We start from the raw sequence: 57,671 nt of genomic DNA, 5'->3' as shown, positions 1-57,671 counted from the left end.
CTGTATAAAATCGGGTATTTTTTATCCATATTAAGACAGCCTGATATATTCCAAACGTATAGAGGAGCAGATAACAGTGAAAAACAAACGGCTTAAGGCTTTACTTATAACCTTGACGCTTATTTTCAGCGTGATTCAGATCGCAGCACCTGCACAAGCCATGGGGGATGGGAAGAAGAATCCGGTTTGTATCAGCCCTAAAATGGTGCAGCTGAAAACCGATATGCAGAAAGCTTGGATCGACCATACCATCTGGACGAGAAGTTATATTGTCAGCGCCATATCGAACCGTCCGGATCAGCAGGACGTATTGGACCGGCTCCTGCGGAACCAGCAGGACATCGGAAATGTGATCAAACCCTATTACGGGGAAGCTGCCGGTAATAAGCTGGCTGAGATTCTAAGAGAACATATTCTCATTGCAGGAAAAATTGTCGCCGCCGCCAAAGCGGGTAACCAGGCGGATGTGCAAAAGCTAGAAGCGGATTGGCATCGTAACGCCGACGATATCGCCAAATTTTTAAGCGCTGCGAATCCGAATTGGTCGTTTAAAGAGCTGCAGGATATGCTGTACACGCACCTTCAGCTGATCACGGAAATCGTCCTTGACTGCCTCAAGGGAGACTGGAAAGCGGATATCGCGGCAACCGACAAAAACGAGATCCATATGATTCATTTGGCGGACATCCTGACAGAAGGCATTGTTAAACAGTTTCCCGAGAAATTTTAAACAACCTAAACAGGCGATGCAAATCAATTTAGCTTTTCATATCCTCCGTTCGGGAGGGTGTGGGAAGCTTTTTTTTTCTGCCGTGGATGTTTTCACATTTCGTTTGCTTTTGGTATGACTGGAATCACAAGGCAGGCTTCGAAGATTCCTTATACTGGGGCTGTAAATGAGTTCTGCATCACGATATGGGAATGAATCCACAATAGGAGGTCCTTTCAATGAGTCAATTAACGCTTCAAACGCACGTTGCCGACATCGTCACAGCCGTACCGCAGTCAGCCGATCTGTTCCGCGCATTGCGCATCGATTTTTGCTGCGGAGGCAAAATCCCTCTGGATGAAGCAGCGACCAAACGGAAGCTCGATTCCAGCGCGGTTCTGGATCAAATCCGGACACTGGAGACGAAAATGGCGGAGTATCAGGACAGCCGGCCTGGAGATCTGGCGGAACCGGAGCTGATCGAATACATTCAGAACAAGCATCACGCTTTTTTGCGCGAAGAACTTCCCGCGTTAACGCCTTATGTGACAAAGCTGGCCCGCGTCCATGGAGAACGTCATCCGGAGCTGCTGCGGGTGCAGAAATTATTCGCGGATTTGAAAAGTGAACTGCAGGAGCATACGGAGGACGAAGATCACAACGTATTTCCGCAGATCCTGAAATCTATGGCGAATCCGAATCCGCAGCATTTGGAGGAACTTCGGCCGCTGCTGTCCGGGCTGGAGGAGGAGCATGAGCAGGCCGGAAATCTGCTGAAGGAGCTGCGGGAAGTGACCGGCGATTTCGCCCTCCCGGCAGATGCCTGCGGCACGTATCGGCTTGTCTACCAGCGGCTTGGACTGCTGGAAAAGGACACCTTCGAGCACATCCACTTGGAAAATAACGTGCTGTTCGAGCGGATTCGCGAGCGGTGCAGCTGATCCGGATAACGGTGGTTTAGAAGCCCCTTTCTTCACAAGGTGAAGAGGGGCTTTTTTTGTGGGGGGGAAGATCTTTAAGGTTTTCGCTTTCGTAACTGTATCTCCAAACAGGGAATGGATTCGGGGTGGAAAGTTTACGTGCCGCCTTTGAATCCGTGTTCCTACATCCCTATCAAATCTAGGGAACGCGGATTTAGGCAGCGGCTGGAACCCGGAATCCATCCCCACACCATGGACAAGTGTAGAAGGTACCTCCCGAGTTTTAAAATAGCCTTTGTACTCCACAAAAGGCAAGCTCCAGCTCCCTTCCCCAACCAAGGGATTTCTCGCCCCGATATAGGAGTTTCCCTGATACCAAACGCAGCAGCAGGCTCTCATAATTAAGTCATACGAATGGACGACACATTGATTCCCCGATCATGGTCATTCACGTAAAGGAGTTGAACCGTCCTATGAAACGGAAGAAGGGACTGAAGTTCTTCAAACGATTGGAAAGCTATTCGGACAACTGGTCCGTACTTGAAGAGAAAAGCCGGGACTGGGAGGACATGTACCGCAAGCGCTGGTCCCATGACAAAGTCGTGCGCACGACGCACGGCGTGAACTGTACAGGCTCCTGCAGCTGGAAGGTGTTTGTAAAAAACGGCATCATCACCTGGGAAAATCAGCAGATCGATTATCCGTCCTGCGGACCCGATATGCCGGAATTCGAGCCGCGCGGCTGTCCGCGCGGAGCCTCGTTCTCCTGGTACGAATACAGCCCACTCCGCGTGAAATATCCGTATATGCGCGGCAAGCTGTGGCACATGTGGAATGAAGCGCTGAACCAGCATGGCGACCCGGTCGCAGCCTGGGCCAGCATCGTGGAAGATCCCGAAAAAGCAAGAACCTACAAAAAAGCGCGCGGCAAAGGTGGTCATGTACGCGTCTCCTGGGCGGATGCGACCAAGCTGATCTCCGCGCAGCTGATCTATACGATCCGCAAATACGGACCGGACCGCATTGCCGGCTTCACCCCGATTCCGGCCATGTCGATGATCAGCTACGCATCGGGAGCGAGATTCATTTCTCTGCTCGGAGGCGAAATGCTGAGCTTTTACGACTGGTATGCCGACCTGCCGCCGGCTTCCCCGCAAATTTGGGGCGAGCAAACCGACGTGCCGGAATCCAGCGATTGGTACAATGCCGGATACTTGATCATGTGGGGCTCGAACGTGCCTTTAACGCGGACGCCGGACGCCCACTTTATGACGGAAGTGCGCTACAAAGGCACGAAGGTCGTATCGGTAGCGCCGGATTATGCGGAGAACGTCAAGTTCGCCGATAACTGGCTTGCCCCGAATCCGGGAACGGATGCGGCGGTCGCTCAGGCGATGACGCATGTCATTTTGAAAGAGTTTTATCAAGATCGTCAGGAACCGATGTTCCTGAATTACGCCAAGCAGTATACAGACATGCCGTTCCTTCTTCTGCTGGATGAGCATGAGGGCAGATATAAGGCCGGTCGCTTCCTGCGCGCAAGCGATCTGGGTGATACGACCCCGCATGCGGAGTGGAAGCCGGTGATTTACGACGAAAACAAAAATGAAATCACGGTTCCGAACGGCACGATGGGGCAGCGCTGGGAGCCAGGCAAGAAGTGGAACCTGATGCTGGAACGCGAGGACGGATCGGTCATTTCGCCGGCGCTTTCCGTGGAATCCCTGGGAGCAGAGCGGCAGACGATTTGCTTCCCGTTCTTCGACAATAACGCCAACGGCACGTTCGAACGCCAAATCCCGGCGAAGAAGATTCAGCTCGCCGACGGGACCGAACGCCTCGTGGCGACGGTATACGACCTGATGCTAAGCCAATACGGTATTGTCTCAACCGACAGCGAGTCACAGGAGGGCGGATACGACGATGCGGATTCCTTCTACACCCCGGCCTGGCAGGAAAAGATTACCGGCGTGAAGGCTTCAATCGTCGTGCAGATTGCCAGGGAATTCGCGCAAAACGCGCTGGATACCGGCGGCCGTTCCATGATCATCATGGGCGCGGGCATCAACCACTGGTTCAACAGCGACACGATCTACCGCTCGATTCTGAACCTGGTCATTTTGACGGCTTCCCAAGGCGTGAACGGCGGCGGCTGGGCACATTACGTCGGCCAGGAAAAATGCCGCCCGATCGAGGGTTGGTCCACAATCGCCTTCGCCAAAGACTGGCAGGGGCCGCCGCGGCAGCAAAATGCGACGTCGTTCTTTTATTTTGCGACCGACCAGTGGAAGTACGAAGAAATGGGTGCCGATTCCCTGAAATCGCCTACGGGCGGGGACATCCGTTACCAGCATCCGGCGGATTATAACGTCCTTGCCGCGAGACTCGGCTGGCTGCCGTCCTATCCGCAGTTCAACAAGAACAGCCTGGCCTTCGCGGAGGAAGCGGCCAGCCGTGGGAAGACGACCAACGAGGAGATCGTGAAGCATGCGTTAACGCAAATCGTCTCTGGAGATACCAAGTTCGCCGCCGAAGATCCCGATGCGCCGGAAAACTTCCCGAGTTCGCTGTTCGTATGGCGCTCGAACCTCATTTCCAGCTCCGCCAAAGGGCAGGAGTATTTCATGAAGCATTTGCTTGGCGCTTCGGACAGCCTGCTCTCGACGCCGAACGAAGACGAGAAGCCGGAAGAAATGGTGTGGCGCGAAAACGTGGAAGGTAAACTGGATCTGCTGGTCGCGCTCGACTTCCGGATGACCTCGACGCCGATGTATGCCGACGTGGTGCTGCCGGCAGCGACCTGGTACGAGAAAACCGACTTGTCCTCCACCGACATGCATCCATTCGTCCATCCGTTCAATCCGGCGGTGGATCCACTGTGGGAATCGCGCTCGGACTGGGACATTTACCGGACGGTTGCACAAACCTTCTCGGAGATGGCCAAAACGCATCTTCCCGGCGTATATAAGGACCTCGTGGCCAGCCCGCTGGCGCATGATTCGATCAGCGAAATCGCCCAGCCATACGGCAAGGTGCTCGATTGGCGCAAAGGCGAGATCGAAGCGGTTCCGGGTAAAACGATGCCGAACCTGACCGTTGTCGAACGCGACTATACGAAAATTTACGATAAATTCGTGACGCTCGGCCCGAGCCTGGCGGCAGGCAAAATCGGGGCGCACGGCGTCAGCTTCTCGGTGGCCGAGGAGTACGAAGAGCTGAAGCGCATGAACGGAAGCTATGACGACGACACGATCAAAAACGGCCTGCCAAAGCTGCATACCGCCAGAAATGCGGCGGACGCCATTCTTCATATCTCTTCGGCGACGAACGGCAAAGTATCACAGCGAGCCTGGGAGTCGGCGGAGAATGACACCGGCGTAAGCTTGAAAGACATCTCCGCGGACCGCGCGGCGGAGCGCATCACGTTCCAGAGCATCACGGCCCAGCCGCGGGAAGTCATCCCGACGCCGGTGTTCAGCGGCTCGAACAAAATGGGGAGAAGGTATTCGCCGTTCACGACGAACATCGAGCGGCATGTGCCCTTCCGGACGCTGACGGGCAGACAGCATTTCTATATCGATCACGAAATTTTCCTGCAATTCGGCGAAGCGCTGCCGGTCTATAAGCCGACGCTGCCGCCGATGGTATTCGGTCCGCGCGACAAGCAGATTACCGGCGGTAAAGACACACTCGTGCTCCGCTATCTGACGCCGCACGGCAAATGGAACATCCACAGCACATACCAGGATAACCTGCACATGCTGACGCTGTTCCGCGGCGGGCCGACGGTATGGATCAACAATGACGATGCGGCGGCAAACGACATCCAGGACAACGATTGGCTGGAAGTCTACAACCGCAACGGCGTCGTCACCGCCCGTGCCGTCGTCAGCCACCGGATGCCGAAAGGCACGATGTATATGTATCATGCGCAGGATAAGCACATCAACGTGCCAGGCTCGGAAATCACGAAGGACCGCGGCGGCAGTCACAACGCACCGACGCGAATTCACGTGAAGCCGACCCAGATGGTCGGAGGCTACGCCCAGCTCAGCTATGGATTCAATTACTACGGACCGATCGGCAATCAGCGGGATGTGTACGTGGCTGTCCGCAAAATGAAAGAGGTGGATTGGCTTGAAGATTAAAGCGCAAGTCGCCATGGTCATGAATTTGGATAAATGCATCGGCTGCCATACGTGCAGCGTCACCTGCAAGAGCACCTGGACGAACCGCCCGGGCGCGGAATATATGTGGTTCAACAATGTGGAAACGAAGCCGGGCGTCGGCTACCCGGTACGCTGGGAGGACCAGGAGAAATACAAGGGAGGCTGGACGCTGAAAAAGGGTAAGCTGCAGCTGAAATCCGGCAGCAAGCTGTCCAAAATCGCGCTCGGCAAAATTTTCTACAATCCCGATATGCCGGAAATGAAGGATTACTACGAGCCATGGACCTATAACTACGAGCATCTGACCAACTCCGGTGAGAAGAAGCATCAGCCTGTGGCCCGCCCGAAATCGGCGGTGACCGGCGAAACGATGAACCTGGAATGGGGCCCGAACTGGGAGGATGATCTGGCAGGCGCCCATGTAACGGGTCCGAAGGATCCGAATATCGAAAAGATCGAGGAAGAGATCAAGTTCAACTTCGAGCAGACGTTCATGATGTATTTGCCCCGCTTGTGCGAGCACTGCCTGAACCCCAGCTGTGTGGCGTCCTGCCCCTCGGGCGCAATGTACAAGCGGGACGAGGACGGCATCGTGCTCGTGGACCAGGAAGCTTGCCGCGGCTGGCGCTACTGCATGACCGGCTGCCCATACAAGAAGGTGTACTTTAACTGGAAAACGAACAAGGCCGAGAAGTGCACCTTCTGTTTTCCAAGAATCGAAGCAGGGCTGCCGACGGTATGCTCGGAGACCTGCACCGGCCGCATCCGGTATTTGGGTGTGATGCTGTATGACGCCGACCGCGTGCAGGAAGCGGCCTCGATGCCGGATGAAAAGGATCTGTACCAGGCGCAATGCAGCCTGTTCCTTGATCCGCATGATCCGGCGGTGATCGAGCAGGCGCGCAAAGACGGACTGTCCGAGGAATGGATCGAGGCAGCCCAAAACTCGCCGGTCTATAAACTCGCCATCGAATACAAGCTGGCCTTCCCGCTTCATCCGGAGTACCGGACGCTGCCGATGGTATGGTACGTGCCGCCGCTCAGCCCGATCATGAACTACTTTGAAGGCAGGGATTCGATCGAAAATCCGGACATGATCTTCCCGGCGATCGAGGAGATGCGCACGCCGATTCAGTACCTCGCCAACCTGCTGACGGCAGGGGATACGACAACGGTGAAGGATGCTCTGCAGAAGATGGCAATGATGCGCTCCTACATGCGGGCCCAGTCGTCCGGTGCCGAATTTGACGAAGCGCGGCTGGCGCGGGTCGGCCTGACGGCAGGTCAAATGAAGCAGATGTACCGGCTGCTGGCCATTGCCAAATACGATGACCGGTTTGTTGTACCGACATCGCACAAAGAAAGCCATATGGATGTGTACCGCTCCCAAGGCCTCGAAGGCTTCAGCATGGGCTGCAGCGGCTGCGGACCGGCAAGCCCGCAGGGCAAAACCGGCAAGGAACTGTACGAAGAAAATTTCTATGGGGGGATCTGGCGTGATTAATCTCGAAAAGCTGCAGAACGATCAAACCGTATTCGGATTTTTCGCCCAGATGCTGACTTACCCGGAGAAGCTGGATTTCCACCCGTCTGTGCTGGCGGAGTCGCTGGACTCCAAACATCCGGCCTATCCTTCGGTCCGTACATTCTGGGACCTGATGCATGAATACAGCATGGAGCAGATCGAGGAGATGTACGTTCAGACGTTCGATTTTCAGAAAAAAACGACTTTGTACATGACCTTCCATAAATTTGAGGACAGCCGGGACAGGGGGCAAATGCTGGCCAAGCTCAAGGAGACGTATCAGCTGTACGGCCTCGATATCGCCGGCTCCGAGCTGTCCGATTACCTGCCCCTCATGTGCGAATTCGTCTATGCGGCCAACTGGCAGGGGCATGAAAAGCAAGCGGCAGAGAGCCTGGATCTCATGCTGGCGGTCATGAAGGACGGCACCTACCATCTGCTGAAGGCGCTGGAGAAGTCCGGCAGTCCGTACGCTCATCTGATCCGCGGCCTGCGCGAAACATTTAAAGCATGTATCCAGCAGGAAACGGAGGCGCATGAGCATGATTAACCAGTTTCTATGGGTCATATTCCCCTATGTGTGCCTCGCGGTGTTTGTCGTCGGACATATTTACCGGTACCGTACCGACCAGTTCAACTGGACGGCCAAGTCCAGTGAGTTTATCGAGAAAAAGCAGCTGAGGCTGGGCAGCCTGATGTTCCATCTGGGCATCATCCCCGTGATCGGAGGCCATGTCGCCGGCCTGGTCATTCCCCAATCGTGGATGGAAGCGGCGGGAGTCAGCGACCATATGTACCATATCGGCGCGGTATATATCGGCAGCGCCTTTGGCCTGCTGACCTTGAGCGGCATGATTCTGCTGACCTCGCGCCGGTTCACGATCCGTCATGTCCGCCGGCTCAGCTCCGCGTCGGACATGATCGTCAATGTGCTGCTGCTGTTCATCGTGTTCATGGGCATGTACAGCACGCTGGTGACGAACGCTGTTCAGCCGGAGTTCAACTACCGGGAGAGCATTTCTGTCTGGTTCCGGGATTTGTTTATGCTGCGTCCGGATGCGGCGCTGATGATGAATGTGCCGCTGTCGTTCAAGATTCACATTCTGGCCGGATTCGGGATTTTCGCGCTGTGGCCTTTTACCCGGCTCGTGCACGTATGGAGCGTTCCGTTGAATTATGTAGGCAGAAGATATATCCTTTATAGGAAGCACCGCAATTATGAATCGTAGACCAAAGAAGGCGAACAGCCTTCTTTTCTACATCAAGGGGAGCTATGGCCATGAAGAATCAGCCGAACTATCAATACCAAGCGGAAATCGAAAAGCTCCGGGACCGGTTTCAATTCGATTTCGTGTCCCTGGCTCTGGTTCAGCCGGCTGAGGACCGATTCGTATTGACCTGGCAATATGCCTCCGGCAACATGAACGATCGCTATAAGCGGATTATCCTGCATTCAGGGAAAGGCATTGCGGGCATCGTGTTCAAAACCGGCAAGCCGATGCTGATCCAAAATGTGAACACCGATATCGAATCCCGGGATTTGTTTAATTATCCGATCATCGTGGCGGAGCAGCTGAAGAGCCTCGGGGCCATCCCGCTGTGGGAAGCAGCGCGGGTTCAAGGCGTCTTGCTGGTGGGCTACCGTGCAGAGAACCGCCTGACCCAAGCAGCCTTCGACCAGTTCCAGGAGGGACTTGGCAGGGAATTTGGCGCTTTTCATGCGGGGGAGGTGGGACAGCCTTGATTCGGATGACAGATGAACATTTAAATGATCTGCTGAAGAAGATGTATGCGAACAGCATGGAGGCGATCTTTTTTATCGATGAAAAAGGTAGCGTCGTCGCCATGAACCCGGCCGCGGAGAACATTCTGGATATCGATGTGATCGAACGGATGCAGTCCGGCGTCGACGATTCCTTCTGCCAGGCCTGCAAGGGCTACACGGATGAAAAAGACCAGATTTCGTGCTCCAAATGCTATTTGGACTATCCGAAAGGGGATTTTTCCTCGTTCCAGGTCTATCTCCAAACCCGGGGCGAAGGCGTCGTCCCTTATGCAGCCAGCTATCATACCATTGACGAGGAGCGGGGAATCCGCGTGCTCATGCTGTTGGACCTGACTAAACAGCAGAAGACGCAGGAAATGCTCCAGCGCTCGAATCTGCTGAAATACGTCATTAAAGCGCAGGAGGACGAGCGAAAGCGGATTTCCCGGGAACTGCATGACAGTGTCGCCCAGGAGCTGCTCAGCTCGCTTGTGGACCTGCGCGTGGTCAAATATATGGAGGTTGGCGAAGATGTACTGAAGAAGCTGCAGCAGACCGAAGTGTCGCTGACGCGGCTTCTGGACGACATCCGCCATTTGTCCGTGGAGCTGCGGCCGGCCTCGCTCGATGACCTGGGACTGGAAGCGGCATTCCGCTCGCATTTCAAATGGATCGAGAAAAACTACGGCCTGCTCGTCGATTTCTCGGCGGAGCTGTCCGCAGCCCGATACAGCAGCGAGATCGAGACCGTGGTCTACCGCGTATGCCAGGAAGCCGTCCTGAACGCGCTGAAATACGCCGGTACCGACGAGGTGCATGTCCGGCTATGCGAAGAGGACGGGGTCCTGCAGCTGACCGTCAAGGATGACGGAACCGGATTCAATATGAATGAGAATGAAGCCAAGGGCACCGGCCTCGGCTTATACGGGATGCGTGAGCGCGCCGAGCTTGTCGGCGGCCAGTTCATGCTGTATTCGGCCATCGGTGGAGGGACGAAGGTGGAGCTGCGCATTCCGTGTTCAGAGGATAACGAGAGGGAGAGGGAGACCGATACACGATGAAAATTGTCATAGCGGATGATCATGCGGTGGTCCGGAGCGGCTTTTCCATGATTCTGAACTACCAGGAGGATATGGAAGTCGTCGCGACGGCCGCTGACGGAATGGAGGCTTACGCCATGGTGGCCAAGCACCAACCGGACGTGCTGCTGATGGACCTCAGCATGCCTCCGGGCGAGAGCGGTCTGATTGCCACGGGCAAGATCAGCAATGATTTTCCGAATACGAAAATACTGATCCTCACCATGTATGATGACGACGACTATTTGTTCCATGTGCTGAAAAACGGCGCCTCCGGCTACGTGCTCAAAAACGCGCCGGATGAAGAGCTGGTCTCGGCCATCCGGATGGTGCACAAGGGAGGAACCTACATCCATCCGCAAATGGCCACGTCACTGGTTCGGGAGTATATTAAAAAGGACAGCGAGAGCGCGGACAACGATCCGTTTAACAGCCTCTCCCCACGGGAAATCGAGATTTTGCCGCTCATCGCCAAAGGCTACGGCAACAAAGAGATTGCGGAGAAGCTGTATGTCTCCGTCAAAACGGTGGAGGCCCATAAGGCCAAAATTATGGAGAAGCTGAACCTGAAAAGCCGGCCGGAGCTGGTGGAGTATGCACTAAAGAAAAAACTGCTGGATTTCTAGCATTTTTAAGGATACCGGGTGTTCCAGCCACAGAATATAGGGAAGTTCCCCTGACGAATTCAGGGAACTTCCCTATTATCTTTGTGAATATCGTCACGTACAATAAGGCATGGGGATCAATGAAGTCAGCCATTTATCATGTTCAGAAAAGGTGGTTGAAATGATCAAAAAAGCGCAGCTGCCGCTGCAGACGATGAATTTGGTGCTTGGATTTATGGTATGGGTCATCATTTCCGCATTGCTGCCGTTCATTCGGGAGGACATATCCATCCCGGCCGACCGGCTGGCGATCCTGACCGCGATCCCGGTGGTGCTTGGCTCGGTGCTCCGTTTGCCGCTGGGATACTACGCCAACGTCCTGGGTGCACGGATCGTGTTTATCGCAAGCTTTATTCTACTGCTGTTCCCGGTTTATTTTATCAGCACGGCCACATCCTTTACGCATCTTGTGATCGGCGGCCTGTTCTTGGGTATCGGAGGAGCCGTCTTCTCGGTCGGTGTCACCTCGCTCCCTAAATATTATTCGAAAGAAAAGCTGGGCTTGGTCAATGGAATTTATGGAATGGGCAATGTCGGTACAGCCATTACCACCTTTGCCGCACCTGTCATTGCTACGCAAATCGGGTGGGAGCGTACCGTCCAGCTGTATTTAATTCTGCTGCTCGCGTTTGCGGTGCTGAACGTATTCCTGGGTGACCGCAAAGAAACGAAGGTCAAAACGCCGCTCATGGAGCAGATCAAAGGCGTCTATAAAAACGATAAGCTGTGGTATTTTTCATTGTTCTATTTCATTACCTTCGGTTCGTTCGTTGCGTTTACGGTATACCTTCCCAACTTCCTGGTTACGAATTTTGAGCTGGCGAAGGTGGATGCGGGGATGCGCACGGCCGGTTTCATCGTGGTGGCGACCTTCCTGCGACCGGTGGGCGGGTGGCTGGCGGACCGTTTTAAGCCGCTGTTCCTGCTAATGGGTGTATTCGTCGGGCTTACGATTGCAGCCATCATCTTGGCGTTCTCTCCGTCGATCGGCCTCTATACCGTGGGTTGCTTAACCATCGCGGTAGGCGCCGGACTTGGCAACGGGATCATTTTTAAACTGGTGCCTCTGTATTTCAACAAGCAGGCGGGGATCGTGAACGGGATCGTGTCGATGATGGGCGGCCTTGGCGGCTTCTTCCCGCCGCTGATGCTTTCCTTCATTCATTCGGTGACCGGGCAGTATTCCATCGGGTTCATGGCGCTATCCCAGGTAGCGCTCGCCAGCCTTGTCATCGTTGTCTGGATGTTTTATCAAGATAAACTGGCCGTTTCCTCGGAGGTGTTCAATTCCACAGGGCAAGGCATTCTCGTGACGGACCTGAGCGGAAAGATCCATGCCGTGAACCCGGCATTCACGAAGCTGACGGGCTACACGGAGGAGGAAGTGATCGGCAAAAATCCGAGCATCCTGAAGTCCGGCCGTCAATCCGGTGATTTCTACAGCACCATGTGGGCGGAAATCAAGGAGCGGGGAAGCTGGCAGGGGGAGATCTGGAACCGTCGAAAAAATGGCGAGGAGTATTTAGAGTTATTAATCATTAATGCAGTTAAAGATGATGCCGGAGACGTTATCCAATATGTCGGAACGTTCAGCGATATTACGAACAAGCCTACAAACGACCGCTATGGAGGCGGAAGCTCAAAGCTGAAAAGCAGTCCGCAGCTGCAAGGATAAAGCGGGCTGAAGCATGTACGGCTATACGAAGGAGGAAGGAAACATGGCGGCGAACCCCCATTTGGATCAGCTGGCTAGACCGATGCGCGACCTGCGGATTTCCGTGACGGACCGATGCAATTTCCGCTGCACATACTGCATGCCGAAGGAGATCTTCGGGGATGATTATGCCTTCATGCCCAAGGAGCAGCTGCTGTCATTTGAGGAAATTACACGGGCAGCTAAGTTATACGCTTTGCTTGGCGTCCGAAAGATTCGCCTGACCGGCGGTGAGCCCCTGCTGCGCCGTGGACTTACCGAGCTCATTCGTATGCTTGCTGCTATTCCGGGGATTGATGATATCGGGCTGACGACGAACGGCCTACTGCTTGGGGGGCAGGCAGAGAGCCTCTATCATGCCGGGCTTCGCCGGGTGAATGTAAGCCTGGATGCGCTCGATCCGGAACGCTTCGGCCTTATCAACGGAAGGGGCATTCAGCCGTCTGTCATTATCGCCAACATGGAACGCGCGCGCAGTATTGGAATCGAGGTTAGAGTAAATATGGTCGTGCAGATAGGCCTCAACGATCAGGAGATCGTCCCAATGGCGGCTTTTTTCAAAAAACTCGGCATCACGCTCTGCTTCATCGAATTTATGGACGTGGGAAACGACAACGGCTGGCGTATGCAGCAGGTCATGACGAAGCGGGACATCTTCGAACGCCTGGGTGGCGATGCCGAGCTGACGCCGGTCTCTCCGCGTTATCCCGGGGAAGTGTCCAAACGGTACCGCTACAGAGACGGGGAGAGCGAGGTTTGCTTTATCTCGTCCGTATCGGAGGCATTCTGCTCTTCCTGCACACGGGTCCGTTTGTCTTCGGACGGTAAAATGTATTCCTGTCTGTTTGCCTCCAAAGGGTTCGATCTCCGAAGCCTGCTGCGATCCGGCGCATCGGATGAACAGCTGCTTGCGGCCATCCGCGGCGTGTGGGAGAAGCGGGAAGACCGGTATTCGGAAGAGCGAACGGAACAAACGGCGATGAGCCGGAAAAAGATTGGTATGTCCTATATCGGCGGCTGAGCGGCCTGAACCCAAAGTCGTGAACAGCCAGCCATGGAAAAGGAGCAGAAGGCGTATGAAAAAAATAAGCATGGTCATTCCACGGGAGCACGGGGGCTGGGCGATGGTCAGCATTCCCTTTATCATCGGCATGATGGCGGCGAACCCCGTTCTTCTGCATCTCCCCTTGTTCCTTGCCTGGCTGTTCCTGTATTTGTCATCCTATCCGCTGCTGCAGGCTTTAAAACAGACGACCAAGCGGACCTGGTGGCTTAAATGGGGTGCAGGTTATGCGGCGGTGGCCCTTATGTGCCTCATTCCGGTGCTGCTTCAGGAGTTATGGCTGTTCTGGTTCGCTCCGGTACTTATCCTGCTTCTCGCCGTAAATATCTGGCATGTGCGGCGAAAGTCCGAGCGGGCGCTGCTGAACGATGTTTGCGCCATTCTGCTGTTCTGCACCGCCGGCGCGGCGGCTTATCTGCTGGGTGGCGGAACATGGGGCGGGGAACTGGCGGAGGTTCTGCTGTACAACTTCCTGTACTTTATGGGAACCGTTTTTTTCGTTAAATCCGTATTTCGTGAGCGGAAAAATAAACGGTGGACCATCTATGCGAAGGTATATCATCTCATCGCGCTGATACTGCCGCTGCTTTTGCTCAGCCCTTGGATGTGCTTGCCATTTGTTTATCCGCTGATCAAGACATGGATTTACTCCGGCAAACCGTTAAAGCCGATGAGGGTAGGCATCATGGAAATTGTCGGTTCCGTGCAATTTGTAATTCTAACGCTGATCCTGCTGTAAGCGAAAAAAGCCGTCCGAAAACGCAGCAGTACCAAATTCATCTAAAATGCCTATTTGTTATGAAGAGCGGCAGACCAGGGCTCGTAAGTCCTAGACTGCCGCTTCTTGTTGCATGGGATTAACCGTAACCTGGCTAGCCGATCTGGTGTTATTGCCCCACAGAAAACTTTTCATGAAATTTCTCATCTAACAGCATAATTTCTGCTCTTTGACTGATAGCATGATCCCCGAGCATGACATCAATGATAAAATCATTGCTCAGCATCTGGCGGTACATCGCAGTAAGATCTTGTTCCGGCATTTCCCCCATGGCCTTCGTTTCGGTCGGTATGACCGGGATTCCGGCCAGCTCGACCAAGCGAAGATTTTGTTTAATATCAGCCGCGATCTTGCTGAGCGTGCGTTCGCTTCTTGCAGTCTCCAGATCGACCACACCCTCGTCCGTATAGAAATGCTTGTTGCCCACGGCAACCGCAGCATGCGAAACATGGAATGCATACATATCGTGTTGAATTTCATAATGCAAACCTGCCGTTTCAAGTATTTCGGCCAATTCTTTGACCCTTTCGCTCGTCTGTCCATTGATTTCACCAAAAATGGTCCCTTGATGTTTTTCCGAGCCGAATTGGGCGTATAGTACATCCTCTTTCATGTCTCCACCTGCCCCGGGAAATCCGGGGAGCAGCCGGTCACCCACGATATCAAGCCAGGATTCATAACTGACGGTGTTGGTCAAAGTGACGATCGTTTGGCTCTGGTTATTTTTGATCGCAGACAGGGCGGATTCGGCTTGATCAAACCGTACCGGAACAAAGATAAAATCGTAAATATCGTCGTCCTCAAGCTTCCCGATCGTCTTGATCGACATTTGTTTTATCGTGCCGTGATCGTTGTAACGCAGCCCGTTCTTTTGAAGGGCTTCGAGCCGTTTTCCCCGAGCTAACAGTGTGACATCCAGACCCGATTGGGCAAACCGGAGCGCGTATATGCTGCCAACGATACCTGCGCCAAATATTAAAAGTCTCTTTTTTATCGTATTCAACAAGATCTACCCTTTCCATGAATTAGTCAGAGATTGCTTAAGCAACATCTGTTGGGTAAGATGATAGTATGGCAAGCTAATGTTTTCAATCGGCAGATGAAGCGGAACGTTGCATAGACAACACATTTTGAAATTTGATGTTTTAACAGGAGGCTGGATATGGTAAATCAGCAGGATCCGAGGGTATTGCGCACACGCCAGTTAATCAGGGAAGCGTTCAGGGAGCTGCTCCGAAAGAAAGATTTTGATTCCATAACCATTAACGATATCGCACAAAGAGCAACGATTAACCGCGCTACCTTCTATGCGCATTATGAAGATAAATACGCTTTGCTGGAAGAAATCACGGAGCAGGCTTTTCGCGATCGAATTCCTGATCAAGTGCTGAATGCACGCGACTTTACGGATGAAATCTGTGACGGGCTGATCATGATGACTTACCACTACATAATGGATTTTTATCAGATATGCAGAATGGATTCCAAACCGATTGCATCGCTCGTCGATGAGAAAATCAAGCAGTTGCTGCAGCAATCCATTGAGAACATTTTACGGAGAGGGAATCTTCATTTTATGAAAGACAGACAAACGAAAATCATCTCGGCGATGACTGCCTCTGCGATTTATGGCGCTGCGCATGCTTGGTTAACGGTGGGAGAGAATGACCGAACCGATTTACTTGTGGGCATTGTTCGCCCCTATGTCATGAACGGCCTGGATCTGCTGAAAGCGCCGTAAGGTTACGCTCTAAACAATCTGATGTTGTATTTAACTAATAACTACTTGAATCATTCGCACTTTTCATTTTGTTGCAAATGCAATAAAAATATTATAATATGGATCAAGAACGATTGATCAGTTGAAAAGGATGAGGAGCTGCCCATGAAAGAAATTCTGCGTGAAATCGGAATGATTGCCAGGGCGTTGGATTCAATTAGCAACATCGAATTTAAGGAATATGACCTGACGAAAGGGCAATATTTGTATCTTGTCCGGATTTGCGAGAGCCCGGGGATCATTCAAGAAAAGTTAGCCGAAATGATTAAGGTAGACCGGACTACCGCAGCCCGTGCCATACAAAAGCTTGAAACAAATGGCTTTATTGAGAAAAAGGCGGACGAGCATAACCGAAAGATCAAAAAACTTTTTCCGACGGAAAAAGGGCAATCGGTGTATCCTTTTATCCAAAGAGAACATGATCATTCGAATCGGGTCGCGTTAGCGGGATTTTCGGAAGAAGAAACAGATACCATTTTTCAACTTCTGCAAAGGGTTAGAAAGAATATCGAAGTGGATTGGGAATACGTCAAAAAGGGGAACAAGAGGGGTTATTGATTTTCGACAAAGGAGCCTTCGACTAACATGACAGTAAGCATAACCAAGTGCAGCCGTGAAGATTTACCGCGGCTCCGGGAAATCAGCATCGAAACATTTACGGACACATTTAAAGACCAGAATTCACCGGAGAATTTGATGGCCTATTTGGAGAAGGCATTTAACGAGGAACAGTTGGAAAAAGAATTGGCTCATAGCTCTTCGGAGTTCTATTTCGTCTATTTCCAAGATGAACTTGCCGGATTATTAAAGGTCAATATGAATGATGCCCAGACCGAACCCATGGGCGATGATTCGCTTGAAATTGAACGGATTTATATTCGAAGCCAGTTTCAAAGAAAAGGGCTTGGCCAATATTTAATCAACCAAGCGATGGATATCGCTAAAACTCACAACAAAAAGAGATTGTGGCTCGGAGTTTGGGAAAAGAACGAGAACGCCATTCACTTTTACAAAAAGATAGGTTTTGTTCAAACCGGTGCGCACTCTTTTTATATGGGTGATGAAGAACAAACGGATTTTATTATGCAAATAGCCTTGGCCTAATGCCAAGGCTATTCTAGATCATTATTCATTAGAGCAGGGAATGCTCTGTTTCGGGAATACGTTCGGCTTGGACAGGTTGGTTCTCTCCAATCGGCCGTAAGTGACGGAACTGGATCGCGACCAAAACGATGATACCAAGCATGATGACTCCACTAATCGCTGCAATCGCGTGAAACCCGCCCATAAAAGCTTTGCTTGCCCCCTCGACGAGCGAAGTACCGGCTTCTACTGTGAGACTTTTTGCTGTCTCGATCGCCCCGGTCAAACTGTCGCGAGAGAGTTGTGCAGAGGATTCCGGGAGGTTGGCAGGGATCGAGCTCGTCACCTGGCTGCGGTATACGACGGTGCCGATGCTGCCCAAAACGGCAATGCCCAGCGCAAACGCAAATTCTCCGCTTGTTTGCAGCATGGCTGCGGCCGATCCTGCCTTTGCCGGCGAGACCGAGCCGATCACCAGATCGCTGGACAGGCTCGGTAATGGAGCAGCACCCAAGTTGAACAGCACATACCCGATGACAAGATAGGTGAGGCCGGAATCACTGCCCACCTGAGTGAGGAACAGACATCCTGCCGCGGAGATCAAAAGGCCTGCTCCGATCAGGCGAGCCGGGCGCACTAGGCGTGCGGCAAGCGGTGAGAGTAACATCCCGGCCATGGAGGCGATGGCTCCGGGGAGCATAAATAACCCTGCTTCAAGCGGAGACAGCCCCTTTACGAATTGCAAATACTGCCCGATATAGAGCATCGTTGCTCCCGTAAATGTGATGCCGAACATGCCTCCAAGCGCGGAGCTGAATCCCCGGTTCGCAAATAGACGCAGATCCAGCAATGGACTGGTCAACCTTTTCTGCCTCGCAATAAAAAATGCGCCAAAGATTAAGCCAGCGAATACAAGCAGTAATGGTACAATTTGCAGGCCGTATTTGGCTATTTGTTTAAGTCCATAGATGACCGGCAAAATAGCAAGCAACGACAACAAAACACTTGTTACATCCAGAGGGCCGGTTTGGGGATGACGATATTCCGGCAGCAGAACGGGTCCGGTAAGGACCAAAATCAACATGATGGGCAAGGAAAGCAGGAATACCGAGCCCCACCAAAAGTGATTTAACAGCATGCCGCCGAAAACCGGACCAAGCGCCATGCCGCCCATGGAGCACATCATCCATATGCCGATGGCGAGAGAGCGCTGCTTGGGATTGCGGAACATACTGCTGATTAAAGCTAAAGTCGAAGGCGCGACCGTTGACCCGGCGATTCCCAGCAGCGCACGTGCTCCAATCAAAGTCCAGGCGTTTGGAGCAAAGGCAGCTAATAAGGACGCTGCCGCAAAAGAGATTCCGCCGATCATCAGCAGCTTCCTGCGGCCGATCCGGTCTCCCAGCGACCCCATCGTGATTAGAAATCCGGAGAGCATAAATCCGTAGATGTCGATGATCCATAATTGCTGAGCGCTATCTGCGCCCAGGTCGGCGCTGATATGCGGCAGCGCGAGAATCATCACGGAGAGATCAATCGAGACCAGAAGGGCGGGCAGAGCCAGTACGGCAAGTCCGATCCATTCCTTTAGGCCGGCGTTCAGCTCATTGCTGTATGATGTGCTGCTCATTTTGAACCCACTCCTCGTCTTGCATCCTTAAAAAACGGTGTGCTGTGTTGAAGTTGCCGTTTCGTCATCATCATCGATCTCCCTTTATATTTTTTTGCCGGCAATTGAATCTTAGGACATGACGCTGCGTAAGGTTCAAGGAGAAATTTTACATCTGAGTACCAGCTATGAAACGGGTCTGATGATGAGAATACGTTCTGAGGTAACGCTACAAGTATTTTACTTGAATCACAACAACCAGGGGGACAAAAGGATTAGGCCCAGAACTACCCTGATTTAGGACTATAATGACTTGAATGAGCATGGATTCAGGTTAAACTACAATAGAACGATCCATTCCTTGCCGGAAGTCCATTAAACAGCTGCTCTATATTATGGAGGTTGGCAGGTAGGAAACTGATTTCATTCATACAGACAACATAACATCAATTTTATGGAGGTGTCCGTGTATGAAGTGGAGGTTTACGGAAAGGATGGCAGCAATAACCCAGATTTGGAGGAGCAGCAAACGTCTGACTTTATTTATCGCTATTCTTCTCTGCGCATCCATGCTGGTGCCTGTTGCAGCCAGTGCAGCATATTACAACACGTATTCCACCGTCGCCACGCTGGGCAATGCCAATGATTGCTATGCCGCTCAGGGATTTGCCGTGGGATCAACCTACGTCTATTCTGTAAAAGTCAATGGCGACAACAATAAAGCGGTCATTTATCGCACCAAAATGAGTGACGGCACCACAACGCTCATGACCAACGGGGATAACGGATCTTCTTACGCAACCTATCTCGGCCATGCCAATGATGTCGTTCTCAGCTCCAACGACGGCAATTATTATATGTTCGTCGTCACCATGAACGCTGGCAGTATGAGTCTCGTGAAACTGAAATATGTAGGAACGACTTACTACAAAGTAGGCAATTACACTATTAAATACGATGGTGCAGACAAGGCGATGTCGGGTGTGAAAATTACGAGCAAAGACGCGAGCAACATAAACTTTTTATTCAAATCCGGACGAGCCTTGTACAGAGGTTCGCTGCCGCTAACCGCAACCAGTGGAACGATCAATGTAACGAATAGCTTCTCTCTGAATATTGAAGATGCCAAGGTCAACGGCAGCACGATATCCAATATCACTTCGTATGCTTTCCAAGGCTTCGGTTATTATAACAACACGATCTATGTTCCGATGACTTATAAAAACGTCAGCATTGTGCTCGTTTATCGTAATATTTCTACGGCTTCGGGTACCATCCAGGCGGATCCCAATCTATCGTTCCGCGTGACGTCTTCGGCATTTCCTGACCTGTTTGAAATTGAGGGTGTCGGAGTGGCGAACGGAGATAAGCTATGGTTCAGCACCAACCGAAGAACCGAACCTGGCGATACAGCGCATGACGGCGTGCACTATTTTAACGATTTCAGCGCTTCCTGATGGAGAGCTGTCCACCTTTAGACCATTCTTCGTGAAAAAAAGAACCGCACATGGAGCTCTGCTCCCGTGCGGTTCTTTCGTTTGCCCTTACAAGGTGCTGAACACGATATTACGCAGCTTGCGTGTAATTGGCATCGTGCCGCCATCTTTTTTCTGGATCATAAACAAGATCGTCAGTCCGTCCCGTGGGCTGTTGCTGAAGTAAGCCCCCAGCCAGCCGTCCCAGCCGTATTCGCCCGGGCTGCCGATAAATCCGGCTTTTCCGGGATCGGTCATGATGCGCATCTGGTTACCATAGCTGTGGCCGCGCAAGGTGTGCCACGTATCGAAGCCTTTTTGCTGCCACTCGGTTAATGCCGCCGACGTCATATATTGAACCGTTCTTGGCTTTAACAGTTGAACACCGTTGAAGCTGCCTTGATTCATCAGCATCGTCGTGAATTTGGCAGCATCGTCAATCGTGGATGCCAAGCCGGCTCCGCCGGACTCGTATGCAGGATCACTGTCCAGTTGATGGGCGATGCCAAGATGGCTGTGCGAGTACAGCTTTAAGCCGCCTTCACCATCATCCTGATAGGTTTTCACAAGACGGTCTCTTTTTGCTTCAGGCAGCCAGAATCCGGTATCCTTCATGCCCAGCGGCTCAAATATTTCCTTTTTCAAAAATTGTCCGTACCGCATACCGCTCACCGCTTCTACAACCGCACCAAGCACATCGGCCGACGTTCCGTACTGCCAGTACGAGCCCGGCTCGAACGAAAGCGGGATCTGGCCCAGGCGGTTCGCGAACTCCAGTGTGCTCATCGGGTTATCACCGTTCAACCGGCTGCCCAGCTCCTGGAACAATGCATCCGTTTGCTGTCCGCCTTGGTTGGTTCCGCCGTATACTAATCCAGATGTCATATTCAATAAATCGTGAATGTTGACTTCCCGCCTGGCCGGAACCAGTTCGCCGTTTTTCTCAACCTGCTGGTTTTTGAAACCCGGAATGTAACGGCTTACAGGATCGAACAAATCGATAGCCCCACGCTCCAGCAGCATCATGATGGAGGTGGAAGTCACCGGCTTCGTCATCGAATATAACCGGAAAATCGAATCCCTTGTTATCGGGCGCCCCGACTCAAGGTCAGCTAATCCGTCTTCATGGTAAAAAACTTCGTTTCCGTCCTTGAGCACCATGAAGTTCGCGCCTGCGATCTCCTTGTTATCAATACTTGCTTTCAGCGTATTTTTCAATAACTTGGTAATGTTTGGTTCCAGCATGCCTCTGAGGACTCCTTCTCGAATAAGTTCACTGCAACGATTGCGGATTTGAAACAACTTGCTATTGAAAATATTAAGCGCTTTTGGAGCGGTTGTATAGTGCCGAGTTCAAAGCAATCTGCAAAAAGGACCCGATTTTAAGTTCGGATGAAGTAACAGGGTATGAAAACAAGGTCAGGCGCTCATGTTATGGATGGAGGTGAGCGTCATGACTGGAAGAAACAACAAGCCGAAAAACGATGGCCCTGCATCTTCGCCAGAACGGCTGGATCAATTTGGAGAGAAGCTGGCTGAAACCGGGGGAAATCAACCGATGAATCCAGGCAAGAAGAGTGGCAAGAACTGCTGAGTGAAGCAGTACCGCAAAAAAACGGCTTCCGTAAAGCGGAGCCGTTTTTCTTTCCTGCATGTTGATTCGCTAAATACACGACATCAGAGGTGACATGATTTTCGGAAAAAGCTAAGGTTACTATCCAAAGCGCCTATAAGGCGGATGCCGTTGCCAGGTCAATTGCCCCGACATAGGAATAAGCAGATGAGTACAGCTTACTCCATGACCGAGGATGGTGGACATATAATGACACAAAAGCGGAATACAGCCGGTACCCCATTGACCGGAAGAATCGTGGTACCTGGCAATCCGTCTTACAATGCGGCCAGAATGGAATACAACAGGCGCTTTTCCAAGTTTCCACGGATCATCGTGTTTTGCCAACGAACGCAGGATGTTATCAACGCAGTCAAATGGGCTCGTGAGCGGGGCGTACGGTTTAGAGTCCGCAGCGGGAGGCACAGCTATGAAGGATTTTCGTCTGTTAATGGCGGGTTAATTATCGATGTAAGCGAAATGAATAGCGTGAAGGTGGATCGCAAAAACATGGTGGCCCGCATACAAACAGGCAATCCACTTGCCCGTGTATACAGAAAACTGTGGAACAAGCGCGTAACCCTGCCGGGTGGAACGGCGCCAGATGTGGGCATTGCAGGGCTTACCCTGGGAGGCGGAATCGGGCTGCTCTCGCGAAAGTATGGACTTACCTGCGATAACCTGAAACAGGTGAAGATGGTTGTGGCTTCAGGACGGCGCGGGGCGAAGCCGATCATCGCCAACGAGAAGAAACATTCCGATCTGCTCTGGGCATCACGAGGGGGCGGGGGAGGGAACTTTGGGATTGCTACCGAATATACGTTTCGGGTAAGGCCCATCGAGAACGTCACCATCTACAGCATCACCTGGAAATGGCGCGATCTGAAGAAGGTATTCTCGGCTTGGCAGCGCTGGGCTCCTGCGGTTACGAACCGCTTAACTTCAACCATCGAGGTCGCTGCGAAACAGGTGGGGACCATCGTGTCTACCGGACAGCTGCTGGGAAGCGCGGAAGAACTGCGGCGATTAATCCAACCTTTGCTGCAAACAGGAACCCCGGTAAAGGTGATGGTAAGGACAGTCCCTTTTATCGGAGCGACCCAATTTTTTGCCCAAGGGGATCTCAACCTGGAGCCGAAGTTTAAAATTACCGGAGCATTCGGGTTTAAGCCGCTGCCTCGCAAAGGCGTACGGGTGATTCGTGATTTTCTGTCCAATGCGCCTAATCAGCACGCTACTGTGTGGTGTCAAAGCTTAGGGGGGGCAGGAAGTGCGGTAAGCCGGATATCCCCAACTGCGACGGCCTATCCACATCGGAAGGCAGAGACGGTCTACGAGCTGTCGGCAAGATGGAGGAACGACGGCGAGCAGCAGCGGAATATCCAGTGGGTGACAAGATTCCGCAAAGCGTTACGTCCCTTTGTCAAAGGGGATTACGTAAACTTCCCCGATCTGCAAATCAAAAACTGGCCCAAGGCGTATTATGGAGTGAATGTTAACAGACTGAAGCGGGTCAAGCGGAAATATGCCCCCCATAACGTATTCCGTTTTGCCCAAAGTATCCCGGTAGGGAAGAAGTCCCGCGGTCAAACTGAACACACTCGATAATGTTGAAACAAATAAAGATCGCTCCCCATCATGAGAGGAACGATCTTTTTGATTTGTTTATCTTGTGATGAGATATGCAATAGCGGTTCTACCACTCGGCTACGCTTCCGTCCTTGTGGCGCCACAGCGGATTTTGCCATTGATGGCCTATTTTCGCCATTTCGCGCACCTTTTCTTCGTTAATCTCGATCCCTAAGCCTGGGCCGTCCGGGATTTTAACGTAACCGTTTTCATAATGGAAAACAGCGGGATCGATCAAATAATCAAGCAGATCATTTCCTTGATTGTAGTGGATGCCTAAGCTCTGCTCCTGGATGAAGGCATTGTGTGCGGTGGCATCGACCTGTAAGCAGGCGGCCAGTGCAATCGGACCTAACGGACAATGCGGAGCAGCCGCGATATCGTAGGCTTCCGCCATGCTGATGATTTTCTTGCATTCCGTGATGCCTCCGGCATGGGATAAATCAGGCTGAATGATATCCACGTAACCGCCGGACAGCAGATGCTTAAAATCCCATCTTGAGAACATCCGCTCTCCCGTCGCAATCGGAGTGGAGGTTAACGATGCGATCTCTTTTAATGCCTCATTATGTTCAGGTAACACAGGTTCCTCTAAAAACATGGGTCGAAACACTTCGAGCTCTTTAGCCAGTACTTTTGCCATGGGCTTATGTACGCGGCCGTGAAAATCGATTCCGATTCCGATGTGGTTCCCGACAGCGGTCCGAATCGCCGCTACGTTTTCCAACACTTTCTCAACCTTGTCAAAGGAATCGATGTATTGCAATTCTTCAGTTGCATTCATTTTGACGGCTTGAAAACCTTTTTTCACACACTCCAGCGCCATTTGTGCCGTTTCGCTTGGGCGATCCCCGCCGATCCAGGAATACACTTTCATCGAGTCCCGGCAAGCGCCTCCGATCAACTGATAGACAGGTGCATGATAGAACTTTCCTTTAATATCCCACAGTGCCTGGTCTATGCCGGCAATCGCACTCATCAGGATCGGGCCGCCGCGGTAGAATCCGGCACGGTACATCACATTCCAGTGATCCTCAATGCGCAAAGGGTCCTTGCCGATTAAATAAGTCATCAGCTCCTCGACCGCCGTTTTTACCGTTGCGGCTTTCCCTTCAATAACAGGCTCTCCCCAACCCGCAATGCCCTCATCCGTTTCGACTTTTAAAAATAACCAGCGTGGTGGTACAAGGAATAATTCGTAACCTGTAATTTTCATTCGTAACCCACCTTATTTCATATTTTTAATGAGCCGCAAAAGATTGCTTTACGTTATCAGATCATCTCACCTCGCATCATGTCATTCCTGTTAGAGTCGAAATCTGCAAATTACGCTGCGATGAACTTGGCTGTATACCAAGAGTATACTAAAAAGTCCGCAAAAAGCGGTCTTTTTTTAATTAGCATTTCGAACAAGAGGGAGCGCGCTGGCAGACTCACGCCCCTGACTATGGTGCAAAAACTTCTACCTGCCTCAATCCCTCGCTGATATAAGCTGCGCGGTACTCTTTTGGCGGCGTTCCCGTTAACTGCTTGAACAGCTTAGAGAAATAATGAACCGACGAGAAGCCGTATTTCTCGGAAATTTCCGTGATGCTCAAATGGGAGAACCGCAGATCATCTTTGGCACGGTTAATCCGGAAATGGTTCATATATTGCGTGGGTGATAAGCCGGTGGCCTGATGGAATTTTTCGAAAAAATAGCCGCGGCTGATGTGAAGCTCCCGGAAATACACTTCCAGCGGCTTCACGCTGCCGGTCATCAAATCCTGATCCAGCCGTTCTAAAAGATGAAGCATTCTCGGATCGGGGATATTGTTCTCCCTGAGAGCGAAGTTGAGGAAGTACTCCATGAACTGCTGAAAATTGGATTGAATCTTCAGGCCCCGATAATAGGTTCGCTCGTTTATGTATTCATTGTTATTAAAAAAAGTCTCAAACCCATCCATCCAGATTCGCAGCTTGCTTACCATCATCAATTCGGGAATCGGCACAGGAAACGCAGGCCCAATGAGCGAAGGCTGCAGTTGAGAAAGGTCGAAACAGATCATGTTGGGCGTCGAGAAGGCTTCTCTGCGATCGATATACATCCAATCAAAATAGCAGCAATAGTGAACCATTGGCTCTTCCAAATCTGCATACCAGTCGTGAAGCAAACCGGGAGGCATATAAACAAGAGAACCGGGAACGACCGGGTGGTCTTCTCCCCGAAAGCGAATGATGCCCTTACCCTCGCTGATCAGATAGAGCGAAGAAGCGTAGCAAGTACGCGACAGGCTGTTCTGGCCTCTGGAAAATGGATATAGGCAGGCATGGTAGACGTAAGGATGAAGATTGGCAAAATCCATTACAGACCATCTCCTTTTCTCCGAAAATAGGCATGACGATTGTATAAAAGATATACGTTTCTGTAAATACGCAGCCTACAGAACTTGATACAATTTTTAAGAGATTTATCATTTAACCCTGAAGATGAAGGATGACGAATGCATAGAGTTTTAGGAGCGTGACAGGAATGGCGAAAATCAAAGAAATATTGTGTTTGCACCATAGTCACCTGGATATCGGCTACACGCATCCCCAGCCGTTACTGCTGGAGCTGCAGAAAGACTATATTGATGAAGCAATCCGGCTGTGTCTTCAATCGGAGCATGAGTCCGAGGACTCAAAATTCCGCTGGACCTGCGAGGCCACGTATCCCGTGATGCAGTGGCTGGAGACAGCCGCCTCTGAGCAAATTTCCGATTTCCGCAGATTGCTGCACAATGGACAGATCAGTATAGCTGCACTTCCGATGCATACGACGCCGCTTGTACATACGGATCAGCTTGCACGAATGCTTCAGCCGGTTCGCGAGCTGCGGGAGCGATTTGGCGTCTCCATTAAAACGGCAATAAATCATGATGTCAACGGGCAGCCATGGCCGCTCAGCCAGGTATTGCTCGATGCGGGAATCGAGTTTTATATTACAGGGATTAACGTCCATTTCGGGGGCATACCGCTGCCACGTCCTGCCGTGTTTAACTGGACAACCCCCGACAACCGCCAGCTGCTGACGTTCCTGGGCGAGCATTATTCTCTGTTCAGCCAGTTTTTCCACACGAGTCAGGATGATACCCAGCTGATGGCGCAAGGGATTAGGGACTATATCGACCGTTTGGAGGGAGGGGACTATCCATACGATTTCGTGTACTTAACGGCTACCAATCCGCCGCTGTATGACAATAACTGCCCGGACCCGAACCTGCTGTCGCTGATCCGCCGATACAATGCAGAAGGACATGACCAGAAGGTGATTTTCGCGACCCCGGAGATGCTTCTGGAGCGGGTTCGACAGGTGCCGAAAGAACAAATCGAGACTCATTCGGGCGATTGGACAGACTACTGGAATTTCGGTGCGGGAAGTTCCGCGAAAGAAACTCAGATCGTTCGCCAAACGAAGCAAAATCTGAAGAAGGCGGATTTTCTTGAAGCGATCCAAGGGGCGCCAAACCTGCAGTACACGAAAGCGAAAACCGAGGCATGGGAGCAGGCGCTGCTGTATGATGAGCATACCTGGGGTTCTTGGGGCTCGGTTAACCTTCCTGACCATCCGCTTTCGATTTCGATGCAGCTGCACAAGAGGGTGACGGCGTACAAATCGGCAGACCTGTCTGCTTACGTGTATGCCAAACAAATGGAAACGGTTGCAGCGAACCCGCTGCAATCCGATGAGCCTGGCGGCGTTATGCTGGTCAACACCTCAAGTGAAACGCAGTATGCGGAGGTCAAGGTCCCTCAATATTACCTCGGCAGCGGTCGTCATTTAGCCGCTTCGCGCGTCATGGATTTCTTGCCGTACATGCAGGAGGTACAGAGCTATAAATCGTATGGAACGGTAGAGATGGCGCCATTTTCGTGGAAAAAGATCCCGTTTGCCAGGCTAGAAGCCCGGCTGACCGTCTCGTCCAACCGTATTTCGGTCACGGAAGGGATGATCGAAACGCCATTTTACCGGATGACATTCAACCCTGTCAGCGGAAGAATTGTGCAGTTATTCGATAAGATACATCAGTGGCCTATGCTCGACGAAAAGAGCCCATGGACGTTATTTGAGTTTGTTCAGGAGTCGATCGACGGACGCCACAATCCTGAGCATCGAAGCACCTTGTTCCCGCGGGATGTCGACAAAGGGAATCGCAGCATATCCGTCTGGAATCATGAATGGAAAGCAAAGCGTGCCGGTGCCAACCGGCTGCAAGCTTATTCGGTCGAACAAACCAGTGATTCGGTGACGTATGTCTTGCAGCTTGAAGCGCCGGGGGTTTCCCGGCTGGAACAGCGGATTACCTTTTCTGCCATCCATCCCCGGATCTGTCTTTCCGCGTCCATGAATAAATCGGATATAAGGACGCCTGAGTCGATCTATTTCGCCTTTCCGCTGCAGATGGATCAAGGCTGGCGCGCCCATTATGATACAGCCGGCTTGTTAGTCGAACTAGACAGGGAGCAGCTTGGCACCGCTTGCCGGGACTGGGTGACCGTTGACCAGACGGTATCCATCTATGATCAGCAGAAGGGGATCACCTTAGCTTGTCCCGATGCACCGCTCGTTCAAATCGGCGATTTTCATTTCGGCAAGGAGAGTAAGCAGATCGACCGCCAGGAAAATCCGCTGCTGCTTGCATGGGCCATGAACAATTATTGGGATACCAACTTCTGGGCCAGTCAACCTGGAGAGATCGTTTTGCATTATGAGCTAAGTCCGTTCGGGCAATTTGATCCCGTTGAGGCATATCGTGCGGGCATAGCCGCTGCGGATCCTATAGCCATGAATGCGGCGGTGATGTGTGATCGGGAGGAAGAAGGGCAGTGGTTTAGCCAGTCAAGCGGTACAGTCGTCCTGCTATACGTGAAACCGGCTGTGGATGGGAATGGGTTTATTCTGACCCTGCGAAATGCCGGAACCGAGCCGTCCGAGTATACCTTTAGCGTAATGGATAGAGAAGTCGAGGCTGCCTGCTTGGTTAATCCGCTGGAGGAAGTGGTTCGCCAGATTCCAAGCAGCGGTAAAGATGCACAAATGATCATGCAGCCAGGGGAATTAGCCTATTTGAAGGTTATTCTTAAGTAAGTCTATACGAGGCTTTATCTTAAAAAGAAAACGTTAAACCAAAAAGCCTTAACCCTTGTGAGAGGGTTAAGGCTTTGTTTAAGAGATCAGAAAGTATAAGTTTCGGAGCTTCTGCTTCCTGATCTCGCAAGAAAAACTTCCTCTAGACGCGGTCTGTCTTCTTTGAAGGTACGTCGATAGACGTTTTTCTTATTCATCAAGCAAGTCTCATCTTGAAATCCTGATAGCCGAACTCGCGCACGACACGGCAGCTGCCGTCTTTCTCCTGCACGGCGATGGCTGGCAGCGGCATGCCGTTGAAGGTATTCGTTTTGACCATGGAGTAGATCGCCATGTCCTCGAATACCAATCGGTCGCCGCTCTGAAGCGGCTGATCGAAGGAGTAGTCTCCGATGACGTCGCCCGTAAGGCAGGTCGGACCGCCGAGCCGGTAGGTGTACGGCTTCTCACCGGCTTCGCCTGAACCGATCAGCGGCGGACGGTACGGCATTTCCAGCACATCCGGCATATGGCAGGTGGCTGAGGTGTCCACGATGGCGATCTCGATGCCGTTGCGATGGATATCCAGCACGGAAGTGACCATATAGCCCGCATTCAGCGCGATGGCTTCTCCGGGTTCGAGGTAGACTTCCAAGCCGTATTTGGATTGCATTCGAGTAATACAAGCCTCGAGTCTCGGAATATCGTAGTCGTCTCTCGTGATGTGGTGTCCTCCGCCGAAATTGATCCATTCCATTTGCGGCAGCCATTGTCCAAACTTATCTTCGACCGCATTCAGCGTGGTTTCCAAATCGTCGGAGTTCTGCTGGCACAGGGTATGGAAGTGCAGTCCCGTAACACCTTCAAGCAGTTCCGGCTGGAAATCCTCCCGCTTCACGCCGAATCTTGACCCCGGGGAACAGGGATCGTAGATTTCATGTCCCACTTGCGTCGAGCATTCCGGATTGATGCGAATGCCAACTTTTCTGCCGGCTGCAAGAGCTTTATCCTTATACTTTGCCAGCTGGGAGAAGGAGTTGAAAATGATATGGTCGCAAATGGAAACAATTTCGTCGATCTCATCTTCACGGTAAGCGGGGGCAAAGACATGATTCTCTTTGCCCATTTCCTCATGGCCCAGCCGTGCCTCGAATAATCCGCTGGCGGTCGTACCGCTTAAGTATTTTCCGATAAGCGGGTACATCTCGGTCATGGAAAAAGCCTTTTGCGCAAGCACGATCTTGGCTCCCGTACGCTGCATGACACCGTTCAAAATGTTCAGGTTTTTCTCAATGAGTTCTTCACTGACTACAAAACAGGGTGTAGGTAACTCCTCGAACCGCATCTTAACGAACAAGCTCCGGCTCTCTTGCTTCTTCAGGCAAGGCGTCAACCAGCACTGGGTTAAAGTCTTCTACCCATGGCAGTCCCCATTTGTTCAGCTCTTCCATGAATGGATCCGGATCGAACTCTTCGACGTTGTATACGCCCGGTTTGTTCCATTTGCCGGTGAGGACCATCGCAGCGCCGATCATGGCAGGAACGCCAGTTGTATAAGAAATTGCTTGGGAGCCGACTTCTTTGTAGCACTCTTGGTGGTCGCAAACGTTGTAGACATAGTAAGTTTTATCTTGGCCGTCTTTTTTCCCTTTGAAAATACAGCCGATGTTGGTTTTGCCCACGGTACGAGGTCCGAGGGAAGCCGGGTCCGGAAGCACGGCCTTCAGGAATTGCAGCGGAATGATTTGTTTTCCTTCGAATTCGATCGGTTCGATGGAGGTCATTCCTACGTTTTCAAGCGCCTTGAGGTGCATCAGGTAGCTTTGGCCGAATGTCATGAAGAAGCGGATGCGCTTCAGTCCAGGGATGTTTTGCGCAAGGGATTCCAGCTCCTCATGGTACAGCAGGTACATATCCTTTTGGCCGACTTCAGCGAAGTTATACTCGCGTTTGATTTCCATCGGCTTCGTTTCGATCCATTCCCCGTTTTCCCAGTAGCGGCCGTTAGCGGACACTTCACGGATGTTGATCTCCGGGTTGAAGTTGGTGGCGAAAGGATAGCCGTGATCTCCGCCGTTGCAATCCAGAATGTCGATGTATTCAATTTCGTCAAAATAGTGCTTGAGCGCGTAAGCCGAGAATACGCCGGTAACACCTGGGTCGAATCCGCTGCCGAGCAGAGCTGTAATACCTGCTTGTTCGAAGCGCTCGCGGTATTCCCATTGCCATTTATATTCAAATTTCGCCGTATCTTCCGGCTCATAGTTAGCCGTATCCATGTAGTGTGTTTTGGTTGCCAGGCAAGCATCCATGATCGTCAGATCTTGGTAAGGAAGGGCCAGGTTCATTACGATATCTGGCTTCACTTCGTTAATCAGAGCGATCAGCTCATCCACGTTGTTGGCATCGACCTGTGCGGTCGTAATTTTGGTTTTTCCACCGTCAAGTTTTGCTTTCAGTTCATCGCATTTGGACTTGGTACGGCTGGCAATGCAGATTTCTTCGAAGACATCGCTGTTTTGAACGCATTTATGAACTGCTACAGATGCTACGCCACCGGCGCCGATGATTAGTGCTTTTCCCATTTTTCAATCAATCTCCTCATCCAATTCAATTTTTTCTGTAAAAACGGCAACAAAAAAGCAAGCGAAACACGCACCATGCGCATCACACTTGCTTGATATAGTCAAATAATAAGAAATTCCAATAAGCATGACCGGACAAACCCCTAGTGTGCTTATCAGTCAGCCATAAAACGTTACGTTTCATGGAAGGGCTCTTAATATTCAAATATACTTTGTTAGGATCAGAGTCTATATAGCAAATAATTACTTTTACCACTCTTATTGACCGTTTCACAAGTTGTGTGCGTCAGCACTGGTTATAAAGTTACCAACTTATAAAATTTGAGCTTTTAACTCAATCAATAAGGCAACGAAAGTTGCCAGTCGGCATTTGACCCGGCTGTCCGTATGGCCTTAACTTCCCGAGGGGAAGTGGTCAAAGTTTATCTGCTTGGAAAGATCCTAATATATCCGAATATTTCGCTTTCCAAAATTTACGCTTCTCCATAATAGCAGGATAGGCAATATTGAGCAAGAGGAAATTTAAAACAAATGAGATCGTTTTACACTGGACAAGCTCTGAACGATGTGTATGAGCGTTGAGAATGAGCAAATCAGAAGAAATTCTTACTCCTAATAAGTGTTAATATTGTGGTGACACAAACGTATCGAAGGGGATGAAAACATGGCGAAAAAACATGAGGAAGAGCGTAACCCTGACCAAGGATTTCTGTCACTGCTCGCTTCACCGGCAAGAAACGCACTGCAGCATCACGGGATCACTTCATTGGAAGAACTCTCCAAATATACGGAAAAAGAGATTTTAAAAATTCACGGAATGGGGCCGAAATCTTTACCCATCCTTAGAACCGCTTTAGAAGAAAATGGACTGTCATTCAAAAGTTGAGAAAGTCCCTGGATCGGAGGCAGCGGTGTGGAACCTGCTTATCTGCTGAAATATGAATATTTAAAACGCGTCCCGGTAACGGCAGGGAATTTTCAATCCCACGATCACTATGAAATCTTTTATTTCCATGAGGGCAAAGGGCAGTATTTGATCGGCGACAAAATTCATGTTCTCAAACCAGGCACGCTCATCGTGATGCATGGTTTGACTCTCCATATGCCTAAGAGCTTTGAAGGACATCCCTATGTGCGGACGCTTCTGAATTTTGATCCCGGTTACTTTCGAGCTGCATCCGAGCATGTATTCTCGATCAATCCCCTGCAGCCTTTCGAAAGACTTCGAAACTACAAAGTTCAGCTCAGCATGGAGGAGCAGGGTGAATTCGAAGAAATGCTGCGTAAATTGAACCGCTTATATTCCGCACCGGATGCCGTCTCCCATGAGCGGTTTCGGGTCTTGTGTCTGGATGCGCTTTTTTTCATTTGCCAAGTGCTGATGAAGCCGGTGACAGAAGAAGCCGGTTTCCCGTCCGAAAAAGAGCAGCACGTTCAGAACGCGTTGTCCTATATCGAAAAACATTATATGACCGATATTCGTCTCGACCAATTGCAAGAGAACCTGCATATCAACAAGTATTATTTGGTGCGCATTTTTCAAGAAGTGACGGGGATGACGATATTTCATTACATTTACAGAAGACGGATCAATCAGGCCAAAATCCTGTTTCTGCTCGACCCGGAGAAATCGGTGACGGATATTTGTTATGAAACGGGCTTTAAAAATCATTCCCATTTCAGCAAGGTATTCAAGCAATGGGAGGGTAAAACACCGACGCAGTACAGACGCTTGGTAAAAAGTCAATTTTAGAACATTTAGGATATCAACCTGGTCAACCGGGAAGTACCTTCAGCTTCTCGCCGCCTGCTACACTAATCCATATCGACAGTTAAGCCTAGTCGCTGCGAATTTAAGGAGAGGTGATGCAAGAGTGCTGGTACTAACCGGTTTTGCCGATGAAATTTCCGATCGTTTGGAGGAACAGCTCGACGTGCTCGTGTCCGAAGGCATTTCCTATTTGGAGCTCCGGAGCGTGTATGGTAAAAATGTACTGGAATTGACCGATGAAGAATTGGTCCGATTGAAATCTGCATTAAGCAAAACAAGTATTCGCGTGTCCTCCATTGGCTCGCCAATCGGTAAATACCCGATTCAAGACCCCTTTGCCCCCGAACTTGAGAAATTGAAGCGCGCATCGGATATCGCCAAACAATTGGATGCCCGCTATATTCGCGTATTTTCTTATTACATCCCCGACAATGAAGAACCGGAGAACTACCGCGGCGAAGTGCTCTCCCGTATGAAGATGTTGACCACAATAGCTGAGGAGGAACATATTACGCTGCTGATGGAAAATGATAGCGGCGTTTACGGAGATACCGATGAGCGCTGCTTGAGCATTCTGCAGCATTGTGACTCTCCTTGTCTGAGACTTGCCTTTGATCCCGGCAATTTTGTCATGAACCGGGTGATGCCGATGAGTGAGGCGTACCCGCAGCTGTCAACTTACCTCGAATATATACATATCAAGGATGCAGACCAACAGTCGCGCATGTTTGTCCCGGCAGGCGAAGGAGACGGCGAGTTTTCAGCGTTTGTTAAAGCACTGAAGGAGAGAAGCTTTTCCGGATTTTTATCCATCGAGCCTCATCTGCACCGTGCATTCCCGGAACAAGAAGGACCCGAGCGATTTAGAATAGCGGCACAAGCCTTAAAAAGGCTGCTGTTAAATGAAGGCTTGGCTTGGTCGTAATCGTACCGAATACTCAAAGGAGAGGGGCTATAAGCATGAGCGTGCAGAAAGTGAAGCTTGCATTGGTCGGTTTAGGAAACATCGGAAGAACGCATATCCATAATATAAAGTCGATGGAGCAAATTGAGCTTGTAGGCGTGTGTGATACGGTTCAAGAGCGGGCGGACAGGTTTGCTGCCGAATGCAGCACAACGGCCTATTACAGTCATTTGGAGCTGTTCGAGCAATCCGGGCTCGAGGCGGTCATTATAGCGGTGCCGCATTACAGCCACCCGGCCATTGCAAGTGATGCGTTCGAACGCGGAATCCATGTGCTCTGCGAGAAGCCCTTGGCCGTTCATGTCAATGACGCCAAGCTCACCATCGATGCTTATGCCGAGGCCAAGAAGAAGTTTCCGGATCTGGTGTTCGGCATGATGTTCCAGGAACGGACGCTTCCCTATTATAAAAAAATCAAGGAAGTGGTTGGCAGCGGTGAACTGGGGCAGCTGACGAGAGCCACTTGGATCAATACCGCTTGGTTCCGTTCACAGTCCTATTACGACAGCGGTGATTGGCGGGCGACCTGGGCGGGGGAGGGAGGCGGCATCCTGACCAATCAATGCCCGCACAATCTCGACTTCTATCAATGGGTTTTCGGGATCCCGGCAAGAATCAGCGGACATGCCCATATTGGCAAGTACCACCACATTGAAGTGGAAGACGAAGTCACCGCTTATTTCGAGCATGATAACGGCATGATCGGGCATTTTATCGTGACGACTGCGGAGTCACCGGGCGTGAATCGTCTGGAGATCGTCGGGGAGAACGGAAGACTTCTGTACGAAAACAATAAGCTTCGGATCTACCGCAATCATATTTCTATGCTGAAGCATCTGCGCGAAACGCAGGACGGGTTCGGGAACGTGGAGTATGAAGAAGAGGAAATCGAAGTGGATACAAGCGTGGAAACAGGGCATAAGGTGGTCACAGAAAAGTTCATTCGAAAAATAAGCACAGGGAAAGGCGAGCTGATTGCGGAAGGGACGGAAGGGATCCGGTCGGTCACCATCGCCAACGGAATCATGCTCTCATCGTTCACCAAGCAAATGGTAGCCGTGCCATTTGACGCGGATCAATACGAGGAGCTGCTTCAAGAGCTGATTTCGACTTCCAAGTTTCAAAAGTCCGTGTCCAAAGAGCTGAAAACGGATATGACGCAGTCATTTTCCAAATAAGCGAACCTTTTGCAGAATGAATTAGACTAGTGCGCGTTAAAACCAGCAGCAGTCGGCGCAGTGTTTTGATGGTATTTCCTCGACAACGATATGTTCATGTCCGGCAGCGCTGGGCATGAACATATATTGCTGTAAAGGACCGACAGCATAAAGCTATTGTACCGTTTTCTTCTTGAAAATTTCATGCAGTCCAAGCATCGCCGCCCCCAAAGCAGACCCGTACTCTTTCCAGTGGAATACGACGATCGGGGTGTCCCCATAGGGGGAGTGGTCGGCTTCGTGAATCGCATGTACGAGACGGTTGAAAAATGCCGCATTGTCAGTAATCCAGCCGCCCAGAATCATTTTTTGCGGGTTGAGCATTTCCAGCATTTTTCCGCAATAATCGGCAATATCACGGATAATGAGCTCTCCTTGGTCACTGAAGGGCTGGACGCCGGCGAGAACCAGGTCCATAAAGGCATGAACCGTTGCTTCCGGCGACATGGATCCGAACTCCTCCGGATGGTTCGCGCGAAGTCTTTCCGCAAGGATAGGCGTGCAATACGGAGAGAGGTGAGTGGTTCGTCCTGCCGCTCCGCTGGAGCCGTGATAAATCTCCCCGTTCAGGACAAGTCCAGCTCCTGTGCCTTGGCCGATCAGCAGAAAAATAATGGTATGCTCATTTTTGGCGGCTCCGCTGAATCGTTCGGCAAAGCCGGCAGCGTCCAAATCATTAGTCAGCAGTACTGGAATCGAGAGTTCTTGCTCCAACGCTTGACGCATAGGGAACTGTTCCAGCTGCAAATATTTAGAAGAGATGACGATGCTTTGCGTCTCATCGAGTCTCCCCGGCAGGGAAATGCCGATGCGTCTGATGAGCTCATGGGGAATCCGCTGCTTATGGATGAATTGCTGCAGCTGTTTCACCAGTGAAGTTCGAATTTGGTCCTGGCCGCGCACCGATTCCAGGCTTTGGCTGGCTACCAGCTGACCGTTTAAGTCGAGCAGCACGCAATGCGCCGGCGAGCTTGAAATATCCACGCCAATGACATATCCGCCGTCAGCGCGAATATTCAGCAGGGTCATTTTTCGACCGACGCCTTTACCGGCCATACCAGTCTCGTGCACAAGCTGTTCGCGGATGAGCTCCTCGATCAGCACGGAAACGGTCGTTGGGCTCAGCTTGGTTTTTCGCGATAATTCGACACGGGATATCGGTCCATGCTCAAAAATCATATGCAGCAGTGTCGATACGTTGATCTCCCGCAGCATCTGCTGATTTCCTACTTTATTCGTCATCGCATTCTCCTACTTTCGGAAGTTATGATTGGCCGAGTCCCCGTCAGGACAGGAGTGCTGACCCTGGCGGCTAGGCTGAAAGAGGGCATAGGAACGGGAGTGTAGCCTATTCTTGTGTCAATGCGATTATAGAAAAATGTCCATTATGCTGTCAACGAGTCCCAGTCAAGGCGGGGCGGTGGAAGGAATGGTAAATAAAATAAAAAAACACATTGACAGGGCTGTAAAGGCGTCCCTATAATGATCACAAACGTGCCCCAAGGAGGCGTATTTTTTTCGTTAATTAATTCGTCCGGTGGAAAAATTAATCGAAGTGGAGGAGGATGCCGAGTTCAATCTTTGAGAATCCCGCTAGGCGTGCAGCAGTCATTTATTCCGAGGAGGGGTATTACTATGACATCCCGGTTGGACCGCACAGTTCTCAAAAAGGCCAAAAAATACAAAATCCTGTACTTGATGATTCTCCCCGGTATTGTCTACTTGCTCATCAATAACTATATTCCCATGTTTGGCATCATCATCGCTTTTAAGGAAATCGACTTCTCCAAAGGGGTCTTCGGCGGGGATTGGATAGGTTTTCGAAACTTCGAGTATCTCTTCAAGACGTCCGAAGCCTACATCATCACCCGGAACACCATCCTCTACAACGTTGTATTCATCATACTCAATCTTGTCTTCGCCGTTGCGCTGGCCATATTGCTGGCCGAAGTGAAACAGCGGTTTTTAAAGCGATTTTACCAAAGTGCCATTTTGCTGCCCTATCTTATCTCAACGGTCATTGTCGGTTACCTGGTATTTTCGTTATTAAGCATGGAAACAGGCTTCATGAACAAATCGGTCCTTCCTTTTCTCGGACTGGATCCCGTCATGTGGTATACGGAACCGAAATATTGGCCGGTCATCCTCACCATCGTCAAGCTGTGGCACAGCGTCGGCTATTTGTGCATCATGTACTTTGCCGCCATCGTCGGCATCGACCAAGAGTATTATGAGGCCGCCACCTTGGATGGGGCAGGGAAGTTCAAGCAAATTTTTCACATCACCCTGCCGTCCCTTACCCCCGTCATCACCATCATGACTTTAATGCAGATCGGGCGGATTTTCTATGCGGACTTCGGTCTGTTCTACCAAGTGACGCTTGACTCCGGGCCGCTGCTGCCAACAACCAATGTGCTGGATACATACGTATATCGGGCGCTGCTCAAGAGCGGGGACATCGGAATGGCTTCCGCCGCAGGCTTCTACCAATCCGTGATTGGCTTCGCGCTGATCCTCATTTCCAACTTTGTTGTGAAGAAGATAAACCCCGATAACTCATTGTTCTAATAAGGAGGCGAAGTCCTTGAGAAGAACACGGATTGAACAAGTCGTTATCCATTTTATTTTCTGGTTGATTGTCGCGTTTTGCCTGGTGCCGTTTCTGCTGCTTATTACGGCCTCGTTCACCGATGAGGATGCGATCATCCGGGAAGGCTACTCGTTTTTTCCCAGTGAATGGAGCCTGGATAGTTATGTATTCATTTTTCAAAAATCGGGGGAGATTTTGAATTCTTACGGCATCTCCGTCGTTGTGACTATTTTAGGTACACTTGCCAGTCTGGTCCTGATGACTTTGCTCGCTTATCCGCTGTCAAAGAAGGATTTACCGCTGCGCAATTTCTTTTCATTTATCGTCTTCTTCACGATGCTCTTCAACGGAGGACTTGTACCGACTTATTTAATCTACTCGAATGTTTTTCATATTACCAATACCTTGCTTGCGCTGATCGTCCCGGGTCTTCTGGTCAGTGCCTTCTATGTTATTTTGCTGCGGACGTTTTTTACCGTATCGGTTCCGGAAGCGGTACTCGAGTCGGCGAACATGGATGGAGCAGGGGAATTTCGGATATTCGTGCAAATGGCGCTGCCGCTGTCTCTTCCCGTGCTGGCAACGGTCGGACTATTTCAGGTCATTAATTATTGGAACGACTGGTTTAACGGACTCATTTACATTTCAGACTCCAGGCTGTACAGCATTCAGGTGCTTCTGAATACCATTTTGCTGAACGTACAATATTTGCTGGATAATGTAGACTATTCTTCAAGGGTGGACGGCAGTTCCATCCCGACCCAAGGCGTCCGTCTGGCTATTGCCGTCATCGGCGCGCTGCCGATTGTGTTAACGTATCCGTTCTTTCAGAGATTTTTCGTTAAAGGGCTGACCGTCGGGGCGGTTAAAGGATGATTTCCCTGCAGCATGTTAAGGAGGTGATGAAGAGCTGCCAGAGGTTGCAGGACGTGGTTACAAAAAAAAGAAACCAAATCAGGGAGGCTAATCCATGAAAATCAGCATTGGCGGTTTTTCTTTTTTCAATATGATCCGGGAAGGGAAGATGGATACGTTCGGGTACCTGGAATCTTCCAAGTACAGATACCATCTCGATACCGTTGATTTGTGGAACGGGACCTTTGAAGGGGTTAAGGACGACATTTTTTCACTGCCTGATGAAGCTTATATTCAACGTCTGGCCGAAGCGATACGGGAAAAAGAAATGACGATTATCAACATCGCGGTGGACGGGGCGCATTTATGGGATGCAGATCCAGACAAGCGCAGCAGGCTTTATGAAAACGCTGTCGCCTACCTATCCATTGCTGAGAAGCTTGGAGCGCGAACCATTCGCATCGATGCGGGAGATCAAAGCTCGGCGCCCGGGACGGAAGAGCAGTTCGAATATGTTGTGAACAAGTTCGAAGCGTTGAGCCGGAGAGCGGCTGACCTTGGTCTCATCGTCGGGCCTGAAAATCATATGGGAACTTCCAAAGATCCAAAATACTTAAAAAAAGTGGCCGAAGCCGTCAATCACCCGAACTTTGGCATACTGCTCCATATGGGCCGGTGGGATACGGATGAAGACATTGGCGACACGTTGGTCGCGCCGTGGGTCTATCATACGCATTTTGACGGCAAGACGGTAGGATCACCAAAGGGCGAACACATGGTGAAGACACTGCTGGATGCCGGCTATGACGGATACTGGGGCATCGAGTACAACGCGCCGGACAATCAATACGCAGAGATGGAATGGGCAATCGCTTCCGTGAAGCGGATGTTGAGCCGTTTAAATTAAAAAAAGAAGGGATGATCGAAATGGGAAAAACCGTTCGCATTGGCATGATTGGGGCAGGGTTGATCGGCAAAGCTCACCTGAGAAATTACGCGAATATGGAGGATGTTCAGATCGTGTCCATCTGCGACATCAATGAACAGGAAGCCCTCAAGGTCGCGCATGAGTTTCATATTCCCCACGTCTATACCGATTTCAGAGAAATGCTGAAGCGCGATGACATTGAAGCCGTTGATGTCTGCCTGCATAACAATTTGCATGCCCCCGTGACGATTGCCGCTTTCGAGGCAGGCAAGGACGTATACTGCGAGAAACCGATCGCCGGGACTTACCGGGACGGGCTGACCATGCTTGAAGCGGCAGAAGATTACGGCAAGAAACTGCATATTCAGCTTGGCACCTTGTATCGAAAAGAGACCAAGGCGGCAAAAGCGCTGATCGACGGGGGCATGCTCGGCAAGCTGTATCATGCCAGGGCTACCGGCCATCGCCGGAGAGGACGCCCTTATATTGACGGATACGGCACCCCGGCTTTTCTAAACAAACAAATCGCCGCCGGCGGGGCGCTGATCGACATGGGGGTTTATCATATCGCGCAAATGCTGTACCTGCTTGGCACACCGAAGGTGGAGCGGATTTCGGGTAAAGGCTACCGGGAGATGGATGTGGATGCCGGACGTGCCGGGCAGGCGGTCTTTGACGTGGAAGAGCTGGGGCTGGGGTTCATAAAATTCGAAGGCGGCGCGACGCTCGATATTATTGAAGCGTGGAGCATTCACCTTGGAAGCATCGAAGGCTGCTCTGTGGTGGGGGATAAAGGGGGCATCAAGCTGCCGGCCTATTCGGATCAGCAAATTATGGCCCCGTTCAGTTTTCATACAACGATTTGCGATATGGATATCAACGGCAGCGTCAACCTGGATGAGATGGACGGCCGCTGGAATCATTTGAAGCAGAATTATGACGCATACCAGTCCTCGCAGCATCACTGGGTCGCCGCGCTGCAGGGAAGAGTGGAGCTGCTTCCCACGGCCCACATCGCCTCGCAGACGATGCTGATCAGCGAAGGCATTTATTTATCCGACCGGCTTGGGCGGGAAGTAAGCAGCGACGAGATCATCGAACAATCCCTGTCGAAAGCGATCCAGCTCTAATGCTGCCTTTAAGGAAGAGGGAGGTCCAACCGGCGGCCGGCCATACCTCCGGATCGTTGTCGGCACTGAAACGTTTCAACTTTTTCCTGTATGGCACGATTGCGATTTTGACTTCATTCTTTCCCTTATATTTTCAAAACATCGGACTCAGTAAAGTGGAAATTGGCATGATTATGGCCGGTGGGCCCTTCATTTCCATCTTCGCCAATCCATTCTGGGGTTATTGGAGCGACCGGCTGCAGAATGTGAAACGTATTCTCATTTTTCTTCTGACCGGGAATTTGTTAGCGACGATCGTGGTGTTTCAGCTCCGTGAATATGCCGTCATTTTCGCCTTCATGCTGATCTTCTTTTTCTTCAACAGTCCCACGTTCTCGCAGAGCAACAGCCTGATTCTGAATGCCATCGAGAACACGAACCACAAGTTTGGCGCATTTCGCCTTTGGGGTTCGCTGGGATGGGCGATCATCGCCGCGCTGGCCGGACCGGTTCTCAGCTGGATGGGGCTGGTGAATCTTTGGATGTTGTACGGGATCATGATGCTGATCTCACTGGCATTTACCATCGGACTCCCTCAGGGCAGAGTGACTTCCAAGCCGAAGACCGAGAGACAAAGCTATTGGAAAGTGATGCTGTCGAGCAGGCTGTTCTTTGTATTCGTTATCCTTGGCATCCTCATTTCGGTTCCCAACTCGATCAACCAAACGTTCGTCACACTGTACATTTCCAACCTGGGAGGCTCTAACGAATTGATTGGCTGGTCGGTGTTCTTGTCAGCGATCTTTGAAATTCCGGTGTTTCTGCTGTTTGACCGATTCCTGAAAAAGTCGGCAAGGATGATGCTGGGAGGGCTGGTCATCGTAAGTATCCTGTTCGTGATCCGCTGGTTATTGATGTCGGCTGCCGGCGGACCGCTCCAGGTCATCTTTATCCAAGTGCTGCATTGTATTACGTTCGGTGGCTACTATTATATCGGAACCAGTCTGACCGCATTATTAATACCAGCCGAGTACAGAGCGACCGGGCAGGCCATTTATGCCCTGACGTGGGGTGGAATTTCCGGCATCATCGCGGGTCTGTTCGGCGGTTGGATGTTCGATTATTTGGGTCCCCAAACGATGTATTCGATTTGCGCAATCATATCTGTAGCAGGGGTGGCAGGTTTTACGTTCATGTGGATGAAATACCGCAAGCAGTCCGAGTTGGCGGCATCATGAAGATCGGGATCGGACGAATGCCGCTGTGACGCGGCATTCGTCACCCTTTCTGCTGCACATCAGCTCCAAGCGTGGAGATTCCATATTGAAGATCCTGGGAGGTCAAAAGCCTATGTGGAAAAAGTCGGTTCATTCCTTGTTGTTCTTTGTGCTGGCTGTTACCGTCGTTTTGAGCGGATGTTCAAGCTCCTCTTCGAACGGTGAGAAGAAGCCGTCGTCATCAACGCAAAAAGCATCTGGTGACGGTAAGCTTGCCCCTTATGAAATTACAATCGCTTTCTGGGGACCGGATCAGCGTGATCTTGGTCTTGTGGAGCAGGAAATCAGCAAGATTACGAAAGAAAAAATCAATGCAACCGTCAAACTGAAACGCATTGAAGCGGCTGCGTGGACACAGCAAAAAGTGCTGATGTTCTCCGGCAATGAGAAACTCGACCTGGTGTTCACAGGGGAAGACCAATATATTTCGGAAGTCGCGCAAAAAAAACTGCTGCCCATCGATGACCTGCTTCAGTCCCATGGCCAGGATATCCTAGCCGCCTTCGATCCGGACGTATTGGCTGCGGCAAAAATTGACGGCAAAATATACGGCATTCCAACGATCCGGGACTTTGCCGCTTATCCGACTATTCTGATGCGAACGGATTGGTTGAAAGAAAGCAATATGGACGTCAGCCAGGTGAAAACAATCGAGGATTTAGAGCCGATTTTTGAAAGCGTTAAAAAGAAGCATCCGGAAGCCAACATGCTGGGTAAAGCGTCAGGGGGAGGTTCCATTGCCTATCCACTGCTGCAGACGACGATTGATCCGCTTGGCGACATGATCGGTGTACTTACCGATCCGAATCAGCTGAAGGTCGTTAATTTGTATGAGAGCGAGGAATATGCGAAGTTCATCGGGGTGATACGTCAATGGTTCCTGGCAGGATACATCCCCAAGGACATTGCAACGACCTCGCAAACCGGCCGGGATTATATCAAGGCAAACATCGGGTTCGCGACACCGAATAAAGGCAAGCCGGGGATCACGACGCAGACGGGAGCATGGGCCGGCAAGGAGCTGACGGAAGTCGCACTCGCGCCGCCTAAAATGAATACGCTGACGATTATGAACGCAATGCTTGCCATTGCGGCCAAGTCCAAAAATCCCGAGCGCGCGATGATGTTTCTGAATTTGCTCTACTCGGACAAACAAATCATCAATTTGCTGGATTGGGGAATTGAAGGAAAGCACTATCAAGTGAAGGAAGACGGGACGATTGACTTTCCTAGTGGTGTGGATGCGACGAACAGCGGCTACAACATGAGACAAGGTTGGATGTTCGGGAATCAGCTGCTGTCTTATCCGTGGTCGACGGACAGTCCGGATATATGGAAGCAAATGGAGGCGTTTAACCAAAGTGCGGAGAAGTCTGCAGCGCTCGGATTCACCTATAACTCGGAGCCGGTCAAAACCGAATTGGCCGCGATCCAGAATGTCGTTCAGCAATATTCAAAAGCGCTGGAGACAGGAACTCTGGATCCGGATGTTTACCTGCCGAAATTTAACGCAGCATTAAAATCGGCCGGAATCGATAAAGTGATCGCCGAAAAACAAAGGCAGCTGGATGTGTGGGCTGCAAACAATAAGTGAAGGACCTCTCAGTACGAAGAAAAAATATTCATTACGATCTAACCTCGAAATCATCGTGCAATCTGCGCAGGCGGTAAGCGTTCATGGCGGATTCGCGAAGCTCCTCAAGAATGGTGTAATTCGCCCATGCCCCTGCGATCGCGCCGATCCCTGGCAGCATCTGCAGCATTTTCCGGAAATCGATCGCATCGCGATACTCGATCTGAAAAGTCTCCCAGTCCATCGTCCTGGAATATTCGGTATCAGACAGCCATTGTTCCTTTTCTATATGCCAATATTTGATGGAATCGAGCAGCCTGGCACGGTTATCCGGCCCCGAAAATGTCATTTGAAACACCTTGAGAATAAACACCCGCTCGGAGAAATGTTTCGTGTCATAACCGTAAACATGCGCCAGCTCGAACAAAAATTTCATCTTGATTGCGATGAGAGCCGGAAAGTCTACCATGCCAAGGATGATGCCGCCGGCTCCCGTTCCAGCACCTTCAGCAACCGCAATTTTTTGGTACAGGGCAAACAGGTCTTTGGCTTCTTGATCGGCAGCTTCCAGATCCATCGTACTTTGCACCGGGCGTCTAGGGGTGTATTCCGCGCCGAACAGTGCCGTGCGCACGATCGACCGGATGGTGGTCGTGATGACGTTTTGCACCTTTGGGGGAATCAAATGGTTGATCCGGCCGCCGACGGATTTCGATGCTTTTTCCATCCATCCCGGCGGCTTGAACATCTTTTGTTCCCATTCGGCAACTTCCCTCTGGACTTTATGTTCGTAATTCATGATCCATCGCTCCTCCAATGTGCTTGCTTTATTCTATTGTAACGAATAACGCCGTGATTTGAACCAGACTGCAGCAGGTTTCTGACCTCGACTAAAGTCCAGCACCGCAAAGAGGTTAGTCATGACCTGACTCTGACATTCACGATTCCGCAATTCTGAAGAAATCTTCCCGCGCATGGCGTTATAGGATGAAGGTATGAATGGCGTTAGCCAGAGGAGGAGATCACCATAAACATGATTGAAGATTGGATTCGTGAATTAAAAAGGGAAGCCGAATCGACACGCTTGCTTCTTGAAAGGCTGCCTGAGGACAAACTTTCTTGGCGGCCGCACCCGAGATCGATGTCTCTGGGACAGCTCGCCCTGCATGCTGCGGGAGTACCCGGGGGGCTGGCTCTATTGCTGGACGAAGCGGTCAGCGAGGCTCCGGTTGTTCCTCTGCCGGAGCCGACCACCCGGCAAGAATTGCTTGAGGCACTGGAATGGAGCGTGTCTCTTGCCGGGAGCAAACTTCGGGAATGGGGAGAAGATGGGCTAAGGAATTCCTGGAAGCTCGTCAGCAAAGGAGAGACCATCTTGGAAGCACCCCGAATCGATATGGCCCGTACGCTGATGTTCAATCACGTGTACCATCATCGGGGACAGTTGACAGTTTATCTGCGATTGCTCGGGATATCCGTTCCTGGGATGTACGGACCCAGCGCGGACGATCAATAACAAAAGTTTAGAGACGTCCTATGGAGAGCAAGGCGATGGAACCCGATGGAACGGCTTGGATGACGATATCGACCCTCGGAGTGGGATGCTGTAAACCAAAAAAAGAACCTGGATAAAATCCCAGGTTCTTTCTTATTGCGCAAAAAAAGACGTGATGATATAATCAGATCACGACTGTTCATGTTATAAAGTCATAAATATCTTATCTTACATTTTAAGTGTAACATGCCAGTTAAACTCTTGTCAAATGTTTTTTTCTCAATCAAATGGTTAGGGAGATGGTCGAATGAGTTCCATGGTTCTTGGGTTTCATGAAATCGAAAAATCGCAGCTTTATCTCGTTGGCGGAAAAGGGTTGAATTTAGGAGAATTATCTAAAATTGACGGAATCCAGGTCCCCGAAGGATTCTGTATTACAACCGCGGGGTATCAAAAAGCCATCGGACAAAACGAAACGTATCATGCATTACTCCAACAACTAACCATGCTAAACGCAGATGATCGAGACCAAATTGGGGAGATCAGCGGGAAGATCCGGCAGACCATTACTGAAGCAGAAATTCCTTCCGATGTTGTGGAGTCAGTAACTCACTATCTCTCCCGGTTCGGCGAGGAACATGCTTACGCTGTGCGTTCTAGTGCAACCGCCGAAGATTTGCCGCACGCTTCTTTTGCAGGGCAGCAGGATACTTATTTAAATATCATCGGTGTTGATGCCATTCTGGAGCATATCAGCAAATGCTGGGCCTCCTTATTTACGGATCGCGCAGTCATCTACCGTATACAAAATGGATTTGATCACCGTCACATTTACTTATCCGTGATCATTCAAAAGATGGTATTCCCGCAGGCTTCGGGAATATTGTTCACCGCTGATCCAATGAGCGGAAACCGGAAGCAGCTGTCCATCGATGCCAGTTTTGGACTTGGGGAAGCACTGGTCTCCGGCTTGGTATCCGCTGATAATTATAAAGTACAAGGAGGGGAAATCGTCGATAAGAGGATAGCAGCCAAAACATTGGCGATCTATGGACGAAAAGAAGGCGGAACCGAAACACGCCAAATCGGTCCGGCACAGCAAAAGGCTCAAACCCTTACTGACGAACACATTGTGCAGCTGGAACGGATCGGAAGACAGGTTGAAGCTTATTTCGGCCAGCCGCAGGACATCGAATGGTGTTTGGCTGATGATGCATTTTATATTGTTCAGAGCCGGCCGATTACAACGCTTTACCCGATCCCTGAAGCAAATGATCAGGATAATCACGTCTATCTGTCTGTTGGCCATCAACAAATGATGACAGATCCGATCAAACCGTTGGGACTGTCTTTTTATCTGTTAATTACTCCTGCACCTATGCGTACAGCGGGCGGAAGGCTGTTCATTGATATTGCGCCTAGGCTGACTACCAATGCCGGCCGGGAAGCTTTATTAAAAAACTTGGAATCCGATCCGCTTTTCATAGGCGCAATCGAGAAAGTAATCGAGCGAGACTTTATCAAATTGGTACCGAATGATCAAACCGCACCCATTCCCGCTAAAAGTAATACAGATAAGCCGGCAGCCTTCGAGAACGATCCGGCTATCGTGTCTGACTTGATCCAGCGGAATCAAGCCTCGATTGCAGCTTTAAAACAAAAGATCCAAATGAAATCCGGGGCAGAATTGTTCGATTTCATCCTCGAAGACATCCAGGAATTAAGGAGGATTTTATTTGATCCGCAAAGTACGGCAGTGTTTATGTCAGCTATTAATGCTACATTCTGGATCAATGAACATATGAACAAATGGTTAGGCGAAAAAAACGCAGCCGATACGCTTTCTCAATCCGTGCCAAACAATATTACTTCGGAAATGGGCTTGGCGCTGCTGGATGTCGCGGATGTGATTCGCCCTTATCCGGAAGTCATTGATTATTTGCAGCATACAACAGAAGATCACTTTCTGGACGAATTGGTGAAGTTTGATGGAGGAAGGGAAGCCCGGGAAGCGATCTATGATTATCTGAGCAAATACGGCATGCGGTGTACTGGAGAAATCGATATCAGCCGTACCCGTTGGAGCGAAAAACCGCTTACGCTGGTCCCGATGATCCTGAGCAACATCAAAAACTTTGAGCCTCATGAGAGCCGCCGGAAATTCGAGCAGGGTCGCCAGGAAGCTTTGGCCAAAGAACAAGAATTGTTAAATCGGCTGAGACAGCTGCCGGATGGCGATCAAAAAGCCGACGAAACGAAACGGATGATCGATCTCGTCCGAAATTTCATCGGGTATCGGGAATACCCTAAATATGGCTGGGTGAGCCGCTACTTTGTTTATAAGCAGGCTTTACTGAAAGAAGCCGAACGACTCGTGCAAGCCGGGGTACTTCATGATATCGAAGATATATACTACCTAACTTTTGAAGAGCTTCACGAAGCCGTTCGCACCAATATGCTGGATGATCGGATCATCAGCAAACGCAAAGACGAGTATAAAGTATATGAAAAACTGACCCCACCGCGCGTCATCACGTCTGATGGCGAAATGTTTAGAGGTTCGTACAAACGGGGAGATCTCCCGGCCGATGCGATTTTAGGTCTGCCTGTTTCTTCCGGTGTGATCGAGGGACGTGCCCGTGTCCTTTTAAGCATGGAAGATGCAGCTTTGGAAGAAGGAGATATCTTGGTTACCGCATTTACGGATCCAAGCTGGACCCCATTGTTTGTATCCATCAAAGGTTTAATTACGGAAGTAGGCGGCCTGATGACCCATGGAGCCGTGATCGCGCGTGAATATGGCCTGCCGGCCGTAGTCGGAGTGGATCATGCGACCAAGCTCATCAAAGACGGGCAGCGAATTCGTGTGAATGGAACAGAAGGGTACATTGAAATATTGGAATAGCTTGCGTCGTCAAGTTATTCTGTTGTTGTTAACGGCTTGTTTTTTAAGGAACGAATCCAAGGCATTGCACGTAACATGACCCAGCTCATGAATGGGTTATGAATGGAGAAGCGCTTCAGCATCGCCTTGGCAGCTTCCACCTCACGAAATGCATACTGGCTCATCTCCGCATGATAAGATGCAATGGCTTCCTCTAAAGGTTCGCCTTGGGATACTGCTGCTTTAAGTTTTTCTGCGAGAAGAGCTGCATCTCGTAGAGCTGTGTTGCCTCCATGAGATCCAGTGGGTGGCATAACATGTACTGCATCGCCCATTAAAGTGATTCGCGACACCGGCCAGGAAGACGGCTTCCTGGCTGCTTTTAATTTTACCAGCATGGTGTAATCGGCATCGGCTTGATTCACGAACCGCCGCAGCACGGGATGAAAGTCCAGGGCAGTCTCTAGTGCAAAGCGATGCAGTATTTCGGAATCAAGTTTCTCTTGAGATACCGGAAACAATTCTTTGGGCAAGAGAAGAGCCCACATGACATAATCGTCAGAAATGGGAGGTAATTGCTCTGCTCGAAATCGAGAAAAAGCCGCTTGCGGAGCTTCGCGAAAGTTCATCGTCGTAAAGAAAAAGCCTTTACCCGCTTTTCCAATGGCGTATACGCCGCTCGTTTTCAGTGGAGCAGGAACGATGGACTGCCCATTATGCAGAAGAGGCGTGCGACCATAAATTCCCCAGCTGTTCGCATCCTCCGGGTCACAGTCGGGCAACAGCTGCTTGCGTAATGCCGAGTTTACACCATCGGCACCGATGACGAGTGAAGCATGTGTATAACTTCCGTCAGAAAAGTGAAGGGTGGCGCCATCCGCTGCTGTATCGGCCCGAACCGCCTTTTTTCCATAATGAATCCGATCCTGCAGCCCTTCGAGCATAATCGTACGCAGGGTTTGGCGATCGGTTTGACGCGGCGTTCGTAAATCGGTACCACTCCGATCCCCTTTGAATGTGAGTTTGAAGACCTCTCCAAGGTCCTGATTTGTAACTCGAAAGTAAGAATCTTCGTCAGTGGGCGATGTGGTCGCCAAAAACAACTCGAATAAACGTGGCGGAAGGCACTTTTGAAGTCCTGCCATCCCATACTCGTCTAACGTGACCCGATATCCTTGGCGGCGTGCAAACGGTTCCGGATCACTTTCGTACACTTGCACATCGAACCCGGCGCGAAGTAAAGAATGGGCCAAACACAATCCGCTTAACCCGGCTCCAGCAATGGCCACTGAAATTTGGGACATATTTATCAGCCTCTTTTCATTTGCTCATCGGCAATATTATTGATACAATGAAAGCAGTAAAACATTTTATCTCACGAGATAAGATAAATATAAAAGAGGATGATTTGTATGTCAACAAGCAAAAACATCAATATTCTTACTGATGAATTACGAAATAACAGTACGGCCACGATCCTGTTTCACCAAGCCATTGCTGCAAAGTTAGGAATCAATTCCACGGATCACAAATGCTTGGATGTCATTATGAAGAACCAACCGCTAACAGCCGGTCAGCTTGCTGCATTGACTGGATTGACAACGGGAGCGGTCACGGGCGTTTTGGACAGGCTGGAAAAGGTAGGCTATATTTTTCGTGAACAAGATCCGGAAGATAAGAGAAGGGTCAATATTTACATGAACCAAGAAAATGCAGAAAAAAACATTGTCCCGCTTTTCAGTTCATTTGCAGCGGAAATGAATCAACTGCTATCTAATTATGATGATAAGGAACTTGAGTTCATCATTGATTTTATTAGACAGTGCAATCGTGTGTTAATGAAATTTACTGAAAAACACTAATTCGATGCCAGACTGAAAAGAGGGGGCTTTACCGGCTCAGTTTATGGAAGGTACAAGCCCATTCTTTCCTGGATCACCTCCAAGACTTCTTTCGGCATCTCCCTGACCTTGATATCTCCACCCAGAAAAAGCAGCCAATTGGTTAGTTCGGTTATTTCTTCGGCTTTATTGACATGAATATATGTCCTTAAAATGGCTGTCGTTTGGTAAGGATTCGTATAGGAAAGGGATACTTTTATGGGATGGTATTTTCTGAACTGCGCAATCGCTTTTGGACCCAGTTCAATGACCAGGTTGATGATTTCATCCTGCTTACGCAGTTGTTCTTGGATCTTTTTCTTACTTATTCTTTTTTTCAAAGGGTACGGCTCTACATTGGTAAGGTCATCAACAGGAATAATCCTTCTCTTTTCTTCCTTCAAATCAAATCCCTCGATCAGCCACACGCTTTTCTCACGATAGAGGTGCAGGAGATAAATGGGATAGGACTTGATTTCCATCACTTCTTGGATGGTGATCCATAAATATTCGTCCTTGAGAAGGACTTGGATGAGCTTTTCCAGCATCGGATGGGGAAGGTCCGACAGGTCGAGCAGGTCGGGATTATTGGGGTTGGTTCCTTCAAACAGCAAAATTTGATTCAACAGGACAAGGTCATCCTGCTGGTTTTTTGAAATCAGGCCAAGCAATTTCTCGGCCAGCGATTGGCGGCTTTTCAGATAAGGGAGCTGCTGATTTCTTGTGGCCATAAAGCCAATGAACAAGGCTTTAATTTCGTTATCGGTAAAGCGGACCGTGGGCAGGATCGAGTTGTTCATGACGAAATACCCGCCATCCCTGCCGACTTCTGCAACAAGCGGCATCCCCATCGCTTCGATTTCCCGAATATCCCGGATCGCCGTCGATCGGGAGATGTTAAATTCCCGCATAATTTCGGAAATCGTAAAGTGGGCACGATTGTTGATATACCGCATGATGGTATTAATCCGTTCAACTTTTTTCATAGGAGTCTCCTAAACAGTATCACTTTTTGACATGATTCAAGGTTATTATAAACCTATCAAGTGAAAACACAAATCATTTGAACAAAATTTTAAAAAAGGAAGGTAATCAAATATGGCACAATTTACGTTGGAAGAAAAGGACAGCTTTATCGTTTTAGGGATTGGAACGGAACTGAAGAGCGATTACACAGACTACGCCGGCATCAACAAAGAAAAAGCAGAATTCTGGTCGGCTGTCGAAGAAGACGGAAGGCTGGATACGTTAAAATCCATCGCCGCTAATGATTTCATTTTTGCCGTGAACGAAGCGGTGAACAACAAGATGATGTACTATGCCGGCGTCATGACGGATGCTTCGCTGCCGGAGGCGACGAGAATGATCCAATTCCCTCAGGGTGAATACCTCGTTGTTAAAGGGGAAGCGCCGACATCCAATGATCTGAGCAATCAGCTTGCTGGCTTTGCGTTTGGTCAAGTGCTGCCGGAAGCGAAAGATTATGCTTATGTTGGAGGACCGAATGCAACCGTTGAGATGGGGCAGCGTGACGGCGTCGTATTTGGCGAAATGTGGATTCCTGTTGTGAAGAAGTAAGTATATTCGTGAAGTAAACGGGGCGGATTTTGCCCGAAGTGAGATTCTAAGGTATAACGCCTTACCAAACTTTTAGGAGGGATAGAAATGTCGTATATCGTTGATTTTAAAGATGTGTCCACCGTTGGTGTTGAGTCTTCACCAGTAGCAGAAGCGCTTGCTGGGCTTCGGGCGAATGAGGCCCGTTACTTCATGAACAAGTATAAGCACAAATTTACGGTCGTACCCGCCAGCGAAAGCCAGGAGACTTTGGATTATGTGAACCGGATTTTGAAAGAAGAACGAGAGATCGAGTTTGCAGCCAAGCCTTTGGAAACGTCGCAATTCCAAGTCGAAAATATTCAATTCACCTATGTCTTTTATGAAGATGGTCTGGGGCTCAATGTGATGTATACGGTGGATGACCCGAAGAAGCGGGCCGTTGGTTTTAAGCTTTCGGACGGAATGGAGGAACCGAAGGAGCTGGAAAAGTTTAAGTTTGCCCGGCAGAAGTCTAAATTAGCTGGAACGATCCGGGGCTCGTTTTTTGTCATCAAGAAAGAGTATTAAACTACTTATGAAAAAGCCGCATCCTTGCGGCTTTTTTTGCATTTTATTTTACATATACCATTGGATGAAACAGATACTGGATTTAAAAAAAGCGTAGTGCAGTGGGTTGAGTATACATGGATGGACTCCTTTGAATGAGTTCGGTGTAAGTTGTTGTTACGTTCCTGGATGATCGCTAGAAGTGCCCGTATTTTCGTAACAGAAGTACGACTACTCCAATCAAAATAAATATGATCCCGCCAAACATTTCAGTAGAACCATTTGAGCGTACTTGTTGGTCTTCGGTATCATTCTCGGGAGCACGTCGCAAAAATTTAAGAAATTTGGAATTCGGATTTTTATAATCGTACAGGCCTAATACAATCATGAATATACTGAGTACAATCATCCCCATTTGATTTTTCTCCTTTTCACGAAAAGTTCCTCCAATCCATAAGTAAAGTTCATTTAATAAATTAAATTCTTTAGTTCATTCTATCTAACATGTTAAGAAGTTCTTGGTTTTAGGAAAATATCCTTTTTTCTTCAAAGGACCAGACCGTCGCTGATTAAGCGTTATTGGAAAAGAACGGTTGACTAGAAACCATAATGACGGGAACCGCCCATCTGAAATATGGTATACTGTGAACGTTAAGGGGGTGCTTTACTGATGGAGAATCGATCAAGATTGTCTGTGACTTCTTTCACTCATGCAAAGCCAGTATTGGAGAAGCGTTACTTTGCATGGGGCGGAATTTTAGCTAACGCTGAATAAGCTTTTCTAATATTTTGGCTTTGCACCTTATTTTCAAAATAAGGAGTGAAGCGAATTGAAATATACGAATGCTAAAAAAATACTACCTGACAAGCTAATTATAGAAATTCAAAAGTATGTCCAGGGAGAGACGATCTACATTCCGAAGCAGCAGAAGGAATATCAGCATTGGGGGAGCTTGAGCGGCGGAAGGCAATGGCTGGATCAGCGAAATGCTGAGATAAGACAGGCATATAAGAATAATAGCAGTATCGAGCAGCTAGCTGAGGACTATTTTCTCTCCATTGAAACGATTAAGAAAATTGTATATTCGGGAAACAACAGCGAACGGAACTGATGAAGATAGTCTTCATCAGTTTTTTTAAGAGATCAGAAAGTATAAGTTTCGGAGCTTCTGTTTCCTGATCTCGCAAGAAAAACTTCCTTTAGACGCGGTCTGTCTTCTTTGAAGGTACGTCGATAGACGTTTTTCTTATGCCAAAAACGATTCTAAGTCATTGTTTACATAGGAATCGCTTAATGCGCTCTTTTAGAATTTAAATAGGCGGAGGAACAATCCGCTGGCGCGGAAGATCGATATAACAACTTATGGAATCGATCCCAACGGGGAATGCTGGACCACATCATCCTTCGAAGGATTCTATAAGAAAGCGGGGAAACGTAACGATGAACGAACAAAAAAACAGAAGCAGGCATCTGGTCGATCCGGAGATTATAAGTGTACTTGATTTATTTCCGACAAGCGATCTGACTGGTGCAACCCTTATGGAATCACGGGAAAATCAAGCAAAAATGATTCCGCAGATGGATGTAACGCAGCTGTTTCCTGTCACATGGGAAGAAAGAGCGGTGCCAAGTTATTTTGGCGGACCCGATATACGCATAGAAATCATTAAACCTCGTGAGCTCAAGTACGATAAAATGCCGTTATATTATTCGATTCACGGTGGCGGAATGGTTATGGGCAGTACGGTCGGCGATCGCTCAGCGAATGCAGCCTTGGCGGCGCAGCATGGTTTTTGCTGCGTATCTGTGGATTACCGACTCGCGCCGGAACATATTCAGCCAAGTCAGTTGCATGACTGTTATTCAGGACTGAAATGGTGCATTGAACATGCCGAAGAATTAGGGATCGATATTCAGAAAGTCGCGGTTGGTGGGAGCAGCGCAGGTGCCGGGCTTGCGGCAGGGCTAGCCCTATACATTCGCGATCAAAAAGAATTCGATATTCATCATCTAAGGCTGCGCAGCCCGATGCTCGATGACCGTACAAGTATTTCGTCGGATCATCCCTATGCCGGCGAGTTTGTGTGGACAAGTCGCAGCAATTATTTTGGATGGAAATCGGTACTAGGGCACGAACCCGGTCAAGAGGGGACCAGCGAGTATTACGTGCCTGCACGTGCGAAATCGTTGGCTGGTTTACCGCCCACGTATATCAGCATTGGCAGCATTGATTTGTTCATAGATGAAGCGATATTATTTGCCAAACAGCTGGCCTTTGACGGTGTCTTGGTGGAGCTGCATGTATATCCTGGATATCATCATTTGGCTCCAGCATTTCCGAATGCGCATTATTCGCAAGAAGGCGCCAAATCTAGTGAATACGCCTTGCTGAAAGCACTGGAGCTGGTTTGATTTTATTTTCCTGCGTATGAGCTTAAATAAAAGCAGCAGTTCAAAACTTCGAACTGCTGCTTTTTTTGTTGCTTAACATCGGATGCTCAAATCTAACTGCAGATACCATACAAACTTCAACCTTCGTTATCAAGACATGGTGTATTGCGTATATACCTAGTCAACATTCTCGCTATATCTTCGGGAGGAATGGAACGATCCGCCGTAAACCAATGTTGAATCATTCCAAACTGTGCATTTCCCAAATAAGCAATTGCATAATCAGTAAATAGGTTTTCAGAATGATCGTCTTGATTTCGTTTCAGATTTTCATACAAACGTGTCCCCACTAAATACTGGAGCCGTTCTTTTAACTCTGCTGGAGCATCCGAATGGAATAGCGCTTTAAAAAAGCTGGCATGCTTATGCATGTATTGGAAGGCCTTGGTAATCGGAGGATAAGCTCCCTCATGATCAGGATAGCGCATCAGCTCTTGAAGATTGAGAGGTTCGAATACGCTCAATAATTCTTGAATAAATACAGTTTCCTCAATGAGATGAAAAATATCATTATAATGCAAATAAAAAGTGCCACGATTAATTCCTGCTGTTTCACATAGGTTTTTAACCGTAAGCCCTTTAATCCCTTTATTTTCCAAAATGGACAACAATGCCTTCTCCATTAACGTGCGACTGCGGACGACTCTCAAATCCGTCCTATTTTGGCTCATTTGTTTACCCCCATGATGAATGTTGGTGTTTATCAACAATTTTGACGTTGTATCTATTAATCAACACTTGGCCTTTTATGTTCATTGAACTCCCCGTTATGCCTGATTATAATTGCTTCTATAGCCTTAATCAACACGTGTTCATTACATTTGGGCTGTATCAATTTTAAGGAGGAAAACCATGGAATATAGATATCTTGGAAAAACGGGGACAAAAGTCAGCGCGTTTGCATTAGGCGGATCAAGTTTTGGATCAAGGACAAGTGAAGAAGATAGCATAAAAATGATTGATGAAGCATTGGACTTTGGCATCAATCTGATTGATACATCTAACAGATACGGAAATGGGGAATCGGAACGCATTATCGGAAAAGCGATTAAAGCCAGGCGGCAAAATGTCATATTAGCTTCTAAATTTGGTGCGGAGGCTACTCATGAATTAAATCATAGTAGTGCATCTCGCCGCTCAATACGAGCTGCTGTTGAACAAAGTCTGTTACGTTTGCAGACCGACTATATAGACCTTTATCAACTCCATCTTCCTTTTGAATTTGTTGCTTATGAGGAGATTCTATTAACGTTAAACGATTTGGTGAAAGAAGGGAAAATTCATCATATCGGTACTTCAAATCACCTGGGTTGGCAAATGGTTCAGGCACAAGCCATTAGCGATCGATATCATATTCAGCGATTTGTAAGTGAACAAACACCCTATTCTATGATCAATCGGCAAATGGAATTTGAACTTGCTGAAGTCGCTAAACAATATGATCTTTCTCTATTCGTGTACAGTCCCTTATCTGGTGGCTTACTGACAGGAAAGTACAAAGCAGGTCAGGCCGCGCTAAGCGATTCTCGAGCTGCGACATTAAAAGGGTATGCAGATGCGTTAAATCCTGAGCTAGCTGAAAATGAATATAAGTTTAAGATCATTGAAAAGCTGCAACAACTTGCGAATGGAGCGGGGATTCTACTAGCGGATATGGCAGTAGCTTTTACCCAAAATCATCCATCCGTCACGTCAACTCTCTGGGGACCGCGCACTTCAGAACAATTAAAAGCCTATATTGCCGGTGCAGAATTGAGGCTTGGCACGGATGTGTTGGATGCGATCGATGCGATTGTTCCACCAGGCAAACGGATCGATGACAAAGAGCAAACGTGGAGTCCTGAGTGGATGAGTGCCGAACGGCGCAGACGACACGTTAGTTGAAAAATCATTGGAGAGGAACCTTGCGAAATCAAACAACGGCAGCCGATCACACGATCGGCTGCCGTTGTTTATCGTAGTATTGGGGAGTGCGCGTTTTGGATCATCATGAATATCAATGATTTATTTTCCCTCTTAACGGCTTGTAGAAGGCACGAATGTCTTGTGCCAAGAGCTCGGGTTCTTCCAATGCGGTAAAATGTCCGCCACGGGGCAGCGTAGTCCAGCGGGTTACATTTAGGTTGCGTACAGCCCATTCTCTGGGCGGCAGCAATATGTCTGCTGGGAACAACGCGATGCCTGTCGGCACCTCAATGTAGCCCAATGGCGGCAAGGAATGAGAATTCTCATAGTAGATGTTCGCTGCCGACATGGCCGTGTTTGTCACCCAATAAATCATCATATGCGTGATCAATTCATCCTTACTGAATTTTTGCTCAAGATTACCGTTACAATCGCTCCATGCCCGGAATTTTTCAATGATCCAGCCTGCCAAGCCGACCGGTGAATCGGATAGTCCATACGCCAGTGTTTGGGGGCGGGTCGATTGAAGGGACATATAGCCACCTTCTTCAGCAATCCATGCCGATGCGTTTTTCTTATATCGCAGTTCTTCTTCCGACAGCTTTGCCTGATCTGTTGCCGTCATCAGATCTCTAATAATGCCGATATCGGTCAAGTGGATTCCGAATAACAGTTCCGGATGGTTGGCTGCCAGGTACCTTGTAACACCGGAGCCGATATCCCCGCCTGCGGCAGCAAATTTACTGTAACCTAAGTGCTGCGTCATCAGCTTAGCCCACATTTCCGAGACACGAAAATTGTTGACACCTGAATGTGCAGGGCGGCTTGAGAACCCAAAACCAGGTAATGACGGGACAATCACATCAAATGAGTCTTCAGGGTTTCCGCCGTAGCTGGCTGGATCCGTAAGCAGAGGAATGATTTTTTCATAACGAAGGTAACTGTCGGGCCAACCGTGGGTAAGAATGATGGGCAGAGGGTTAGATCCTTTACCACGCTCATGTACAAAGTGCACATCGATCCCGTCAATATGGCAGCAATACTGGGAAAAGCGGTTCAACTCGGATTCCTTGGCTCGCCAATCATAATGGTCCTTCCAGTACGACACGAGAGACTTTAAGTAACTTAATTCCGTGCCTCGTTCCCATCCATCGTTATCTACTTGTTCCGGCCAGCGAATATGATCCAATCTATATTTTAGATCGTCCAAAATTTCGTCTGCGACATGAATGTGAAAACGCTCAATCGTCATCGTGCTTTCCCTCCTTTTGTCGTTGCATCGCCATTATATCCTTTGTGCTGGTATGGTACACTGACATAAACGAAGCATCTAACTATAAAATTTGATAGGTGATGGCTATGCCGCAAATAGATCGACACAAACATCGTATCGTGAACATTGAGTTTGCCGCCGTG

At 49.7% G+C, this 57,671-nt stretch carries 51 protein-coding genes (1 of these 51 only partly in view); 38 read left to right on the top strand and 13 right to left on the bottom strand.

The genetic code is table 11. The features are described 5' to 3' along the window. The first annotated feature begins 76 nt into the window (after window positions 1–76). From KI379_RS15260 to KI379_RS15205, 12 genes are all read left to right on the top strand, one after another. Window positions 77–730: a glycosyltransferase gene (locus tag KI379_RS15260; RefSeq protein ID WP_212984090.1), complete on the top strand. Its 654-nt coding sequence runs from the start codon at window positions 77–79 to the stop codon at window positions 728–730. 218 nt (window positions 731–948) lie between these two features. Continuing rightward, the gene (ric, locus tag KI379_RS15255) at window positions 949–1,650 is read left to right on the top strand and encodes an iron-sulfur cluster repair di-iron protein (protein ID WP_212984089.1); all 702 of its coding nucleotides are present in this window, start codon (window positions 949–951) and stop codon (window positions 1,648–1,650) included. A 452-nt stretch (window positions 1,651–2,102) separates the two neighbouring features. Then, window positions 2,103–5,777 (top strand): nitrate reductase subunit alpha, encoded by a 3,675-nt coding sequence (locus KI379_RS15250; protein ID WP_212984088.1) that lies wholly within the window; start codon window positions 2,103–2,105, stop codon window positions 5,775–5,777. Then, the gene (narH, locus tag KI379_RS15245) at window positions 5,767–7,302 is read left to right on the top strand and encodes a nitrate reductase subunit beta (protein ID WP_076164539.1); all 1,536 of its coding nucleotides are present in this window, start codon (window positions 5,767–5,769) and stop codon (window positions 7,300–7,302) included. The genes KI379_RS15250 and narH overlap by 11 nt, the downstream gene beginning before the upstream one ends. Then, on the top strand, window positions 7,295–7,873 hold the full coding sequence (narJ, locus tag KI379_RS15240) for a nitrate reductase molybdenum cofactor assembly chaperone (RefSeq protein WP_212984087.1): 579 nt from the start codon (window positions 7,295–7,297) through the stop codon (window positions 7,871–7,873). The genes narH and narJ overlap by 8 nt, the downstream gene beginning before the upstream one ends. Continuing rightward, a complete protein-coding gene (gene narI / locus KI379_RS15235) occupies window positions 7,860–8,552 on the top strand; it encodes a respiratory nitrate reductase subunit gamma (protein WP_212984086.1) in 693 nt (230 codons plus the stop codon). The genes narJ and narI overlap by 14 nt, the downstream gene beginning before the upstream one ends. A 50-nt stretch (window positions 8,553–8,602) precedes the next feature. Further along, window positions 8,603–9,067: a GAF domain-containing protein gene (locus KI379_RS15230; RefSeq protein WP_089547690.1), complete on the top strand. Its 465-nt coding sequence runs from the start codon at window positions 8,603–8,605 to the stop codon at window positions 9,065–9,067. Continuing rightward, complete coding sequence (locus KI379_RS15225) at window positions 9,064–10,149, top strand: sensor histidine kinase (RefSeq protein WP_212984085.1); 1,086 nt, start codon at window positions 9,064–9,066, stop codon at window positions 10,147–10,149. Before KI379_RS15230 ends, KI379_RS15225 begins: the two co-directional genes overlap by 4 nt. Further along, entirely contained in the window at window positions 10,146–10,793 is a 648-nt protein-coding gene (locus KI379_RS15220) for a response regulator transcription factor (protein ID WP_076164548.1), read from the top strand. The genes KI379_RS15225 and KI379_RS15220 overlap by 4 nt, the downstream gene beginning before the upstream one ends. 160 nt (window positions 10,794–10,953) lie before the next feature. Then, entirely contained in the window at window positions 10,954–12,507 is a 1,554-nt protein-coding gene (locus tag KI379_RS15215) for a nitrate/nitrite transporter (protein ID WP_076164550.1), read from the top strand. Window positions 12,508–12,550: 43 nt separating this feature from the next. Next, complete coding sequence (gene moaA, locus KI379_RS15210; protein ID WP_212984084.1) at window positions 12,551–13,567, top strand: GTP 3',8-cyclase MoaA; 1,017 nt, start codon at window positions 12,551–12,553, stop codon at window positions 13,565–13,567. Between the two features lie 55 nt (window positions 13,568–13,622). Continuing rightward, window positions 13,623–14,348 (top strand): YwiC-like family protein, encoded by a 726-nt coding sequence (locus tag KI379_RS15205; protein ID WP_212984083.1) that lies wholly within the window; start codon window positions 13,623–13,625, stop codon window positions 14,346–14,348. 148 nt (window positions 14,349–14,496) lie between these two features. Here KI379_RS15205 and KI379_RS15200 read toward each other — a convergent pair whose 3' ends face one another. Beyond that, a complete protein-coding gene (locus tag KI379_RS15200) occupies window positions 14,497–15,390 on the bottom strand; it encodes a ketopantoate reductase family protein (protein ID WP_212984082.1) in 894 nt (297 codons plus the stop codon). A gap of 159 nt (window positions 15,391–15,549) precedes the next feature. Between KI379_RS15200 and KI379_RS15195 the strand changes: the two genes are divergently transcribed. The 3 genes from KI379_RS15195 (at window position 15,550) to KI379_RS15185 (ending at window position 17,271) form a co-directional block, all read left to right on the top strand. Next, window positions 15,550–16,128 carry a TetR/AcrR family transcriptional regulator gene (locus KI379_RS15195; RefSeq protein WP_212984081.1) on the top strand — a complete coding sequence of 193 codons (579 nt, stop codon included), beginning with the start codon at window positions 15,550–15,552 and terminating at the stop codon, window positions 16,126–16,128. Between the two features lie 144 nt (window positions 16,129–16,272). Then, window positions 16,273–16,725 carry a MarR family winged helix-turn-helix transcriptional regulator gene (locus KI379_RS15190; RefSeq protein ID WP_089547684.1) on the top strand — a complete coding sequence of 151 codons (453 nt, stop codon included), beginning with the start codon at window positions 16,273–16,275 and terminating at the stop codon, window positions 16,723–16,725. A 27-nt stretch (window positions 16,726–16,752) separates the two neighbouring features. Continuing rightward, window positions 16,753–17,271, top strand: coding sequence for a GNAT family N-acetyltransferase (locus tag KI379_RS15185; protein ID WP_212984080.1), 519 nt, complete (start codon window positions 16,753–16,755; stop codon window positions 17,269–17,271). 28 nt (window positions 17,272–17,299) lie between these two features. Here the strand turns inward: KI379_RS15185 and KI379_RS15180 are convergent, their stop codons facing one another. Next, window positions 17,300–18,880: an MFS transporter gene (locus tag KI379_RS15180; RefSeq protein WP_212984079.1), complete on the bottom strand. Its 1,581-nt coding sequence runs from the start codon at window positions 18,878–18,880 to the stop codon at window positions 17,300–17,302. 473 nt (window positions 18,881–19,353) lie between these two features. Between KI379_RS15180 and KI379_RS15175 the strand changes: the two genes are divergently transcribed. Next, window positions 19,354–20,316: a hypothetical protein gene (locus KI379_RS15175; protein WP_212984078.1), complete on the top strand. Its 963-nt coding sequence runs from the start codon at window positions 19,354–19,356 to the stop codon at window positions 20,314–20,316. Window positions 20,317–20,403: 87 nt separating this feature from the next. On the opposite strand, the gene KI379_RS15170 is transcribed toward KI379_RS15175, so the two are convergent. After that, window positions 20,404–21,579, bottom strand: coding sequence for a serine hydrolase domain-containing protein (locus tag KI379_RS15170; protein WP_212984077.1), 1,176 nt, complete (start codon window positions 21,577–21,579; stop codon window positions 20,404–20,406). 208 nt (window positions 21,580–21,787) lie between these two features. Here KI379_RS15170 and KI379_RS15165 point away from each other — a divergent pair, with 208 nt between their 5' ends. Together KI379_RS15165 and KI379_RS15160 are read left to right on the top strand one after the other, a co-directional pair. Continuing rightward, window positions 21,788–21,928: a hypothetical protein gene (locus KI379_RS15165; protein ID WP_163875666.1), complete on the top strand. Its 141-nt coding sequence runs from the start codon at window positions 21,788–21,790 to the stop codon at window positions 21,926–21,928. Between the two features lie 228 nt (window positions 21,929–22,156). Further along, window positions 22,157–23,554, top strand: coding sequence for an FAD-binding oxidoreductase (locus KI379_RS15160; protein WP_212984076.1), 1,398 nt, complete (start codon window positions 22,157–22,159; stop codon window positions 23,552–23,554). Between the two features lie 88 nt (window positions 23,555–23,642). Here the strand turns inward: KI379_RS15160 and dgoD are convergent, their stop codons facing one another. Both dgoD and KI379_RS15150 read right to left on the bottom strand, forming a co-directional pair. Then, the gene (gene dgoD, locus KI379_RS15155; protein ID WP_076164573.1) at window positions 23,643–24,791 is read right to left on the bottom strand and encodes a galactonate dehydratase; all 1,149 of its coding nucleotides are present in this window, start codon (window positions 24,789–24,791) and stop codon (window positions 23,643–23,645) included. Window positions 24,792–25,020: 229 nt separating this feature from the next. Further along, entirely contained in the window at window positions 25,021–25,920 is a 900-nt protein-coding gene (locus KI379_RS15150; protein ID WP_212984075.1) for a helix-turn-helix transcriptional regulator, read from the bottom strand. Window positions 25,921–26,087: 167 nt separating this feature from the next. On the opposite strand from KI379_RS15150, the gene KI379_RS15145 reads away from it, so the two are divergent. Next, window positions 26,088–28,685: a hypothetical protein gene (locus tag KI379_RS15145; RefSeq protein ID WP_212984074.1), complete on the top strand. Its 2,598-nt coding sequence runs from the start codon at window positions 26,088–26,090 to the stop codon at window positions 28,683–28,685. A 196-nt stretch (window positions 28,686–28,881) separates the two neighbouring features. Here KI379_RS15145 and nspC read toward each other — a convergent pair whose 3' ends face one another. Both nspC and KI379_RS15135 read right to left on the bottom strand, forming a co-directional pair. After that, the gene (gene nspC / locus KI379_RS15140) at window positions 28,882–30,009 is read right to left on the bottom strand and encodes a carboxynorspermidine decarboxylase (protein ID WP_076169227.1); all 1,128 of its coding nucleotides are present in this window, start codon (window positions 30,007–30,009) and stop codon (window positions 28,882–28,884) included. A gap of 1 nt (window position 30,010) precedes the next feature. Next, window positions 30,011–31,249: a saccharopine dehydrogenase family protein gene (locus tag KI379_RS15135; RefSeq protein ID WP_076164580.1), complete on the bottom strand. Its 1,239-nt coding sequence runs from the start codon at window positions 31,247–31,249 to the stop codon at window positions 30,011–30,013. A 664-nt stretch (window positions 31,250–31,913) separates the two neighbouring features. On the opposite strand from KI379_RS15135, the gene KI379_RS15130 reads away from it, so the two are divergent. From KI379_RS15130 to KI379_RS15115, 4 genes are all read left to right on the top strand, one after another. Continuing rightward, window positions 31,914–32,135, top strand: coding sequence for a DNA-directed RNA polymerase subunit alpha C-terminal domain-containing protein (locus KI379_RS15130; protein ID WP_076164582.1), 222 nt, complete (start codon window positions 31,914–31,916; stop codon window positions 32,133–32,135). A 27-nt stretch (window positions 32,136–32,162) separates the two neighbouring features. Continuing rightward, the gene (locus tag KI379_RS15125) at window positions 32,163–33,002 is read left to right on the top strand and encodes a helix-turn-helix transcriptional regulator (protein WP_212984073.1); all 840 of its coding nucleotides are present in this window, start codon (window positions 32,163–32,165) and stop codon (window positions 33,000–33,002) included. 121 nt (window positions 33,003–33,123) lie between these two features. Then, window positions 33,124–33,945: a sugar phosphate isomerase/epimerase family protein gene (locus KI379_RS15120; protein WP_212984072.1), complete on the top strand. Its 822-nt coding sequence runs from the start codon at window positions 33,124–33,126 to the stop codon at window positions 33,943–33,945. Window positions 33,946–33,980: 35 nt separating this feature from the next. Then, complete coding sequence (locus tag KI379_RS15115) at window positions 33,981–35,162, top strand: Gfo/Idh/MocA family protein (protein ID WP_212984071.1); 1,182 nt, start codon at window positions 33,981–33,983, stop codon at window positions 35,160–35,162. Window positions 35,163–35,315: 153 nt separating this feature from the next. Here the strand turns inward: KI379_RS15115 and KI379_RS15110 are convergent, their stop codons facing one another. Further along, complete coding sequence (locus KI379_RS15110) at window positions 35,316–36,443, bottom strand: ROK family transcriptional regulator (protein ID WP_212984070.1); 1,128 nt, start codon at window positions 36,441–36,443, stop codon at window positions 35,316–35,318. Window positions 36,444–36,836: 393 nt separating this feature from the next. Between KI379_RS15110 and KI379_RS15105 the strand changes: the two genes are divergently transcribed. The 6 genes from KI379_RS15105 (at window position 36,837) to KI379_RS15080 (ending at window position 43,554) form a co-directional block, all read left to right on the top strand. Further along, window positions 36,837–37,769: an ABC transporter permease gene (locus KI379_RS15105; RefSeq protein WP_244879303.1), complete on the top strand. Its 933-nt coding sequence runs from the start codon at window positions 36,837–36,839 to the stop codon at window positions 37,767–37,769. A 16-nt stretch (window positions 37,770–37,785) separates the two neighbouring features. After that, window positions 37,786–38,667, top strand: coding sequence for a carbohydrate ABC transporter permease (locus KI379_RS15100; protein ID WP_089547672.1), 882 nt, complete (start codon window positions 37,786–37,788; stop codon window positions 38,665–38,667). A 94-nt stretch (window positions 38,668–38,761) separates the two neighbouring features. Beyond that, complete coding sequence (locus tag KI379_RS15095; RefSeq protein ID WP_212984069.1) at window positions 38,762–39,553, top strand: sugar phosphate isomerase/epimerase family protein; 792 nt, start codon at window positions 38,762–38,764, stop codon at window positions 39,551–39,553. A 20-nt stretch (window positions 39,554–39,573) separates the two neighbouring features. Continuing rightward, a complete protein-coding gene (locus KI379_RS15090; RefSeq protein ID WP_212984068.1) occupies window positions 39,574–40,704 on the top strand; it encodes a Gfo/Idh/MocA family protein in 1,131 nt (376 codons plus the stop codon). Then, the gene (locus KI379_RS15085) at window positions 40,704–41,921 is read left to right on the top strand and encodes an MFS transporter (RefSeq protein WP_212984067.1); all 1,218 of its coding nucleotides are present in this window, start codon (window positions 40,704–40,706) and stop codon (window positions 41,919–41,921) included. Before KI379_RS15090 ends, KI379_RS15085 begins: the two co-directional genes overlap by 1 nt. A 112-nt stretch (window positions 41,922–42,033) precedes the next feature. After that, entirely contained in the window at window positions 42,034–43,554 is a 1,521-nt protein-coding gene (locus KI379_RS15080; protein ID WP_212984066.1) for an ABC transporter substrate-binding protein, read from the top strand. Window positions 43,555–43,585: 31 nt separating this feature from the next. Here the strand turns inward: KI379_RS15080 and KI379_RS15075 are convergent, their stop codons facing one another. Continuing rightward, the gene (locus KI379_RS15075) at window positions 43,586–44,332 is read right to left on the bottom strand and encodes an EcsC family protein (RefSeq protein WP_212984065.1); all 747 of its coding nucleotides are present in this window, start codon (window positions 44,330–44,332) and stop codon (window positions 43,586–43,588) included. A gap of 234 nt (window positions 44,333–44,566) precedes the next feature. Here KI379_RS15075 and KI379_RS15070 point away from each other — a divergent pair, with 234 nt between their 5' ends. Next, window positions 44,567–45,049, top strand: a complete 483-nt coding sequence (locus KI379_RS15070) for a DinB family protein (RefSeq protein WP_244879302.1) — start codon at window positions 44,567–44,569, stop codon at window positions 45,047–45,049. 286 nt (window positions 45,050–45,335) lie between these two features. Further along, window positions 45,336–47,933: a phosphoenolpyruvate synthase gene (gene ppsA, locus KI379_RS15065; protein ID WP_212984064.1), complete on the top strand. Its 2,598-nt coding sequence runs from the start codon at window positions 45,336–45,338 to the stop codon at window positions 47,931–47,933. 14 nt (window positions 47,934–47,947) lie between these two features. Here ppsA and KI379_RS15060 read toward each other — a convergent pair whose 3' ends face one another. Next, on the bottom strand, window positions 47,948–49,216 hold the full coding sequence (locus tag KI379_RS15060) for an FAD-dependent oxidoreductase (RefSeq protein WP_212984063.1): 1,269 nt from the start codon (window positions 49,214–49,216) through the stop codon (window positions 47,948–47,950). 108 nt (window positions 49,217–49,324) lie between these two features. Between KI379_RS15060 and KI379_RS15055 the strand changes: the two genes are divergently transcribed. Then, on the top strand, window positions 49,325–49,774 hold the full coding sequence (locus tag KI379_RS15055) for a MarR family winged helix-turn-helix transcriptional regulator (protein WP_076164611.1): 450 nt from the start codon (window positions 49,325–49,327) through the stop codon (window positions 49,772–49,774). A 41-nt stretch (window positions 49,775–49,815) separates the two neighbouring features. On the opposite strand, the gene KI379_RS15050 is transcribed toward KI379_RS15055, so the two are convergent. Continuing rightward, window positions 49,816–50,778: a helix-turn-helix transcriptional regulator gene (locus KI379_RS15050; RefSeq protein ID WP_212984061.1), complete on the bottom strand. Its 963-nt coding sequence runs from the start codon at window positions 50,776–50,778 to the stop codon at window positions 49,816–49,818. Window positions 50,779–50,890: 112 nt separating this feature from the next. Here KI379_RS15050 and KI379_RS15045 point away from each other — a divergent pair, with 112 nt between their 5' ends. The 4 genes from KI379_RS15045 to KI379_RS15030 all read left to right on the top strand — a co-directional run bounded on the left by KI379_RS15045 (window position 50,891) and on the right by KI379_RS15030 (window position 54,311). Further along, window positions 50,891–51,370 carry a GyrI-like domain-containing protein gene (locus tag KI379_RS15045; RefSeq protein WP_076164616.1) on the top strand — a complete coding sequence of 160 codons (480 nt, stop codon included), beginning with the start codon at window positions 50,891–50,893 and terminating at the stop codon, window positions 51,368–51,370. An 87-nt stretch (window positions 51,371–51,457) separates the two neighbouring features. Beyond that, the gene (locus tag KI379_RS15040; protein WP_076164618.1) at window positions 51,458–51,919 is read left to right on the top strand and encodes a phage tail protein; all 462 of its coding nucleotides are present in this window, start codon (window positions 51,458–51,460) and stop codon (window positions 51,917–51,919) included. Between the two features lie 809 nt (window positions 51,920–52,728). Next, complete coding sequence (locus tag KI379_RS15035) at window positions 52,729–53,010, top strand: CD3324 family protein (RefSeq protein WP_212984060.1); 282 nt, start codon at window positions 52,729–52,731, stop codon at window positions 53,008–53,010. A 329-nt stretch (window positions 53,011–53,339) separates the two neighbouring features. Further along, window positions 53,340–54,311 carry an alpha/beta hydrolase fold domain-containing protein gene (locus KI379_RS15030; RefSeq protein WP_212984059.1) on the top strand — a complete coding sequence of 324 codons (972 nt, stop codon included), beginning with the start codon at window positions 53,340–53,342 and terminating at the stop codon, window positions 54,309–54,311. A gap of 116 nt (window positions 54,312–54,427) precedes the next feature. Here the strand turns inward: KI379_RS15030 and KI379_RS15025 are convergent, their stop codons facing one another. Continuing rightward, window positions 54,428–55,021 (bottom strand): TetR/AcrR family transcriptional regulator, encoded by a 594-nt coding sequence (locus KI379_RS15025; RefSeq protein WP_212984058.1) that lies wholly within the window; start codon window positions 55,019–55,021, stop codon window positions 54,428–54,430. 181 nt (window positions 55,022–55,202) lie between these two features. Between KI379_RS15025 and KI379_RS15020 the strand changes: the two genes are divergently transcribed. After that, on the top strand, window positions 55,203–56,234 hold the full coding sequence (locus KI379_RS15020; protein ID WP_212984057.1) for an aldo/keto reductase: 1,032 nt from the start codon (window positions 55,203–55,205) through the stop codon (window positions 56,232–56,234). A 112-nt stretch (window positions 56,235–56,346) separates the two neighbouring features. Here KI379_RS15020 and KI379_RS15015 read toward each other — a convergent pair whose 3' ends face one another. Beyond that, window positions 56,347–57,507: an epoxide hydrolase family protein gene (locus tag KI379_RS15015; protein WP_212984056.1), complete on the bottom strand. Its 1,161-nt coding sequence runs from the start codon at window positions 57,505–57,507 to the stop codon at window positions 56,347–56,349. A 107-nt stretch (window positions 57,508–57,614) separates the two neighbouring features. Between KI379_RS15015 and KI379_RS15010 the strand changes: the two genes are divergently transcribed. Further along, window positions 57,615–57,671, top strand: the 5' portion of a protein-coding gene (locus KI379_RS15010) for a helix-turn-helix domain-containing protein (protein ID WP_212984055.1). The gene runs 798 nt beyond the window's last position; the window shows 57 of its 855 coding nt (coding positions 1–57); its start codon is at window positions 57,615–57,617; the stop codon falls past the right edge of the window.

Origin of the sequence: Paenibacillus cineris (genome assembly GCF_018333335.1) — a bacterium.
Classification (GTDB): Bacteria; Bacillota; Bacilli; order Paenibacillales; family Paenibacillaceae; genus Paenibacillus_AQ; species Paenibacillus_AQ favisporus.
This window is presented reverse-complemented; position numbering and strand designations above follow the sequence as displayed.

Excerpts from the sequence above, each read along its gene's own strand:
- narI (WP_212984086.1), top strand. The coding sequence starts at position 7,860 with ATGAGCATGATTAACCAGTTTCTATGGGTCATATTCCCCTATGTGTGC.
- KI379_RS15135 (WP_076164580.1), bottom strand. The coding sequence starts at position 31,249 with ATGGGAAAAGCACTAATCATCGGCGCCGGTGGCGTAGCATCTGTAGCA.
- KI379_RS15090 (WP_212984068.1), top strand. The coding sequence starts at position 39,574 with ATGGGAAAAACCGTTCGCATTGGCATGATTGGGGCAGGGTTGATCGGC.
- KI379_RS15185 (WP_212984080.1), top strand. The coding sequence starts at position 16,753 with ATGACAGTAAGCATAACCAAGTGCAGCCGTGAAGATTTACCGCGGCTC.
- KI379_RS15175 (WP_212984078.1), top strand. The coding sequence starts at position 19,354 with ATGGCAGCAATAACCCAGATTTGGAGGAGCAGCAAACGTCTGACTTTA.
- KI379_RS15145 (WP_212984074.1), top strand. The coding sequence starts at position 26,088 with ATGGCGAAAATCAAAGAAATATTGTGTTTGCACCATAGTCACCTGGAT.
- KI379_RS15230 (WP_089547690.1), top strand. The coding sequence starts at position 8,603 with ATGAAGAATCAGCCGAACTATCAATACCAAGCGGAAATCGAAAAGCTC.
- KI379_RS15045 (WP_076164616.1), top strand. The coding sequence starts at position 50,891 with ATGGCACAATTTACGTTGGAAGAAAAGGACAGCTTTATCGTTTTAGGG.
- KI379_RS15110 (WP_212984070.1), bottom strand. The coding sequence starts at position 36,443 with ATGACGAATAAAGTAGGAAATCAGCAGATGCTGCGGGAGATCAACGTA.
- KI379_RS15080 (WP_212984066.1), top strand. The coding sequence starts at position 42,034 with ATGTGGAAAAAGTCGGTTCATTCCTTGTTGTTCTTTGTGCTGGCTGTT.
- nspC (WP_076169227.1), bottom strand. The coding sequence starts at position 30,009 with ATGCGGTTCGAGGAGTTACCTACACCCTGTTTTGTAGTCAGTGAAGAA.
- dgoD (WP_076164573.1), bottom strand. The coding sequence starts at position 24,791 with ATGAAAATTACAGGTTACGAATTATTCCTTGTACCACCACGCTGGTTA.
- KI379_RS15150 (WP_212984075.1), bottom strand. The coding sequence starts at position 25,920 with ATGGATTTTGCCAATCTTCATCCTTACGTCTACCATGCCTGCCTATAT.
- KI379_RS15050 (WP_212984061.1), bottom strand. The coding sequence starts at position 50,778 with ATGAAAAAAGTTGAACGGATTAATACCATCATGCGGTATATCAACAAT.
- KI379_RS15055 (WP_076164611.1), top strand. The coding sequence starts at position 49,325 with ATGTCAACAAGCAAAAACATCAATATTCTTACTGATGAATTACGAAAT.
- KI379_RS15030 (WP_212984059.1), top strand. The coding sequence starts at position 53,340 with ATGAACGAACAAAAAAACAGAAGCAGGCATCTGGTCGATCCGGAGATT.
- KI379_RS15015 (WP_212984056.1), bottom strand. The coding sequence starts at position 57,507 with ATGACGATTGAGCGTTTTCACATTCATGTCGCAGACGAAATTTTGGAC.
- KI379_RS15025 (WP_212984058.1), bottom strand. The coding sequence starts at position 55,021 with ATGAGCCAAAATAGGACGGATTTGAGAGTCGTCCGCAGTCGCACGTTA.
- ppsA (WP_212984064.1), top strand. The coding sequence starts at position 45,336 with ATGAGTTCCATGGTTCTTGGGTTTCATGAAATCGAAAAATCGCAGCTT.
- ric (WP_212984089.1), top strand. The coding sequence starts at position 949 with ATGAGTCAATTAACGCTTCAAACGCACGTTGCCGACATCGTCACAGCC.
- KI379_RS15220 (WP_076164548.1), top strand. The coding sequence starts at position 10,146 with ATGAAAATTGTCATAGCGGATGATCATGCGGTGGTCCGGAGCGGCTTT.
- KI379_RS15075 (WP_212984065.1), bottom strand. The coding sequence starts at position 44,332 with ATGAATTACGAACATAAAGTCCAGAGGGAAGTTGCCGAATGGGAACAA.
- KI379_RS15115 (WP_212984071.1), top strand. The coding sequence starts at position 33,981 with ATGAGCGTGCAGAAAGTGAAGCTTGCATTGGTCGGTTTAGGAAACATC.
- KI379_RS15205 (WP_212984083.1), top strand. The coding sequence starts at position 13,623 with ATGAAAAAAATAAGCATGGTCATTCCACGGGAGCACGGGGGCTGGGCG.
- KI379_RS15170 (WP_212984077.1), bottom strand. The coding sequence starts at position 21,579 with ATGCTGGAACCAAACATTACCAAGTTATTGAAAAATACGCTGAAAGCA.
- KI379_RS15165 (WP_163875666.1), top strand. The coding sequence starts at position 21,788 with ATGACTGGAAGAAACAACAAGCCGAAAAACGATGGCCCTGCATCTTCG.
- KI379_RS15130 (WP_076164582.1), top strand. The coding sequence starts at position 31,914 with ATGGCGAAAAAACATGAGGAAGAGCGTAACCCTGACCAAGGATTTCTG.
- KI379_RS15040 (WP_076164618.1), top strand. The coding sequence starts at position 51,458 with ATGTCGTATATCGTTGATTTTAAAGATGTGTCCACCGTTGGTGTTGAG.
- KI379_RS15250 (WP_212984088.1), top strand. The coding sequence starts at position 2,103 with ATGAAACGGAAGAAGGGACTGAAGTTCTTCAAACGATTGGAAAGCTAT.
- KI379_RS15060 (WP_212984063.1), bottom strand. The coding sequence starts at position 49,216 with ATGTCCCAAATTTCAGTGGCCATTGCTGGAGCCGGGTTAAGCGGATTG.
- KI379_RS15020 (WP_212984057.1), top strand. The coding sequence starts at position 55,203 with ATGGAATATAGATATCTTGGAAAAACGGGGACAAAAGTCAGCGCGTTT.
- KI379_RS15070 (WP_244879302.1), top strand. The coding sequence starts at position 44,567 with ATGATTGAAGATTGGATTCGTGAATTAAAAAGGGAAGCCGAATCGACA.
- moaA (WP_212984084.1), top strand. The coding sequence starts at position 12,551 with ATGGCGGCGAACCCCCATTTGGATCAGCTGGCTAGACCGATGCGCGAC.
- KI379_RS15190 (WP_089547684.1), top strand. The coding sequence starts at position 16,273 with ATGAAAGAAATTCTGCGTGAAATCGGAATGATTGCCAGGGCGTTGGAT.
- KI379_RS15215 (WP_076164550.1), top strand. The coding sequence starts at position 10,954 with ATGATCAAAAAAGCGCAGCTGCCGCTGCAGACGATGAATTTGGTGCTT.
- KI379_RS15160 (WP_212984076.1), top strand. The coding sequence starts at position 22,157 with ATGACACAAAAGCGGAATACAGCCGGTACCCCATTGACCGGAAGAATC.
- KI379_RS15180 (WP_212984079.1), bottom strand. The coding sequence starts at position 18,880 with ATGAGCAGCACATCATACAGCAATGAGCTGAACGCCGGCCTAAAGGAA.
- KI379_RS15095 (WP_212984069.1), top strand. The coding sequence starts at position 38,762 with ATGAAAATCAGCATTGGCGGTTTTTCTTTTTTCAATATGATCCGGGAA.
- KI379_RS15195 (WP_212984081.1), top strand. The coding sequence starts at position 15,550 with ATGGTAAATCAGCAGGATCCGAGGGTATTGCGCACACGCCAGTTAATC.
- KI379_RS15105 (WP_244879303.1), top strand. The coding sequence starts at position 36,837 with ATGACATCCCGGTTGGACCGCACAGTTCTCAAAAAGGCCAAAAAATAC.
- KI379_RS15085 (WP_212984067.1), top strand. The coding sequence starts at position 40,704 with ATGCTGCCTTTAAGGAAGAGGGAGGTCCAACCGGCGGCCGGCCATACC.